Source organism: Pseudomonas sp. FG13, from assembly GCF_057809755.1.
The window spans coordinates 1-57,671 of record NZ_JBMDKO010000028.1; the positions used below are offsets into that span (position 1 = coordinate 1).

A 57,671-nucleotide genomic window follows, 5' to 3' on the forward strand; every position below is an offset into this window, starting at 1 on the left:
TGATCGCAGATTTGCCGTCCACCACAAAGCAATGTGGGAGCGAGCCTGCTCGCGATAGCGGTATGACAGCCAACGAAGAGGTCATGGCTGAAATCGCTATCGCGAGCAGGTTCGCTCCCACCGTTGTTCAGCTCATTCAGAGGCTGCCAAATACCTTCTTCGCCAGGCTGGTGGCCGCGGCCGCCGGGTTCTGGCGAATCGCGGCTTCCTGCTTGCCGATCATTTCGAACAAGCCGTCCAGTGCCTGCTCGGTCACGTAGTTTTCGACGTTGGCGCTTTTGGCATCCAATACACCGAACGTCGCGGCCTGGCCGGCAAAGGCGTTGTATTTCTGCGCCAGGCCGACCTTGTCGGTGGCTTGCTTGACGATGGGCAGGAACTTGGCGCGGATCTGCTCGCGGCTGCTCTTGTTCAGGTACTGCGTCGCCGAGTCGTTGCCACCGCTCAAGATGCCCTTGGCATCGTCCACGCTCATGTTCTTCACGGCATTGACCAGAATCGGCTGGGCCTGGACCACGGCCGTCTCGGCTGCCTGGTTCATGCTGGCTTCCAATTGATCGACCTGATCACCCATGCCGAAGGCTTTCATCTTGCTGGCGACTTTACCGAGTTTGCCCGGCAGTTCGATTTTCACTTCCGGGTTGTTGCTGAATCCCCCAGGCGTGCCCAGTTGCTTGACCGCCACTTGAGCGCCCTGGGTCAAAGCGTCCTTGAGGCCACCCGTGGCATCTTTCTGCGACAGGTCACCGAGGGACAGGGCCATGGCATTGGCACAGGCCAGAAGGCCGGCGAACAGTAGAGTAGAGCGGAGCATGACAGCGTCCTTGAAATGAATTGAAAGGGATCAACGGGCAGGGTTGACGCGGATCTTCAACGGCTGCGGATCTTTGCCATCGAGTTGCACGGTGTGTTGTTCGGTGCTGATGAACATCAACTGGCCGTCTACTTCGATGCGGGCACTCACGGCGTAACGATGGCCGGGCTTGACCTGGGACGGATCATAACTGAGGTGGAATGGCAGGGGGACCTGTCCTTTGACCGGACCGCTCTGCTGATCGAGCGCCACCGCCGGAGCATCGGCCAGTGAAACATCTTGCAGGCTCACGCTCAGGGTCGCGGTGGGCGGCAGGGCGATACGTTGCAGGTAGAACACTTCGCCGTCGAGGTGGTTCTTGCTCGCCAGCGGCGCGCTGGAGCAGGCGCCGAGCAGTGCGGCAATGGTCAGCAGGGTCATTTTTTTCATGGCGCAATTCCTTGTTCGAGGGCGCCAGGAAACAGCCTGGCGCCGATGGGAATCAATCCTGGGTCACCGGAGCAACCTGATCCGCCGCATCTTCACTGCGATGCAACGCCACTTGGCGGATCGACAAACGAATCTCCGCCGGCAGCACCCGTTTGGCGGCGCCTTCGGCCAGTTCGCCCAGCAGTTCGTGATAGCTTAGCTTGCCAGCTTCATCCCTGCGCAGAACGTCAAGGTCCAGCATCGTCTGGATGAAATGGCGGAACAGGGTCTTGTCAAAAAACTCCGGCGCGTTCAGGCCGTGCAGAATCGACAGGCGCTGGGCCATGACCGTGCAGAGGTCTTCCAGCTCTTCGGCGCTGATGCTGTTCTGGCCACTGTTGAGCAGCAGCGAGACGGTCATGTAGAAGCGTTGCAGGGCCTGGGCGATGCTTTTGGACAACAGTGTCAGCAGCACGAAGTGCCGCGAACTTGGCGCCGGACGCAGGTACAGGTCATTTTCGAAACGCAGCAGACCCTGTTCGACGAACGCTTCGAGCCATTGGTCGATCACGTCGTCCAGTTGCTCCAGTGACCAGCGAATGAACAGTTCCGATTGCAGGTACGGGTACAGAGCACGGGTATAGCGCAGGATCTGCTCGCGGCTCATGCGCGAGGCACTCTGGAAAAAGCTCGCCAGCAACGCCGGTAGGGCGAATATGTGCAGCACGTTGTTGCGGTAGTAGGTCATCAGCACCGCATTCTGCTCATCCAGGTACAGGATCTTGCCCAGGGCATCGTTCTGTTCAGACAGCAGGTCCATGCCTTTCACATGTTCGATCAGCGCCCGGCCATCCCCCTCTGGCAGCGTGGTGTGGGGCGAATACGGTACTTTGCGCAGCAACGCCAGGTACAGGTCCAGCACCCGGGCCATGGCCTGATCGTCGAGCGCCAGGCGGCTGGTGGACAGCAGCGCCAGGGCCACGAGATTGACCGGATTGATGGCGGCGGCTTCGTTCAGGTGCCGGGCCACGCGCTCACCCAGGCGATGGGTGGTGGCGTTGAGCCAGGCCGGTTTGAATTGCGGTCCCAGTTCCTGCTCGCGCCAATCCGGCTGTTCGCCGTCGAGGAATTCGGTCAGTTTGATCGGCTCGCCGAAGTTCACCGCCACCTGGCCGAAGCGTTGCTTGAGGGCACCGATGACCTTGAAGATGTCGAAGATCGATTCCTTCTTCTTGCTGGCTCCGCGCAACTCGCCCAGGTAGGTGCGGCCCTCCAGCACTCGCTCATAACCGATGTAGACCGGGACGAACACGATGGGCGTGCGCGACGAGCGCAGAAAGCTGCGCAGGGTGATGGCGAGCATGCCGGTCTTGGGTTGCAGCATGCGCCCGGTGCGCGAACGACCTCCTTCGACGAAGTACTCCACCGGAAAGCCCTTGGTGAAAAGCGTGTGCAGGTACTCGTTGAATACAGCGGTGTAGAGCGGGTTGCCCTTGAAGGTACGGCGCATGAAGAACGCCCCGCCACGGCGCAGCAGGCTGCCGATCACTGGCATGTTGAGGTTGATGCCGGCGGCGATATGCGGTGGGGTCAGTCCATTGCGGAACAGCAGGTACGACAGCAGCAGGTAATCGATGTGGCTGCGGTGGCACGGCACATAAATGACCTCGTGACCTGGGGCGATGTCTTGCACGCCTTCGATATTGTTGACCTTGATGCCATCGTAGATCTTGTTCCAGAACCAGCTCAGCACCACTTCCAGGAAACGAATGGCGGTATAGGTGTAGTCCGAGGCGATTTCGTTGCCGTAGCGCAGGGCCTGGGCCTTGGCTTTTTCCGCCGAGATTTTTTCCCGCTCGGCCTCGTCGGCAATCGCCTGCTTGACTAATGGCTGGTTCACCAATCCCTTGACCAGGTTGCGTCGGTGGGAAATGTCGGGGCCGATAACCGCCGCCTTCAGGTTGCGGAAATGCACCCGCAGGATCCGCTGGGCCATGCGCACGGTGCGTTCGTGGCCTTTGTCGTGCTCGATCAATTCCTGCAGGTGGATGGGCGCGGAGAACTGCACGCGGGTCTTGCGTCCCAGGATCATGATGCTCAACAGGCGACGCAGGCGTCCGGTGACGGCCCAACTGTCGGCGAACAGCAGTTTCCATGGGCTGGACTCGCTGTCGGGCGACTGGCCCCAGAACACGCTGACCGGGATGATCTGCGCGTCTTCGGCAGCATTGTGGGTCAGCACATTGACCAAGCGCGTCAGGGTCGGTGGCGCACCGCGTTTGTCCTGACGCCCGAGCCAATCCGGCGCAGGCGTCAGGTAGAAGAACGCCGCCGGCTCCAGCAGATTGCCCACCGACACCGGCAACACCGGGCGGGGCAGGCCCGCTTTAGTGCACTCGGTGTCGAGTACCGCCAGGTCGGTCAGCGACGGATCTTGCAGAACGTAGAACACCGGACGGCTGCGGTCGAGGTTGAGGGTGAAGGACGACTGGTTGATCGTCTCTGAGCGAACCCAGAGGTACAACAGCCGGCGCAGGGTGCCAAACACAAGACGGCGGAACGGGGAGCGGGTCATACGGCTTCTGCATGAGTGGATGAGATCGAGCGGCAGGTAGTGTGCCGGATTCGCCGAAAATCGGCAAAAAAGCGCCGAAGTAAAGTCAGTTGAGAGTTTTCTCGAGTGTCATATACTCGGCCGGTGTCTGCCACGGCTTCCCTTATGGAAGGCTGCACGGCGGCTAAAGTTCGTACGGCTTTCTTTCGAAAAGCCGACTCAAAAAATAAAAATGGGAGTGAACATCATGGCAGCACGGGAAACCGGCAGCGTTAAGTGGTTCAACGACGCCAAGGGATACGGCTTCATCCAGCGCGAAGGCGGGGCGGATGTATTCGTGCATTACCGCGCGATCCGCGGCGAAGGCCACCGTTCACTGACCGAAGGCCAGCAGGTCGAATATGCGGTGGTGGAAGGACAGAAAGGCTTGCAGGCCGAGGATGTGGTGGGGCTGTAACCCACTCTTCCAAAAAACACTGTAAACCCCTTGTGGGAGCGAGCCTGCTCGCGATAGCGGTATATCAGGCAATACATAATCGACTGACATACCGCTATCGCGAGCAGGCTCGCTCCCACATTTGGATCCGTCGAGGATCTGAGCCGGGTCAGGCCGTCTTCCAGGTAATCTCTTCTTCCCCATCAGCACTGATGCGAATCCAGCGATCGGCCGATTCCTCACCTTCCTCTTCCACCCACGAGCCGGGCGCGCAGCGTACTTCTACATTCAGTGCGGCGAATGCGGCACGGGCGCAGGCGATGTCGTCATCCCAGGGGGTCCGATCGCTTTCCAGGTACAGGCTGTTCCATTTCCCAACGGCCTTGGGCAGCCAGGTCACCGGGATGTCGCCGGCCTTGCATTTGTAGGTCTGGCCTTTCTGGGTCCATTCGCTGCAAGGGCCGAGTGCCTGGGTCAGCCAGGCGGCGACGGCCTTGTGGTCGACGTCGGCGTCTTTGAGGTAAATCTCGATATCGGGTTGGCGCATGGATGTCCTCATTGCGGTCTCGAAAAATCCATTCGCGGATTTAACTGGTCCCGAGCGACGGCTCGGGACCCGGAATCAAAAGGTTATTGAAGAACGAAATAATCGTAGCGCATCGACACCGTGACTTCGAACGGCTCGGTCTGTTCGATCACGCTGGCGCGGCGCTCGGCACTGGCGCGCCAGCCGTGGGGCGTCATCGCCAGCAGGTTGGCGCGGTCCTGGCCGTTCTCGAGTATCAGCTTGAATTCCAGGGTTTCACTGTGCTCCAGCGCCATGCCCGAAGGGACCAGGGCCAGGTGCTTGTCATCGGTGTACTCGCGCACTTCGTCGTACAAGCGTTCGCGCAGTTCCATCAGGTGGCCGCTGGTAGGGCCGACTTTCATCAGGCCGCCACCGGGGCTGAGCAGGCGCTTGGCCTCTTGCCAGTCCAGCGGGCTGAACACGCTTGCCAGGAATTGGCAGCAGCCGTCGGCCAGCGGCACCCGCGCCATGCTGGCGATCAACCAGGTCAGCTGTGGATTGCGTTTGCAAGCGCGCTTGACCGCCTCGCGGGAAATGTCCAGGGCATAGCCATCGGCATCGGGCAGTGCGTCGGCGATTTGTGCGGTGTAGTAACCCTCGCCACAACCGATGTCCAGCCAGCGGCCGGGGCTGCGTTCAGCCGCCAACTCGGCCAGGCGTCGGGCGACAGGGGCGTAGTGCCCGGCGTTGAGGAAGTCGCGGCGGGCTTCGACCATGGCCTGGTTGTCGCCGGGGTCGCGGCTGTTCTTGTGCTGCACCGGCAACAGGTTCAGGTAGCCCTGGCGGGCGCGGTCGAACCGATGCCCGGCCGGGCAGGCCACTCCGTTGTCCACCGCGTTCAGCGGCTCACTGCAGATCGGGCAGGCGAGCATCAGGCGAGCAACTTGATCAGTGTCTTGTAGTAGATCTCGGTGAGTACATCGAGATCGGCCGCCAGCACGCGTTCGTTGACCTGGTGGATGGTTGCGTTGACCGGGCCCAGTTCCACCACTTGGGTGCCCATGGTGGCGATGAAACGACCGTCGGACGTGCCGCCGCTGGTGGAGGCCTGGGTTTCGCGACCGGTCACGTCCTTGATGCTCGACGACACGGCGTCCAGCAGCGCGCCCGGCTCGGTGAGGAACGGCAGGCCGGACAGGGCCCAGTCGATGTGCCAGTCCAGTTGATGTTTGTCGAGAATGTCAGCGACGCGCTGCTGCAGGCCTTCGACGGTGGATTCGGTGGAGAAGCGGAAGTTGAACACTGCCACCAGCTCACCCGGGATCACGTTGGTCGCACCGGTGCCAGAGTTGAGGTTGGAGATCTGGAAACTGGTGGGCGGGAAGAAATCGTTGCCATGGTCCCAATGCTCCGCGGCCAGTTCCGCCAGCGCCGGAGCCGCCAGGTGGATCGGGTTCTTCGCCAGATGCGGGTAGGCCACGTGGCCTTGCTTGCCGCGCACGGTCAGCTTCGCACCGAGGGAGCCGCGACGGCCGTTCTTGACCACGTCACCCACCAGGGCGGTGCTCGACGGCTCGCCGACGATGCACCAGTCCAGGCGCTCCTGACGGGCCTTGAGGCGCTCGACCACAGCCTTGGTACCGTGGTGGGCCGGGCCTTCTTCATCACTGGTGATCAGGAAGGTGATCGAGCCCTTGTGGTCCGGGTAGTCGGCGACGAACCGCTCGGCCGCCACCACCATCGCCGCGAGGCTGCCTTTCATGTCGGCCGCGCCACGGCCACAGAGCATGCCCTCATCGTCGATGACTGCATCGAACGGATCGAGCTGCCAGGCCTGCACCGGACCGGTCGGCACCACATCGGTGTGCCCGGCGAAGCACAGCACCGGACCGTCATGCTTGCCGTGACTGGCCCAGAAGTTATCCACATCCTCGATGCGCATCGGTTCGAGCTTGAAACCTGCATCGCCCAGGCGCTGCATCATCAGTTTCTGGCAATCGGCATCCACCGGCGTCACGGACGGACGGCGGATCAGGTCGCAGGCGAGTTGCAGGGTCGGCGAGAGGTCGGCGTGGGCCGTCATGAAAACTCCGGGAATATTGTGTGAACGCAAGGCGAGTGCTGAAGCGGGCAGGCTCCCGCAAAATGGCGGTTATCTTATAGCAAAACAGCAATCGTTGGCCGCAGTGTCTATCGGCTGGAGCACAAAACCTTGTGGGAGCGAGCCTGCTCGCGATGGCGGAGGATCTGTGGCGGTGATATTGACTGAAGCACCGCCATCGCGAGCAGGCTCGCTCCCACAATGGTTTTCCGGTGCCCTATAATGCGCGCCGGTTTTTGGGGTAATGGTCATGAGTACAGAAGATCCACGGTTTGCCGGCATCGGCCGTTTGTATGGCCTCGAAGGCCTGGAGCGCCTGCGGGCGGCCCATGTGGCGATTGTCGGGGTGGGCGGGGTCGGTTCCTGGGCGGCGGAAGCCATTGCCCGGTGTGGCGTGGGCGAGATTTCGCTGTTCGACCTGGACGACGTCTGCGTCAGCAACGCCAACCGTCAGTTGCACGCCCTGGACAGCACCGTCGGCAAACCCAAGGTCGAGGTGATGGCCGAACGCCTGCGCGGGATCAACCCCGATTGCACGGTGCACGCCGTGGCGGATTTCGTCACCCGCGACACCATGGCCGAATACATCACGCCGAACATCGACTGCGTGATCGACTGCATTGACAGTGTCAACGCCAAGGCTGCGCTGATCGCCTGGTGCAAGCGTCGCAAGATCCAGATCATCACCACCGGCGGCGCGGGCGGGCAGATCGACCCGACGCTGATCCAGGTCTGCGACCTGAACCGTACCTTCAACGATCCGTTGGCTTCGAAAGTACGGTCCACCCTGCGCCGCGACTACGGTTTTTCCCGCACTGTGACCCGTCACTACAGCGTGCCCTGCGTGTTTTCCACCGAGCAACTGCGCTACCCCAAACCCGACGGCAGCATCTGCTTGCAGAAGAGTTTTGTCGGCGACGGTGTGAAGCTCGACTGCGCCGGCGGGTTTGGCGCGGTGATGATGGTGACGGCGACGTTCGGCATGGTCGCGGCGACCAAGGCTGTGGATAAGATTGTCGCGGGTGTGCGGCGGCCGGCGGATAGGACGTGAGATCGTTCCCACGCTCTGCGTGGGGATGCCTCTACGGACGCTCCGCGTTCGGCTGCTGAGTCAGTTCACGCATCCGCTGCAACACCGCATTCAAGCCATTGCTGCGCGACGGCGACAGCTGTCGCGACAGTCCCAACTGATTGAACCAGTCCGGCAAATCCACCTGCTGCAACGCTTCGGCCGACAAGCCGTTGACCCGTGCCAGCAACAGCGCCACCAACCCGCGAATCAACCGCGCATCACTGCTGGCAGCAAACTGCCAGTGCCCGTCCTGCAACCGCCCCACCAGCCATACCTGGCTTTCGCAGCCATTGACGAGGTTGGTGTCGCACTTGTCCGCCTCGTTCAGCGGCGGCAGGCGGTCGCCCCACTGCATCAGCAGCCGGGCCCGTTGTTCCCAGCCCGAGGCGTCCTGGAAGATTTGCAGCGCTGTGGCGGCATCGACAGGCAGGTTCATCGCAGCATCTCCAGGGCCTGATCGAGGGCTTCGAAGAAACGCTCGATATCGGCGGAGTCGTTGTACAGCGCCAGCGATACCCGGATCGCTCCCGACAGCTGCAGATGCTTGAACAGCGGCATGGCGCAGTGATGCCCGGCGCGCACGGCAATGCCTTGCTCGGTCAGCAAATGAGCGAGGTCGGCGTTGTGCACGCCGTCCACCACGAAACTGACCAGCGCCAGCCGTGGATCGCCCACCAGGCGCACGCCGTTGCGCGCCAGCAGGCCGTGGAGCAGGTAGTCGTGCAACGCAGTCTCATGGTCAATGACATCTTGTGCGTCGAGGGTGGACAGGTAATCCAGGGTCGCCCCCAGGCCTATCACGCTGGCGATGGGCGGTGTGCCGGCTTCGAAACCCAGGGGCGCAGGGCGGAAAGAGGCGCGGTGGTAGTCGGCCTGCTGCACCATTTCGCCACCGAACTGCCAATGACGCAGCTCGCGAAGTGCTTCGTTGCGGCCAAACAGTACGCCCAGCCCTTCGGGCCCGTAGAGCTTGTGGCTGGAAAACACATAGAAATCGCATTCCAGGGCCTGCACATCGTGACGGCCGTGGACCACACCCTGGGCGCCATCGATGACCGTCAAGGCGCCCTGGGCCTTGGCCAGTGCCAAGAGCGGCGGCAAGGGTTGCCAGGTGCCAAGCACGTTGGACAATTGGCTCACCGCCAGCAAGCGCGTACGCGGGCCAATCAGATCGGCGGCGGCGTCGAGGTCGATCACCCCGTGGGTGTCGAGCGGCAACACCACCAGCGTCAACGAACGGCGCTCGGCCAGTTGCTGCCAGGGCAGCAGGTTGGCGTGGTGCTCCAGGGCGCTGATGACGATTTCATCGCCTGGATTGAATAGGTGTTCCAGGCCGTAGGCCAGGAGGTTCAGCGCCGAAGTGGCGCCGTGGGTAAACACGATCTGCCCGCATTTCCCCCCATTGAGCCATTGCGACACCTTGAGACGGCTGTCTTCGAACGCCTGGGTGGCATGGGCGCCTGGCAAGTGTTGCGCACGGTGCACGTTGGCCGCGCCGTTGGCGTAGTAATGCGCCAGGGCATCCAGCAGGGCTTGGGGTTTTTGCGTGGTGGCGGCGTTGTCCAGGTAGGTCTGGCCTTGCCGTTGCAGGGCGGCGATGGCCGGGAAATCGGCACGCCAGGGGGATGGAATCAACATGCTTTCGGGCCCTGCTGAAGTGAAGCTGGACCCTGTGGAAGCGGGCCCTGTGGGAGCCGAGCTTGCTCGCGATGGGAGCAACACGGTTTAACTGCAAGACCGTGTCATCGTTCATCGCAAGCAAGCTCGGCTCCCACAAAAGCTTGCACCCACAGGTGACGGTGAAGCGGCTTAGTTATGCGCGTGCAGTGCTTCGTTCAGCTCGATGGCCGACTTGTGGGTCTTGCATTCCACTGCGCCGGTTTCAGAGTTGCGACGGAACAGCAGGTCAGGCTGGCCGGCCAGGTCGCGGGCCTTGACCACTTTGACCAGTTGGTTGTTCTCGTCCAGCAGCGCCACCTTGGTGCCGGCGGTCACGTACAGGCCCGATTCCACGGTATTGCGGTCGCCCAATGGAATACCGATACCGGCGTTGGCACCGATCAGGCAGCCTTCGCCGACCTTGATCACGATGTTGCCGCCACCCGACAGGGTGCCCATGGTGGAGCAACCGCCGCCCAGGTCCGAGCCCTTGCCGACGAACACGCCAGCCGACACACGGCCTTCGATCATGCCCGGGCCTTCGGTGCCGGCGTTGAAGTTGACGAAACCTTCGTGCATCACGGTGGTGCCTTCGCCCACGTAGGCGCCCAGACGGATCCGTGCGGCATCGGCGATACGCACGCCGGCCGGAACCACGTAGTCAGTCATTTTCGGGAACTTGTCCACCGAGAACACTTCCAGCAGCTCGCCACGCAGGCGGGCTTCGAGTTGGTGTTCGGCCAGTTCGCTGAGGTCGATCGCACCCTGGCTGGTCCAGGCCACGTTCGGCAGCAGCGGGAAAATGCCAGCCAGGTTCAGGCCATGGGGCTTGACCAGGCGATGGGACAGCAGGTGCAGCTTGAGGTAGGCCTCGGGGGTGGAACTCAGTTGCGCATCTTCAGCCAGCAGGGTGGCGACCAGCGGCTTGTGGCTTTCGGCCAGGCGGGTCAGCAACGCGGCTTGCGCGGCATCGACACCCTTGAGGGCCTCGGCCAGTTGCGAGGCCTGGGCGGTGGTGAAGGTGATGGCCTGGTTGCCTTCGCTGTAGCCCAGGATCGGCGCGATGGCCTTGACGATGTCGGCCGACGGGTTGAGCAGTGGCTGTGCGTAGAACACTTCCAGCCAGGCGCCTTGACGGTTTTGGGTGCCGACGCCGAAGGCCAGGCTGAACAGGGTAGTGGACATGAACATTACCTCAACAAAATGGACTGGGCAGGCTTACTTGATTTCTGCCGCGTAGATATCTGGCTTGAAGCCAATCAGGGTTCGGTCACCGAGATCGAGCACCGGGCGCTTGATCATCGAGGGTTGGGCGAGCATCAGTTCGATGGCTTTCGACTGGTCGAGATCGGCTTTGCGTTCGTCGTCGAGCTTGCGAAAGGTCGTACCGGCACGGTTCAACACCACTTGCCAGCCATGCTCGTCGCACCATTGGGTCAGGTGCTCACGGTCGATGCCGGCGCTCTTGTAGTCGTGAAAGTCGTAGCGCACGGCATGCTCATCGAGCCAGGTGCGCGCCTTTTTCATGGTGTCACAGGCTTTGATGCCGAAAAGGTGCAACGTTTTGCTTGAATCGGTCAAGGAACTGCCCCCTTTGCAGGTGCCGGAAATAAAAGGTGAGGGATTATGCCATGACCGGACGGCTGTGGGAGCGAGGCTTGCCCGCGATGAACGATGACGCGGTCTTCTGGCAGACCGAGGTGGTTTCATCGCGAGCAAGCTTTGCTCCCACAGTATCCGGTATTGATCACAGGTTGCGTTAGCCCCACAAGTCCACTGTGGGAGCAAAGCTTGCGCGCGATAAATCGAAAGGCAAACACAAAAATACCTGTGAAGCGCTGGACCTGTGGCGAGGGGATTTATCCCCGTTGGGCTGCGCAGCAACCCTAAAGCAGTGAACTCAATCGTTCTGGCACACCGAGTTGTCTGTTTTGGGGGCCGCTGCGCAGCCCAGCGGGGATAAATCCCCTCGCCACAAAAGCGCTTATGCGTGAGCCCCTTCCTGCTCAGGCACCAACCGTACTTCCACCCTCTGACCTAGCGCACGGGCTGCGCTGGCAAGCGTTGCCAGCGTCATTCCTGCATCGTTCTGATCGAGCGCACGATCAACTGCGGTGCGACTGGTGTGCATCCGCTCGCCAAGGCTTTTTTTGGTGACTTTCTGTAGTTTCATTGCCTCGGCAATCTGTCAGGAAATAACACGTTTGAGCGCCGCAGCGGAAACCTCCTCGGCAATGCCTTGCTCGGCGAGGAAGTCATCAAAGTCAGATCCAATATGCTTGTTCATTTGCGGTACCTCAGTCTTCAGTGAAATGTACCGAAATAGGTGCGTTGCGTAACCGCCGCGTTGCTGAGATTTTGTTCAGTGAGTTCCCGAATACTGCGACCACTCGCTACCCAGTGTGGGAGCGAGCCTGCTCGCGAAAGCGGTGGATCAGCTTGCGATGTTATCGACTGTGCCGCCGTCATCGCGAGCAAGCTCGGCTCCCACAGGTTTCGGCGTCGCTACGGGGAGAGTGGGAATCCGTAATTCAGTGTGGGAGCGGGCTTGCTCGCGAAAGCGGCATATCAGTCTACGGATAGGCCACTGAACTGACGCCTTCGCGAGCAAGCTCGCTCCCACAACAGCCCTCAACCTCGACGCTGGATGAATGCGCGGATCCGCTCTGCGGCTTCGACGCATTCGGCCAGTGGTGCAACCAGGGCCATGCGCACGCGGCCGGCGCCCGGGTTGACGCCATCGACTTCGCGGGACAGGTAGGAGCCCGGCACCACGGTCACGTGTTCCTGTTCGAACAGATCCCGGCAGAAGGCTGCGTCGTCGCCTGCCACGTTTGGCCACAGGTAGAAGCTGCCATCGGGGCGTTGCACATCCAGCACCGGGCTGAGGATGTCCAGCACGGCGTCGAACTTCTCCCGGTACAGCGTCCGGTTGGCCCGTACGTGTTCTTCGTCGTTCCACGCGGCGATGCTCGCCAATTGGGTCTGCACTGGCATCGCGCAGCCGTGATAGGTCCGATACAGCAGGAAACCCTTGAGGATGTCCGCGTCGCCCGCCACGAAACCGGAGCGCAGGCCAGGCAGGTTGGAGCGCTTGGACAGGCTGTGGAACACCACGCAGCGCTTGAAGTCCTGGCGGCCAAGTTCGACGCAGGCACTGAGCAGGCCCGGTGGCGGGGTCTGTTCGTCGAAGTACAGTTCGCTGTAGCACTCGTCGGCGGCGATCACGAAGTCGTGCTCGTCGGCCAGGGCAATGAGTTTCTTCAGCACGTCCACCGGAATCAGGGCGCCGGTCGGGTTGCCAGGGGAGCACAGGAACAGGATCTGGCAGCGTTTCCAGATGTCCGCCGAAACGGCGTCGAAATCCGGGTTGAAGCCGTTCTCGTCCAGGCACGGCAGGTAGTGCGGCTTGGCCCCGGCCAGGAACGCGGCGCCTTCATAGATCTGATAGAAAGGGTTCGGGCTGACCACCAGCGCATCGTCGCCACGGTTGACCACGGTCTGGGTGAAGGCGAACAGCGCCTCCCGGGTACCATTGACCGGCAGCACATGACGCGCCGGGTCAAGCCAGCCGTTGGGCACGCTGAAGCGTCGTTCGCACCAGCCGGCGATGGCTTCCCGCAGGGCGGGGATACCCAACGTGGTCGGATAGACGGCCATCTGGTCCAGATTGCTGGCCAGGGCTTCGGCGACAAAACTGGGTGAACGGTGCTTGGGTTCGCCGATGGACAACGCAATCGGCCGCTTGTCCGGGTTGGGCGTGACGCTGCCCAGCAGGGCGCGAAGCTTTTCGAACGGGTAGGGCTGCAACTGGTTCAGGGCGTTGTTCATGGGGGCCTCGTTCAATGTGGGGCTGTGGGAGCGAGCCTGCTCGCGATAGCGGTGGGGCAGGCGATCTCAATGCTGAATGTCGCGCCGCCATCGCGAGCAGGCTCGCTCCCACAGGGAAATTCATGGGTTCAGATGTTGATGCGTGTCAGGTTGGTATCCGGTTCCTGGTTGACGCTCAAATGCTGGACGATCGCGTCCTGCAGGCGGCTGCACAGCAGGGGATCGGACAACGGCTGGTTATGGGCGTCGGTGATGAAGAAGACGTCTTCCACCCGCTCGCCAAGGGTGGCGATCTTGGCGTTCTGCAGCGACAGGTCGAACTCCAGGAAAATATGACCGATCCGCGCCAGCAGGCCGGGGCGGTCCGGGGCGCTGAGTTCCAGTACCGTGATCTGGCGCTGGGCATCGTTGTGGATCGTCACCTGCGGGGCGAACGCGAAGTGTTTGAGTTGGCGTGGCACCCGCCGCTGGATGATGGTCGGGTAGTCTGCCGGGTTGCGCAGGGCGCTGGTGAGACCGTCGCGAATCTGTTTGACCCGTTTCGGATTGTCACCAATCGAATCGCCTTCGGTGTCGAGCACGATATAGGTGTCGAGGGTGAACTGGCTGCTGGAGGTGATGATCCGGGCATCGTGGATGTTGAGGTTGAGCTGGTCCATCGCGGCCACGGTCACGGCGAAGAAGTCGTGTTGGTCCGGTGCGTAGATGAAGATCTGCGTGCCGCCTTCGAACTCGCGTTGCGTGGTTTCCTTGATCAACACCAACGGTCCGCCGTCGGCTGGTTGCTGCAGGATCGCGTCGCTGTGCCAGGCCACGTCGCCGGCGGTGTGGCGCAGGAAATAATCATCGCCCAGTTGCGACCAGAGCTGTTCGACGTCGTCCGGGTCGGTGCCACCGCGCACCAGGATATCCAGGGCAGCGCTTTGGGTGCGACGGATCTGCTCTTCGCGGTCCACCGGGTTTTCCAGGCCACGGCGCAAGGCCCGCTTGGTCTCGGTGTACAGCTGGCGCAACAGGCTGGCCCGCCAGGAGTTCCACAGGGTCGGGTTGGTGGCGTTGATATCGGCCACCGTCAGCACGTAGAGGTAATCCAGACGGGTTTCATCACCGACGATCTGGGCGAAGTCGTGGATCACCTGCGGATCGGACAGATCCTTGCGTTGGGCGGTGGTCGACATCACCAGGTGATTCTGCACCAGCCAGACGATCAACCGGCTGTCCCAGATAGGCAGTTGGTGCCGCTGGCAAAACGCCTCGGCATCCATCGCGCCGACTTCCGAGTGATCGCCCTGACGACCTTTGCCAATGTCGTGGTACAGCCCAGCCATATAGATCAGTTCAGGCTTGGGCAGTTTGCCCATGAGCTTGCTGGCCAACGGAAATTTTTCCGACACCTGGGTGTACTGAAGCTTACGCAGGTGCTTGATCAGGTTCAGGGTGTGGGCATCGACGGTATAGATATGGAACAGGTCATGCTGCATCTGCCCGACGATGAAGCCGAACTCCGGCAGGTAACGCCCCAGGATCCCGTAGCGGTTCATGCGGCGCAGGTTGCGGTGTACGCCGATCTTGCACTTGAACAGCTCGATGAACAGGCTGGTGTTGCGGATGTCGTGGCGGAAGTCGTCATCGATCAGGTGACGGTTTTCCCGCAGCAGGCGAATGGTGTCGGCGCGTACACCCTTGATTTCCGGCTGCTGGGCCATCAGCACGAAGATTTCGAGCATGGCGAACGGGGTGCGCCGGAACACATTGGCATTGCGTGCTTCGATGTACCCGTCGTGCAACTGGAACCGGGAGTTGATCGGCTGCGGCGGCGTCGTATCTTCCGGTGCGAGGATGACTTCCTCGAAGTGCTGGATGATCAGTTCGCTGAGCTGGGCGATGCTCATCACCACCCGGTAGTACTGCTGCATGAAGTTTTCGATGGACTGCTTGGCGTCCTGGCCTTCGAAACCCAGCAGGCCCGCGATGGAGCGCTGGTGATCGAACAGCAAGCGGTCTTCGGAGCGCCCGGCGAGCATGTGCAGTGCGTAGCGGACCTTCCACAAAAATTCCTGGGACGAAGCCAGCAAGGCGTTTTCGCTCTCCACCAGGAAACCCTCGCCGGCCAGGTTCCGAAGGTTCAGCGTGCCGTACTGGCGGCGGGCGACCCACAGGATCGTCTGGATGTCCCGCAGCCCGCCGGGTGAGCCTTTGACGTTGGGCTCCAGGTTGTATTCGGTGTCGTTGTATTTGTGGTGGCGGGCCTTCTGCTCGGCGCGTTTGGCCAGGAAGAAGTCCTTGCTCGGCCACATGTGCGCCGTGCTGGTCACCTCGAGCATGCGCTGGCGCAGCCGTTCGGGGCCGGCAATGGTGCGGCTTTCCATCAGGTTGGTCACCACCGTCAGGTCGGCGCGGGCTTCATCGGCGCACTCCTGTACCGAGCGCACGCTCTGGCCGACTTCCAGGCCGATGTCCCACAGCAGCGTCAGGAAACGCTCGATGGAGTCGCGAAAGATCTCGTGATCGGCACTGTCCAGCAGGATCAGCAGGTCGATGTCAGAGTAGGGGTGCAGCTCGCCACGCCCGTAGCCACCCACCGCTACCAGGGCGATGTCGGCATCCAGGCTCCAGTTGAACTGCTCCCAGGCCTTCTGCAGGATGTTGTCGACGAACCAGGCGCGGTCCTCGATCAGCCGACGGATATCCCGCCCATCGCGAAAGCGCTGGTCGAGTACTTCGTGGGCCTGGCGGATCGCCTTCTTGAAGGCCGAGATGGGGCTTGCCTTCAGGGCCAGTTCAGCCTGGAACTGGCCACGGTCGAAGAGTTCGGGATCCACCTGCGGCATTGAATGGCTTTCCTTTCTATCTATCTATAGCTGTGCGCTGTATTGGACTCAGGCGGAAACGCGAGGGATGGTGTCGTCGCTGCGCAGAGTGAAGATTTCGTACCCGGTCTCGGTCACCAGCAGGGTGTGCTCCCATTGGGCCGACAGCTTGCGGTCCTTGGTGATGGCGGTCCAGCCGTCGCCCAGGACCTTGGTGTCGGCGCGCCCCTGGTTGATCATCGGTTCGATGGTGAAGGTCATGCCCGCCTGAAGCTCCATGCCAGTGCCGGCACGGCCGTAGTGCAGGATCTGCGGTTCCTCGTGGAAGACCTTGCCAATGCCGTGGCCGCAGAATTCACGGACCACCGAAAAGCCGTTCTTCTGCGCATGTTTCTGGATCACTTCGCCGATGTCTCCCAGGCGGCAGCCCGGTTTCACCAGTTCGATGGCCATGTACATGCATTCCTGGGTGACCTTCGACAGGCGCTGGGCCCACTCTGGCACGTTGCCGACATGGAACATGCGGCTGGTGTCGCCGTGATAGCCGTCCTTGATCACGGTGACATCGATGTTCAGCGTGTCGCCGTCCTTCAGCGGTTTCTCGTTGGGAATGCCGTGGCAGACCACGTGGTTGATCGAGGTGCAGATCGACTTCGGGAAGCCTTTATAGTTGAGCGGCGCCGGGATGGCCTTCTGCTCGTTGACGATGAAGTCGTGGCAGATGCGGTCCAGCTCTTCGGTGGTCACGCCTGGCTTGACGTAGTCGGCGATCATTTCCAGCACGTCGGCGGCGAGTTTGCCGGCAACACGCATTTTTGCGATGTCCTCGGCAGTCTTGAGGGTAACGGTCATACAGGCTCTCTTTGCGCCCGACGGCGCTGTCCAAAACGAAATGGGCGGCGGATGATGACCAGCACGGCCCTGAAAACGCGATTCTAACAGACGAACAGTACAAAGAGCTCCCCAGGCCGAACTCAGTGGCGAGGGGAGGGGGAGAGCAAAGCTTGCTCGCGACCCAGGTGATTCGACTTCTGAAGGACCGCACAGGCTTCATCGCGGGCAAGCCTTGCTCCCACAATCTCCTCGCCACAGAGGATTTCAGAATCAATGTTCCGTTTTCGCCCTTGCTGTGGTATAAAATGCGCCGCTTTCCGGGGATGACCCCGTGAGCTTAAATCCACACACGTGTCGACACGATGACCTGGGTGCCTTTGGCTTATACAAGCCGCTGGTTGGTCATTGGGATACGTGGAGGCCAAACCCGACTTATCAAGGAACTATCATGTCCCAAGTCAACATGCGCGATATGCTGAAGGCCGGTGTGCACTTCGGTCACCAGACCCGTTACTGGAACCCGAAAATGGGCAAGTACATTTTCGGCGCGCGTAACAAGATCCACATTATCAACCTTGAAAAAACCCTGCCGATGTTCAACGAAGCACTGACCTTCGTAGAGCGCCTGGCCCAGGGCAAAAACAAGATTCTGTTCGTCGGCACCAAGCGTTCCGCTGGCAAGATCGTTGCTGAAGAAGCAGCACGTTGCGGTTCGCCGTACGTCGATCACCGCTGGTTGGGCGGCATGCTGACCAACTTCAAGACCATCCGCGCTTCCATCAAGCGTCTGCGTGATCTTGAAGTCCAGTCCGAAGACGGCACTTTCGCCAAGCTGACCAAGAAAGAAGCGCTGATGCGCACTCGCGATCTTGAGAAGCTGGACCGCTCCCTGGGCGGTATCAAGGACATGGGCGGTCTGCCTGACGCGCTGTTCGTTATCGACGTTGACCACGAGCGCATCGCGATCACCGAAGCCAACAAGCTGGGTATCCCGGTCATCGGCGTTGTCGATACCAACAGCAGCCCGGAAGGCGTTGACTACATCATCCCAGGCAACGATGACGCCATCCGCGCCATCCAGCTGTACATGGGTTCGATGGCTGACGCTGTTATCCGTGGTCGCAACAACGTTCAAGGCGGCACCGAAGTCTTCGCTGAAGAAGCTCCGGCGGCAGCCGCTGAGTAATTGACGCCCTGGCGTTGACTCAGTAAGCAAAAAGGGGGCTTGGCCCCCTTTTTGCCACCTCGAAAACCATTTGTCGCCAGCGCAGCTACCTGTTTGTAATCTGCCGCGGTCTATAAGCAATGGTTTTCCAGGAAGAATTGATCGCCCGTTCGATCGGGTGGAATGGTTGAAAACCTATCCAAGAGGATTTTGAAATGGCAGAGATTACTGCAGCGTTGGTCAAAGAACTGCGCGAGCGTACCGGCGAAGGCATGATGGACTGCAAGAAAGCCTTGACCAAGGCTGGCGGCGACATCGAGAAAGCCATTGATGACATGCGTGCTTCGGGCGCCATCAAGGCTGCCAAGAAGGCTGGCAACGTTGCCGCTGAAGGCGCAATCGCCATCAAGGACGACGGCAAGGCCGCCGTTCTGCTGGAAGTGAACTCCCAGACCGACTTCCTGGCTCTGCAGGACGACTTCAAGGCATTCGTCGCTGCCAGCGTCGACAAGGCCTTCGCTGACAAACTGACCGACGCAGCTCCGCTGATCGAAGCTCAGGAACAAGCGCGTCTGGTACTGGTTGGCAAGACCGGCGAGAACGTCAACATCCGTCGTCTGGTTCGCGTTGAAGGTGACGTGGTGGGTACCTACCTGCACGGCAACAAGATCGGCGTGGCTGTTGTCCTCAAGGGCGGCGACACCGAGCTGGCGAAAGACATCGCCATGCACGTAGCAGCGACCAACCCTGAGTTCCTGCTGCCTTCGGACGTTTCGGCTGAAGCGATCGAGCGCGAAAAAGGCGTTTTCCTGCAGTTGAACGAAGAGAAGCTCAAGGGCAAGCCTGCCGACATCGCCGAGAAGATGGTGGCTGGTCGTATCTCCAAGTTCCTGGCCGAAGCCAGCCTGGTTGAGCAGGCGTTCGTCAAGAACCCTGAAGTCAAGGTCGGTGACCTGGCGAAGAAAGCCGGTGCTGAAATCGTCTCCTTCACCTACTTCAAAGTAGGCGATGGCATCGAGAAGCCGGTCGACAACTTCGCTGAAGAAGTTGCCGCCCAGGTAGCAGCTGCCAGCAAGCAATAAGACAGGTTTTTACAACTGTCGCCCAGAAGAGGCTGCCCGCTCACGCGCGCAGCCTCTTTTCGGATAAGGATGCCGATTTTTATTGGTTTCCTGTCGGAACTGGCTTACAAAGCCGTGTTCCGATGGCGCTGTGTCAGCGTCACGCTAGAGTGAGAGCAGGCTGCAAACAGTCTGCCAAGAATTTTCAAATACGCCGCAGGAGAGATTCGCAATGGCTCAGCAGGGCAGTGGTTATCAGGCTCGCTATAAACGCATTCTACTCAAGCTTAGCGGCGAGGCCCTGATGGGCTCGGAAGAGTTCGGGATCGATCCGAAGGTGCTGGACCGCATGGCCCTCGAAGTTGGGCAGTTGGTCGGTATCGGCGTTCAGGTCGGCCTGGTCATCGGCGGCGGCAACCTGTTCCGTGGTGCAGCGCTGAGCGCGGCCGGCATGGATCGGGTTACGGGCGACCACATGGGCATGCTGGCCACTGTGATGAACGCCCTGGCTATGCGCGACGCCTTGGAGCGTGCCAATATCTCGGCCATCGTGATGTCGGCTATTTCCATGGTTGGCGTGACCGATCACTACGATCGCCGCAAAGCCATGCGCCACCTCAACTCCAAGGAAGTGGTGATTTTTGCCGCTGGTACCGGTAATCCGTTCTTCACCACGGATTCGGCGGCCTGCCTGCGAGCGATCGAAATCGATGCCGATGTCGTGCTCAAGGCAACCAAGGTCGATGGTGTCTACACTGCTGACCCGTTCAAGGACCCGCATGCCGAGAAGTTCGATCATCTGACCTACGATGAAGTGCTGGATCGCAAGCTCGGTGTCATGGATCTGACGGCTATCTGCCTGTGCCGCGACCATAAGATGCCGCTGCGCGTCTTCAACATGAACAAGCCCGGCGCCCTGTTGAACATCGTGCATGGCGGCGCCGAAGGAACCCTGATCGAGGAAGTTCAACAATGATCAACGAAATCAAGAAAGACGCCCAAGCGCGTATGCAGAAATCCCTGGAGTCCCTGAGTCACGCGTTTGGCCAGATTCGTACCGGCAAGGCGCACCCGAGCATCCTGGGCAGCGTGATGGTTCCTTACTATGGCACCGACACCCCTATCAGTGGCGTCGCCAACATCACCGTGAAGGATTCGCGCACCCTGCAAGTGGTGGCCTTTGAGCGCAACATGCTCGCGGCGGTCGACAAGGCGATCCAGAGCGCCGGCCTGAACCTCAACCCGACCAACCTGGGCGAGTTGTTGCTGATCTCCATGCCTGCCCTGACCGAAGAAACCCGCAAGGGCTTTACCAAGCAGGCGCGCAGCGCGGCCGAGGATGCTCGGGTTGCCGTGCGCAATATCCGACGCGATGCCCTGGGCGAGCTGAAGAAGCTGGTCAAGGACAAGGAAATCAGCGAAGACGAAGAGCGTCGCGCAGCGGCCGATATCCAGAAACTGACCGACAAGGCAGAGGCTGATATTGATGCGGCCACCAAGCAAAAAGAAGCGGACCTGATGGCCGTATAAGGGTCTCGTTTCATGGATAAGACCAAGCAGGCCGCGTCGTTCGCGGTGCCACGCCACGTAGCGATCATCATGGACGGCAATAACCGCTGGGCCAAGAAGCGCTTCATGCCCGGTGTCGCCGGGCACAAGGCGGGGGTCGATGCGGTTCGCGCGGTCATCGAAGTGTGCGCCGAGGCTGGCGTAGAGGTGCTGACCTTGTTCGCTTTCTCCAGCGAAAACTGGCAGCGCCCGGCCGACGAGGTCAGCGCCTTGATGGAGTTGTTCCTCAAGGCTCTGCGTCGTGAGGCCAAGCGTCTCAACGAGAACAGCATCAGCCTGCGTATCATTGGTGATCGCTCACGCTTTCATCCGGAGTTGCAGGCCGCGATGCGCGAGGCCGAGGCCGCGACGGCCGGTGCTGATCGGTTTGTCCTGCAGATCGCCGCCAACTACGGCGGTCAGTGGGACATTGCCCAGGCAGCCCAGCGGCTGGCGCGGGAAGTCCAGGCCGGGCACCTGCGGCCGGAGGACATCACGCCTGAACTGCTGCAGACCTGTCTGGCTACGGGTGACCTGCCGCTGCCGGATCTGTGTATCCGCACCGGTGGCGAGCATCGCATCAGCAATTTTCTCCTTTGGCAGCTGGCTTACGCCGAGCTGTACTTCTCCGACCTGTTCTGGCCGGACTTCAAACACGAAGCCATGCGCGTTGCGCTGGCCGATTTCGCTTCCCGTCAGCGTCGTTTCGGTAAAACGAGCGAGCAGATCGAAGCTGGAGCCCGGGTTTAATGCTCAAACAACGAATCATCACTGCACTGATCCTGTTGCCCATCGCCCTGTGCGGTTTCTTCCTGCTTGACGGTGCGGGCTTTGCCCTGTTCATCGGGCTGGTCGTAACGTTGGGGGCATGGGAGTGGGCGCGGCTGGCCGGTTTTGCCGCGCAGTCGGCCCGTGTGACCTACGCCGCAGTCGTGGCGGCCATGCTGTTCATCATGTATGTGGTACCCGGTCTTGCACCCTGGGTGCTGGGCGCTTCGGTGCTGTGGTGGGCGACGGCGACCTTCCTGGTGTTGACCTACCCCCGCACGACCCATCATTGGGCCAATGCCGCGACCAAGCTGATGATCGGTCTCTTGATCCTGTTGCCGGCCTGGCAGGGTCTTATCTGGATCAAGCAAGGCGCGCTGGGCAACTGGCAGATCATGGCCGTGATGGTGCTGGTCTGGGGCGCCGATGTCGGGGCCTACTTCTCCGGCAAGGCGTTCGGCAAGCGCAAGCTCGCACCTCAGGTCAGTCCTGGCAAGAGCTGGGAAGGGGTCTACGGTGGCCTCGCCCTGAGCCTGGTGATTACGACCGTCGTCGGCGTTGCGCGGGAATGGACCGCCGGCCAATTGCTGATCGGCCTGTTTGGCGCCGCCCTGATTGTCTTCGTCTCGGTGGTCGGGGACCTGACCGAAAGCATGTTCAAGCGCCAGTCCGGGATCAAGGACAGTAGCAATCTGCTGCCTGGCCATGGCGGCGTGCTGGATCGTATCGACAGCCTTACCGCTGCGGTCCCGATCTTCGCTGTGCTGCTGTGGATGGCGGCATCGTGAGTCGTCCTCAGCAGATCACGGTGCTGGGCGCTACCGGTTCGATTGGCCTGAGTACGCTGGACGTCATCGGCCGGCACCCGGAGCGCTACCAGGTCTTCGCTCTCAGCGGCTTTACGCGCCTGAGCGAGCTGTTGGCGTTGTGCGTTCGTCACACCCCGCGGTTTGCCGTGGTGCCCGAAGCCGGTGTGGCGCGAGCACTGCAGGATGACCTGCGTGCCGCTGGCCTGCAAACCCGCGTGCTGGTGGGCGAGGAGGGTCTGTGCGAAGTGGCCTCCGATCCTGAAGTCGATGCGGTGATGGCGGCGATTGTCGGCGCTGCGGGTCTGCGCCCGACGCTGGCTGCGGTGGAGGCCGGCAAGAAGATCCTGTTGGCTAACAAGGAAGCGCTGGTCATGTCCGGCGCGTTGTTCATGCAGGCTGTAGGCAAAAGTGGTTCGGTACTGCTGCCGATCGACAGCGAACACAATGCGATCTTTCAATGCATGCCGCGGGATTTTTCCCGTGGCCTGGGTGCCGTGGGGGTCCGGCGGATCTTGCTGACGGCTTCCGGTGGCCCGTTCCGGCAGACACCGCTGTCAGAATTGGAGCATGTTTCACCCGAACAGGCCTGTGCACATCCGAATTGGTCCATGGGGCGCAAGATTTCCGTGGATTCGGCCAGCATGATGAACAAGGGGCTTGAGCTGATCGAGGCCTGCTGGCTTTTCGATGCCAGGCCGTCCCAGGTCGAGGTGGTGATTCATCCGCAGAGTGTGATTCACTCGCTGGTGGACTATGTAGACGGTTCGGTGCTGGCCCAATTGGGTAACCCGGACATGCGCACGCCCATCGCCAATGCGCTGGCCTGGCCGGATCGAATCGATTCGGGTGTGGCACCGCTGGACCTGTTCGCTATCGCCCGCCTGGATTTCCAGGCGCCCGATGAGCAACGCTTCCCTTGCCTGCGCCTGGCCCGGCAGGCGGCCGAGGCGGGCGACAGTGCCCCGGCCATGCTGAACGCCGCCAATGAGGTGGCGGTGGCCGCGTTTCTTGATGGACGTGTCCGTTACCTCGAGATCGCGAGTATCATCGAGGAAGTCTTGAATCTCGAGGCCGTGGTTGCCCTCGATGATCTCGACGCAGTATTCACCGTGGATGCCCGGGCCCGCGAGCTGGCGGGTCAATGGTTGAAGCGCCACGGACGCTGAGGCTGCGGTACGTTAGCCGGGGCTGCCCTGGACAGGATTGCGGAGAAAACAGATGAGCGCGCTCTATATGATTGTCGGCACCCTGGTTGCGTTGGGTGTGCTGGTCACTTTTCACGAATTCGGTCATTTCTGGGTCGCCCGTCGCTGTGGCGTGAAGGTCCTGCGTTTTTCCGTCGGCTTTGGCATGCCCTTGCTGCGCTGGCATGACAAGAAGGGCACCGAATTCGTTGTGGCCGCCATCCCGCTGGGCGGTTACGTGAAAATGCTCGATGAGCGTGAAGGCGAAGTGCCCGCCGATCAGCTCGATCAATCCTTCAATCGCAAGACTGTCCGGCAGCGCATCGCCATCGTAGCGGCGGGGCCGATCGCCAACTTCCTGCTGGCCATGGTGTTCTTCTGGGCGCTGGCCATGTTGGGTAGCGAGCAGGTACGTCCTGTCATCGGCGCGGTCGAGGCCGGCAGCGTTGCGGCCCGGGCGGGATTGAGCGCGGGTGAGGAAATTGTTGCCATCGACGGCGAGCCGACTTCCGGTTGGGCTGCCGTCAACCTGCAACTCGTGCGTCGCCTGGGCGAGAGCGGTTCGTTGCAGTTGATGGTGCGCGAGCAAGGCTCGACAACGGATTCTCCTCGGGAACTGGCATTGGATAACTGGCTCAAGGGGGCCGATGAGCCGGATCCGATCCGCTCCCTGGGTATCCGACCCTGGCGTCCGGCATTGCCTCCGGTGTTGGCCGAGCTCGATCCGAAGGGGCCGGCGCAGGCGGCTGGGCTGAAGACCGGTGATCGCCTGTTGGCCCTCGATGGTCAGTCGGTCAATGACTGGCAGCAGGTGGTCGACGCGGTTCGTGTACGTCCTGATACCAAAATTGTGCTGCACGTCGAGCGCGACGGTGCTCCAATCGACGTCCCGGTGACCCTGGCCGCTCGCGGCGAGAGCAAGACGCCAGCGGGTTACCTGGGGGCGGGCGTCAAGGCTGTCGATTGGCCACCGGAGATGATCCGCGAGGTCAGTTTTGGTCCGGTCGCAGCGATTGGCGAGGGTGCGCGTCGTACCTGGACCATGAGTGTCCTGACCCTCGACTCACTGAAGAAAATGTTGTTCGGCGAGCTCTCGGTAAAAAACTTGAGTGGACCGATAACCATTGCTAAAGTGGCGGGCGCTTCTGCCCAGTCGGGCGTTGCTGATTTCCTGAATTTCCTTGCTTATCTGAGCATTAGCCTGGGGGTTCTGAATTTGCTGCCCATCCCGGTACTGGATGGGGGGCATCTGCTGTTTTATCTGATCGAGTGGGCGCGTGGTCGTCCCTTGTCGGATCGGGTTCAAGGTTGGGGGATACAGATTGGTATCAGCTTGGTGGTCGGGGTGATGTTGCTTGCCTTGGTCAACGATCTGGGTCGTCTGTAACGCTTCGCTGAATTGCGAATCTGCCGCATTTTGCGGCAGTTTGTTTATTGCCAGTTGGAATAAGAAAGGACTTCATGAAACGTCTGCTGCTAACCGCGGTGTTTACCGTGTTGATGATCGCCGAAGTTCACGCCGAGTCCTTCACTATCTCTGATATTCGTGTCAACGGCCTCCAGCGGGTTTCCGCGGGTAGCGTCTTTGGTGCCTTGCCGTTGAACGTCGGCGAGCAGGCGGATGATCGGCGCCTGGTGGAGTCCACTCGTGCGCTGTTCAAGACCGGTTTCTTTCAGGATATCCAGCTGGGCCGTGACGGTAACGTCCTGGTCATTACGGTCGTCGAGCGGCCGTCAGTCGCCAGCATCGAGATCGAAGGCAACAAGGCGATCTCCACCGAAGACCTGATGAAAGGCCTCAAGCAGTCCGGCCTGGCCGAAGGCGAGATCTTCCAGCGCGCGACCCTCGAAGGTGTGCGTAACGAGCTGCAGCGCCAGTACGTCGCCCAGGGTCGCTATTCGGCCACCGTCGACACCGAAGTGGTGCCGCAGCCACGTAACCGTGTGGGCCTGAAAGTCAACATCAACGAAGGCACCGTGGCAGCCATCCAGCACATCAACGTGGTGGGCAACACGGTTTTCCCCGACGAAGACCTGATCGACCTGTTCGAACTCAAGACCACCAACTGGCTGTCGTTCTTCAAGAACGATGACAAGTACGCCCGTGAAAAACTCTCCGGTGACCTGGAGCGCCTGCGTTCCTACTACCTGGACCGTGGCTACATCAACATGGACATCGCTTCGACCCAGGTGTCCATTACCCCGGACAAGAAGCACGTCTACATCACCGTCAACGTCAACGAAGGCGAGAAGTACACGGTTCGCGACGTCAAGCTCAGCGGTGACCTGAAGGTGCCTGAAGACCAGGTCAAGTCGCTGCTGCTGGTACAGAAAGGCCAGGTGTTCTCGCGCAAGCTGATGACCACCACGTCCGAACTGATCACCCGCCGCCTGGGTAACGAAGGCTATACCTTTGCCAACGTCAACGGCGTGCCGCAACCACATGATGAAGACCACACCGTCGACATCACCTTCGCCGTGGACCCGGGCAAGCGTGCCTACGTCAATCGCATCAACTTCCGTGGCAACACCAAGTCCGAGGACGAGGTGCTGCGTCGTGAAATGCGCCAGATGGAAGGTGGCTGGGCTTCGACCTACCTGATCGACCAGTCCAAGACCCGTCTGGAGCGCCTGGGCTTCTTCAAGGAGGTCAACGTTGAGACTCCCGCGGTGCCGGGCGTCGACGACCAGGTCGATGTGAACTACAGCGTCGAAGAGCAGGCTTCCGGCTCGATCACCGCCAGTGTCGGTTTTGCCCAGAGCGCCGGCCTGATCCTCGGTGGCTCGATTACCCAGAACAACTTCCTGGGTACCGGTAACAAGGTCAGCATCGGCCTGACCCGCAGTGAATACCAGACCCGTTACAATTTCGGTTTCGTGGACCCCTACTGGACTGCCGACGGTGTGAGCCTGGGCTACAACGCCTTCTATCGCACCACCGACTATGACCAGCTCGACTCCGATATCTCCAGCTATGCGGTGGACAGCTATGGTGTCGGCGCCAACATCGGTTATCCGATCAGCGAGACCTCGCGCCTGACGTTCGGCCTGACTGCCCAGCAGGACAAGATCAACACCGGTAAATACACCGTCGACGAGATCTTCGATTTCGTTAACAAGGAAGGCGACAGCTACCTGAACTTCAAAGCGTCTGCCGGCTGGTCCGAATCGACGCTGAACAAGGGCGTGCTGGCGACACGTGGTCATTCCCAGAGCCTGGTTCTGGAAACCACCACGCCTGGCAGTGACCTGTCGTTCTTCAAGCTCGACTATCGCGGCCAGCTGTTCCAGCCGTTGACCGACACCTACACCATGCGCCTGCATACCGAACTGGGCTATGGTGATGGCTACGGGTCGACCGATGGCTTGCCGTTCTACGAGAACTATTACGCAGGTGGTTTCAACTCGGTACGTGGTTTCAAGGACAGTACCCTGGGCCCACGCAGCACCCCGAGCAAGGGCACCAACCCGGGTACCGTAGCCGACCCGGATCAGGACCCACTGCCGTTTGGTGGCAACGTACTCATCCAGGGTGGTCTTGAAGTTCTGTTCCCGATGCCGTTCGTCAAGGATCAGCGCTCGCTGCGGACCTCGGTATTCTGGGATGTGGGTAACGTCTTCGACTCCAAGTGCAGCGACACCACCAACACTAACGGCACCAAGTCCAACACTCAGTGCAACGACATCAGCCTCAGCAACATGGCCAGTTCCGTTGGTGTAGGCGTGACCTGGGTTACCGCGCTCGGTCCTTTGAGCTTCGCGCTGGCGATGCCGATCAAGAAACCGGATGACGCTGAAACCCAAGTGTTCCAATTCTCCCTCGGCCAGACGTTCTAAGCGTCTGACCCAAGATAACGACAATGGATTTTGTAGGAGTACATCGTGCGTAAGTTGACTCAATTGGTTCTCCTGGCGACCGTGCTGGTCGCTGGTCCGGCTTTTGCCGACATGAAGATCGCCGTTCTGAACTATCAGATGGCCTTGCTGGAATCCGACGCGGCGAAGAAATACGCCGTGGATGCGGAGAAAAAATTCGGCCCGCAACTGACCAAGCTCAAGAGCCTGGAAAGCAGTGCCAAAGGGATCCAGGATCGCCTGGTCGCCGGTGGCGACAAGATGGCCCAGGGCGAGCGTGAGCGTCTGGAGCTTGAATTCAAGCAAAAGGCTCGTGACTTCCAGTTCCAGTCCAAGGAACTGAACGAAGCGAAAGCCGTTGCCGACCGTGAAATGCTCAAGCAGCTCAAGCCGAAACTCGACAGCGCTGTGGAAGAAGTCATCAAGAAAGGTGGTTTTGACCTGGTGTTCGAGCGTGGCGCAGTGATCGATGTCAAACCTCAGTACGACATCACGCGCCAGGTCATCGAGCGCATGAATCAGCTGAAGTAATCCATGACAGCGACTATCAAACTCGGCCAGTTGGCCGAGTTCCTCGGAGCCACCCTGCGTGGCGACCCGGAGAAGGCAATTACTGGGCTAGCCACTTTGCAAGAGGCTGGCCCAGCTCAGTTGAGCTTCCTGGCAAATCCTCAATATCGCAAATACCTGGCCGATAGCCGGGCCGCGGCGCTGTTGCTCAAGGCTGCCGATGCCGAAGGTTTTGCCGGTGACGCGCTGATCGTACCCGATCCGTACCTGGCGTACGCGCGGATTTCCCATCTGTTCGATCCCAAGCCCAAATCGGCTGCCGGCATTCATCCCAGTGCGGTGATTGCGGCGGATGCGGTGGTCGACCCGACGGCCAGCATCGGTCCTTTCGTGGTCGTCGAGAGTGCGGCGCGGATCGGTGCCGGTGTCACGCTGGGTGCCCATTGTTTCGTCGGTGCCCGTAGCGAGATCGGCGAAGGTGGCTGGCTGGCTCCCCGGGTTACCCTGTATCACGATGTGCGCATCGGCAAGCGGGTGGTGATCCAGTCCGGTGCGGTGCTGGGCGGTGAAGGATTCGGTTTCGCCAACGAGAAGGGCATCTGGCAGAAGATTGCCCAGATCGGTGGCGTCACTGTCGGCGATGACGTGGAGATCGGCGTCAATACCGCCATCGACCGCGGCGCGCTGGCTGACACCGTCATCGGCAATGGTGTGAAGCTGGACAACCAGATCCAGATCGCTCACAACGTCCAGGTCGGTGACCACACCGCCATGGCGGCCTGCGTGGGTATCTCCGGCAGCACCAAGATCGGCAAGCACTGCATGCTCGCCGGTGGCGTGGGGCTGGTGGGGCATATCGATATCTGCGACAACGTTTTCCTGACCGGGATGACCATGGTGACCCACTCGATTACCGAGCCCGGTGCCTATTCCTCCGGTACGGCGATGCAGCCGGCGGCCGAATGGCGCAAGAGCGCGGCCCGTATCCGTCAGCTCGATGACATCGCGCGCCGCCTGAAACAGGTGGAAAAGCGTGTAGGGGACGTGACCCCTGGCGGTAATGCTTCATCAGATGGCTGATACCATTTCCATATCAAGTGTGCACGGCCGCCAGGCTTCCTTGATTTGCTAGCGGAGCGCGCGTCTACCGCGCACCTCCCAATCTTTACATAGGCTTCCCCCCGAAATGATGGACATCAACGAGATTCGCGAATACCTGCCTCACCGTTACCCGTTCCTGCTCGTGGATCGGGTAGTGGAGCTGGATGTTGAGGGCAAGCGCATTCGCGCCTACAAGAATGTCAGCATCAATGAGCCGTTCTTCAATGGTCACTTCCCTGCGCATCCCATCATGCCGGGCGTGCTGATCATCGAGGCCATGGCTCAGGCTGCCGGAATCCTTGGTTTCAAGATCATGGACGTGAAGCCCGCGGACGGCACGCTCTACTACTTCGTCGGGTCCGACAAGTTGCGTTTCCGCCAGCCGGTGACCCCGGGCGATCAGCTGATCCTCGAAGCCACGTTCATCAGTTGCAAGCGCCAGATCTGGAAGTTCGAATGCCAGGCTTCGGTCGACGGCAAGCCTGTCTGCTCCGCTGAAATCATTTGCGCGGAACGCAAACTATGAGTTTGATTGACCCTCGCGCAATCATCGATCCGACGGCCGTCCTGGCCGCCGATGTCGAGGTCGGCCCTTGGTCGATTATCGGCGCAGGTGTGGAAATCGGCGAGGGTACGGTGATCGGCCCGCACGTAGTGCTCAAGGGACCGACCCGGATCGGCCGGCACAATCGCATCTACCAGTTTTCTACGGTAGGCGAGGACACGCCCGATCTCAAATACAAAGGTGAAGAAACCCGCCTGGTCATCGGCGATCACAACGTGATCCGCGAGGGCGTGACGATTCACCGTGGCACCGTTCAGGATCGTTCCGAAACGACCCTGGGCGACCACAACCTGATCATGGCCTACGCCCACATTGGCCACGACAGCGTCATCGGCAACCATTGCATCCTGGTGAACAATACCGCGCTGGCCGGCCATGTCCACGTGGACGATTGGGCGATCCTGTCCGGCTTCACCCTGGTTCACCAGTACTGCCATATCGGCGCCCATAGCTTTTCCGGCATGGGCACCGCCATCGGCAAGGACGTCCCGGCTTATGTCACGGTGTTCGGCAATCCGGCCGAAGCCCGCAGCATGAACTTCGAAGGCATGCGTCGTCGTGGCTTCAGCGAAGATGCGATCAGTGCATTACGTCGCGCCTATAAGGTCGTGTATCGCCAGGGGTTGACCATCGAGCAGGCGCTCGTCGAGTTGACAGAGGCATCGACCCAGTTCCCGGAAGTCGCGGTGTTCCGCGATTCCATCCAGTCTTCGACCCGCGGCATCACTCGCTGACCATGGGTAATTTGCGTGTTGCGCTGGTGGCTGGCGAGGCTTCCGGCGATATCCTGGGTGCGGGCCTGATGCGAGCGCTCAAGGCTCAGCACCCGGCGGTCGAGTTCATCGGTGTCGGCGGACCATTGATGCAGGCCGAAGGGTTGACGTCCTATTTCCCGATGGAGCGCCTGTCGGTGATGGGGCTGGTGGAAGTGCTCGGTCGGCTGCGAGAGCTGCTGGCTCGGCGCAAGAAATTGATTGCGACCCTGATTGACGAAAAACCGGATGTGTTCATCGGCATCGATGCGCCGGATTTCACCCTCAACATCGAACTCAAGTTGCGTCAGGCCGGGATCAAGACCGTGCACTACGTCAGTCCCTCGGTCTGGGCCTGGCGGCAGAAGCGTGTGCTGAAGATTCGCGAAGGTTGCGACCTGATGCTGACGCTGCTGCCGTTCGAAGCGAGGTTCTATGAGGAGAAGGGTGTGCCGGTGCGGTTTGTCGGACATACCCTGGCCGATACCATTCCCCTGGAAGCCGACCGCAAGGATGCCCGCCAGGCGTTGGGCTTGTCCGACGGGCCGCTGGTGGCGTTGATGCCTGGCAGCCGGGGCGGCGAGGTAAGTCGCCTGGGTGGTTTGTTTTTCGACGCCGCCGAGCGCCTTCGGGCGATGCGTCCCGACGTGCGTTTTGTCTTGCCGTGTGCCAGTGCGCAGCGGCGTGAGCAGCTCGAAGCGCTGCTGGCCGGCCGCGATTTGCCGGTCACGCTGCTCGACGGCCGCTCCCACCAGGCGTTGGCTGCTTGCGACGCGGTGTTGATTGCATCCGGCACTGCTACTCTTGAGGCGTTGCTGTACAAGCGCCCGATGGTGGTTGCCTATCGTCTGGCACCGCTGACGTTCTGGATCCTCAAGCGCATGGTCAAGAGTCCTTACATCTCCCTGCCGAACCTGCTGGCCCAGCGTTTGCTGGTGCCCGAGTTGCTGCAGGACGATGCAACGGCCGATGCATTGGCCAATACGCTGGCGCCGTTGATCGACGGCGGCCAGGAACAGACCCGCGGCTTTGACGAGATCCACCGCACGTTGCGTCGCGACGCCTCCAACCAGGCCGCAGACGCGGTACTGACCTTGATCGGTGCCAAACCATGAAGCATTCGAAGCAACAGATGGGCCTGGACTTCAACCTGGTCGCCGAAGTCGAAGAGCTGGTGGCGGGCGTCGATGAAGTAGGGCGTGGCCCATTGTGCGGCGCGGTGGTGACGGCGGCGGTGATTCTCGACCCGAACCGGCCGATCCTGGGTCTCAACGATTCCAAGAAGCTCACCGAGGCCCGTCGCGAGAAGCTCTACGACGAAATCTGCGAGAAAGCCCTGAGCTGGTGCATCGCCCGGGCCGAGGTCGAAGAAATCGATGAGCTGAATATCCTGCACGCCACCATGCTCGCCATGCAGCGAGCGGTGCAAGGCCTGCACATCACGCCGAAACTGGCGATGATTGATGGCAATCGTTGCCCGAAACTGTCGATGCGCGCCGAGGCGGTGATCCAGGGGGACGCGAAGGTGCCAGCTATTGCGGCGGCATCGATCCTGGCCAAGGTCAGCCGTGACCGGGAAATGAGCGCCTTTGAACTGATTTACCCAGGCTATGGCATCGGTGGCCACAAGGGTTACCCGACGCCTGTGCATCTGGAAGCCTTGACGCGCCTGGGGCCAACGCCGATCCACCGGCGCTCGTTCGCGCCGGTGCGGTTGGCTTATGAGGCGCGTGAAGGTTTGGTAACAGCGGGTCCCCTTCAGCCAAGTGCAATCCCCTGCGCAAGCGAGCTCGCTCGCGAAGAGGGCGGCGCGGCTAACATTGATGTGGCCTGATACACAGCCTTCGCGAGCAGGCTCGCTCCCACAAGGTCGGTATTTCGACTGACGGGCATTCGCCACTCATACCCAAGGCCCGGTACAATCCGGGCCTTGTTGTTTTCATGACTTAACGCAGGATCACTATGCCGGCTTCATTCGTTCATCTACGCCTGCACACTGAGTACTCCCTGGTCGACGGTCTGGTGCGGATCAAACCACTGGTCAAGACCCTGGTGGGCATGAATATGCCTGCCGTGGCGGTCACCGACCAGAACAACATGTGTTCGCTGGTCAAGTTCTACAAGACCGCCATGGGCGGCGGGATCAAGCCGATCTGCGGTGCCGACCTGTGGCTGTCCAGCAAGGATCCGGACGCACCGTTGAGCCGTATCAGCCTGCTGGTCATGAACGCCGTGGGTTACCGCAACCTGACCGAGTTGATCTCCCGTGGCTTCATCGATGGCCAGCGCAACGGCTCGATCATCATCGAGCGCGAGTGGGTGGCCGAGGCCAGCGAAGGCCTGATCATGCTGTCGGCGGCCAAGGAAGGTGAAATCGGCCTGGCCCTGCTCAGCGGCAATGCCGAGGAAGCCGAGACGCTGGCTCGGGAGTGGATGGCGGTGTTCCCGGATCGCTTCTACATCGAAGTGCAGCGCACCAACCGTCCCAACGACGAGGAACACTTGCACGCTGCTGTGGCGCTGGCCGACAAGATCGGGGCGCCGCTGGTGGCGACCAACGACGTGCGCTTCATCAAGCAGGAAGACTTCGAAGCCCACGAGACCCGCGTCTGCATCGGTGAGGGCCGAGCCCTCGATGATCCGCGCCGGCCCAAGAACTACAGCGACCAGCAATACCTCAAAAGCGCCGAGGAAATGGCCGAGTTGTTCAGCGATCTGCCCGAGGCGCTGGAAAACACCGTCGAGATCGCCAAGCGCTGCAACATCGAAGTGAAGCTGGGCAAGCACTTCCTGCCCAACTTCCCGATTCCCGATGGCATGACCATCGACGAGTATTTCCGCAAGGTGTCGTTCGACGGTCTCGAAGAGCGCCTGAGCGTCCTGCTGCCCAAGGACACCACCGAGGATTACGAAGCCAAGCGCCAGGTCTATGTCGACCGGTTGAATTTCGAACTGGATATCATCATCCAGATGGGCTTCCCCGGTTACTTCCTGATCGTGATGGACTTTATCCAGTGGGCCAAGAGCAACGGCGTGCCGGTAGGGCCGGGGCGTGGATCGGGTGCCGGGTCGCTGGTGGCCTACGTGCAGAAGATCACCGACCTCGACCCGCTGGAATATGACCTGCTGTTCGAACGTTTCCTCAACCCGGAACGGGTTTCCATGCCCGACTTCGACGTCGACTTCTGCATGGACGGTCGTGACCGGGTGATCGATTACGTGGCCGAGAAATACGGCCGCAACGCGGTGAGCCAGATCATCACCTTCGGTTCCATGGCCGCGAAGGCGGTGGTGCGTGACGTGGCCCGGGTGCAGGGCAAGTCCTATGGCCTGGCGGATCGTCTGTCGAAGATGATTCCGTTCGAAGTCGGCATGACCCTGGAAAAAGCCTACGAGCAGGAAGAAATCCTGCGGGATTTCATCAAGGTCGATGAAGAGGCGGCGGAAATCTGGGAGATGGCCCGCAAACTCGAAGGCGTGGTGCGTAACGTCGGCAAGCACGCCGGTGGCGTGGTAATCGCGCCGACCAAGCTGACCGACTTCTCGCCGATCTATTGCGACGAGGAAGGCGACGGCCTGGTGACCCAGTTCGACAAGGATGACGTCGAGGCGGCGGGCCTGGTGAAGTTCGACTTCCTCGGCCTGCGTACCCTGACCATCATCGACTGGGCGCTGAAAACCATCAACCGCGACCGGGCCAAGGTCGGTGAAGAGCCACTGGACATCGCGTTCATTCCATTGGACGACAAACCGACCTACAGCCTGCTGCAAAAAGCCGAAACCACGGCGGTGTTCCAGCTTGAATCCCGCGGCATGAAGGAGCTGATCAAGAAGCTCAAGCCCGACTGCCTGGAAGACTTGATCGCACTGGTGGCCCTGTTCCGTCCGGGCCCGCTGCAATCGGGCATGGTGGACGACTTCATCAACCGTAAGCACGGTCGCGCCGAGCTGGCGTACCCGCACCCGGATTACCAGTACGACGGCCTCAAGCCGGTACTGGCGCCGACCTACGGCATCATCCTGTATCAGGAACAGGTGATGCAGATTGCCCAGGTCATGGCCGGCTACACCCTTGGCGGCGCGGACATGTTGCGTCGGGCGATGGGTAAGAAGAAACCCGAGGAGATGGCCAAGCAGCGCGGCGGCTTCATCGAGGGCTGTGCGAACAACGGCATCGATGCGGACCTGGCCGGTAACATTTTCGACCTGGTGGAAAAATTCGCCGGCTACGGCTTCAACAAATCCCACTCTGCCGCCTATGGCCTGGTGTCGTACCAGACCGCGTGGCTGAAGGCGCATTATCCGGCGCCGTTCATGGCCGCCGTACTGTCGGCGGATATGCACAACACCGACAAGGTCGTGACCCTGATCGAAGAAGTGCGGACCATGAAGCTGCGCCTCGACGCGCCGGACGTGAACGCTTCGGAGTTCAAGTTCACGGTGAACGACGAGGGCCGCATCATCTATGGCCTGGGCGCGATCAAGGGCGTGGGCGAGGGCCCCGTGGAGGCCATCACCGAGGCACGCCAGGATGGGCCGTTCAAGGACCTGTTCGATTTCTGTGCCCGGGTCGACCTCAAGCGTATCAACAAGCGCACCCTCGACGGCTTGATCCGCAGCGGCGCGCTGGACCGGCTAGGTCCCTACTTCCATGACGAGCCCAAGGCCTATCAGGCCAACATCGACCGCAACCGCGCGGTGTTGCTGGCAGCCATGGAAGAAGCGATCAAGGCCGCCGAACAGACCGCTCGCACCCATGACAGCGGCCACGCCGATCTGTTTGGTGGCCTGTTCGTCGAGGAAGATGCCGACGTCTACGGCAACCATCGCAAGGCCAAGGAGCTGACCCTCAAGGAGCGCCTCAAAGGCGAGAAGGACACCCTGGGGCTGTACCTCACCGGCCACCCGATCGATGAGTACGAAGGCGAAATCCGCCGCTTCGCCCGTCAGCGCATCATCGACCTGAAGCCGGCTCGCGATACGCAAACGGTCGCGGGGATGATCATCGCCCTGCGGGTGATGAAGAACAAAAAAGGCGACAAGATGGGGTTCATCACCCTCGACGACCGTTCCGGGCGTATCGAGGCATCGTTGTTTGCCGATGCGTTCCACTCGGCGCAGTCGCTGTTGCAGACCGACGCGATGGTGGTGGTGGAAGGCGAGGTCAGCAACGATGATTTCTCCGGTGGTCTGCGGCTGCGGGTCAAGCGGGTGATGAGCATGGAGGATGCCCGGACCAACCTGGCCGAGAGCCTGCGTCTGAAATTGCAGACCCAGGATCTCAAGGGCGACCAGCTACGCTGGCTGGGCGAGTTGTTCAAGCGCCATCGCGGTGCCTGCCCGATCACCATGGAGTACGTGCGCCCCGATGCCAAGGCCGTGCTGCAGTTCGGCGAGGGCTGGCGGATCGATCCGGCGGATGCGTTGATTCAAGCCTTGCGTGACCAGTTCGGCAAAGACAACGTCTTCCTCCAATACCGTTGACGGCCGGGGGCCACTCCTGGACTTGGAGTGTCCCTGACCGCGACCCGAATTTTTAATCTCGACCTGAACGCGCCTCTCCCTTAAGGTAGGGCGCGAATAGACAACCGGCCGGCCCAAGCTCTCTTGGACGTCGACCCAAGACGGACGCCTATGAACCCGAATTTTCTAGATTTCGAACAGCCGATCGCCGACCTGCAAGCCAAGATCGAAGAGTTGCGCTTGGTCGGTAATGACAATTCGCTGAATATCGGCGATGAGATCTCTCGTCTGCAGGACAAGAGCCGCACGCTGACCGAAGACATCTTCGGCAAGCTGACCAGCTGGCAGATCGCGCGCCTGGCGCGTCATCCGCGTCGTCCTTACACCCTGGACTACATCGATCACATCTTCACCGAGTTCGACGAGTTGCACGGTGACCGTCACTTCTCCGACGACGCCGCGATCGTCGGCGGTGTCGCCCGCCTGGACGACCAGCCGGTGATGGTCATCGGTCACCAGAAGGGCCGCGAAGTACGCGAGAAAGTCCGTCGCAACTTCGGCATGCCGCGTCCGGAAGGCTATCGCAAGGCCTGCCGCCTGATGGAGATGGCCGAGCGCTTCAAGATGCCGATCCTGACCTTCATCGACACCCCGGGCGCCTACCCGGGCATCGACGCCGAAGAGCGCAACCAGAGTGAAGCGATTGCCTGGAACCTGCGGGTCATGGCCCGGTTGAAAACCCCGATCATCGCCACTGTGATCGGTGAAGGTGGTTCCGGCGGTGCTTTGGCCATCGGCGTCTGCGACCAGTTGAACATGCTGCAATACTCCACTTACGCAGTAATCTCGCCGGAAGGCTGCGCCTCGATCCTGTGGAAGACCGCCGAGAAGGCGCCGGACGCCGCGGAAGCCATGGGCATCACCGCCGAGCGTCTCAAAGGCCTGGGCATCGTGGATAAAGTGATCAACGAGCCAGTGGGCGGCGCTCACCGTGACCCGGCGGCGGCTGCCGCGCTGATTCGCGCAGAGCTGAGTTCGCAATTGTCGATGCTGAAGAAGTTCGACAACGACGCGCTGCTGGCCCGTCGCTACGAGCGGTTGATGAGCTACGGTCTCTGATTCGAACGCTATACCCCTGTGGGAGCGAGCCTGCTCGCGAAAGCGGTTTAACATTCAACAAATGAGTTGATTGATACACCGTTATCGCGAGCAGGCTCGCTCCCACAGTTGTTTGTGCCAAGGCTGATTCCTATGAACACCCGCGCGGATCTCCCCACCCGGCTCCTCACCCAACTGTCCCCCTGGCGCAACGCTAACGCCTGGCGCATCGCCTTCTCCGGTGGTCTCGACTCCAGCGTCCTGCTGCACCTGCTCGCATCGCTCTCGAGCACACATACACTGCCACCCCTCAGCGCTATCCACGTCCACCACGGCCTCCAGGTTGCGGCCGATGCCTGGCCGGAGCATTGTCGCCGGGTGTGTGAGGCGCTGGGGGTGCCGTTGCAGGTGGTTGAGGTCCAGGTCCGCCCCGGCGCCAGTCTTGAGCGGGCTGCCCGGGAGGCGCGCTACGCTGCCTTCGCCGCGGCGTTCCAGGGCAACGACGTACTACTCACCGCCCAGCACCGCGACGACCAGGCTGAAACCCTGCTGTTTCGCTTGCTGCGGGGGGCGGGCGTGCGGGGCCTGTCAGGGATGCCGAGGCAGCGTCCACTCGGACAGGGATGTTTGCTGCGCCCGTTGCTCGATGTGTCCCGCGGGGAGCTGGAAGCCTATGGGAAACAGCAGGGCTTGAGCTGGATCGAAGACCCGTCCAACAACGATCATCGGTACTCGCGCAACTACCTGCGCCAGCGGGTGTTTCCGCTGCTGACCGAACAGTGGCCCCAGGCTGCGTCGACCCTGGCCCGTGGCGCTGCGCACATGACAGAAGCCCAGGGTTTGCTGGATGACCTGGCGCGGATCGATCTGGCCGATGCAAGGTTCCCAGGCGTGTTTGACTGGCTCGGACTGCCATCCCTGGCGCTGGCACCTTTGCAGGCCTTGTCAGCCGCTCGCCAGCGCAATGCAATCAGCCACTGGCTGGCGGCCCTGACGACGCTGCCCGACAGCGACCACTGGGCCGGTTGGGATTCATTGCGTGACGCCGGGGACGATGCCCGGCCGATCTGGCGTCTGGCCGGCGGTGAGCTGCACCGGGCCGGCAGGCGGGTCTGGTGGTTATCCGACCATTGGCTGCAACCGGTCTCGGGCCGTGTCGAATGGCCCCGGGCCACTGATCCCCTGAGACTGCCGGGCAATGGCCGGGTGACCCTCAGTGGCAAAATCCCCGACGGTCGGCTTTGCGTGCGCTATCGTCAGGGCGGCGAGGTGATGGCGTTGCCCGGTCGTGGTCATCGGGATCTCAAGCGTTTGCTCAATGAAAGTGGCTTGCCGGCGTTCGTTCGCGGCCGATTGCCACTGTTGTATCGGGACGGGCAATTACTGGCGGTGGCCAACCTGCCGGGGCTCGACGGGGACGCTGATGGCACCTGGCAATTGCGTTGGCAGCCATTGGAGCAAGATCTGGGTTTGAGCTGAAAGGGGCTTTCCGGTAGACTACGCTCCCTTCTTGATACAACTTCTGTGGATTCGCCTGAATTGCAGGAGTTGCCGATTACCAAGCAGTCTTTGCTGGGCGATTCCAAAAAATGTGTAGCGAGCAACGTACCGGTGATTTTTCTTCCGGTCTGTCCCAACGCGGCGGTTTTTTTGAAAGGTGCACTGTGATTAATGCAGGTGATCGGGGGCTTCGGCCTTCCTTCGCTTTCCCCGGCGGCTCGGACCGCTTTAACGCAGACTTCTAGGGTTTTTCATGACGCGCTACATATTCGTCACGGGCGGTGTTGTTTCTTCATTGGGGAAAGGCATTGCCTCGGCTTCATTGGCGGCCATCCTGGAGGCGCGGGGACTTAAGGTCACCATGCTCAAGCTGGACCCGTACATCAACGTCGACCCGGGCACCATGAGCCCGTTCCAGCACGGCGAAGTGTTCGTCACCCACGACGGCGCCGAGACCGACCTGGACCTGGGCCACTACGAGCGGTTCATCCGCACGACCATGACCCAGAACAACAACTTCACCACCGGCCGCGTCTACGAGCACGTGCTGCGCAAGGAGCGTCGTGGTGATTACCTGGGCGCGACCATCCAGGTCATCCCCCACATCACCGACGAGATCAAGCGCCGCATCATCAAGGGTGCCGGCGACGCCGATGTGGCGATGGTCGAAATCGGCGGTACCGTGGGCGACATCGAGTCCCAGCCGTTCCTCGAAGCCATCCGCCAGTTGCGTTTCGAAATCGGCGCCAAGCGCGCGATGCTGATGCACCTGACGCTGGTGCCGTACATCGCCACTGCCGGCGAAACCAAGACCAAGCCAACCCAGCACTCGGTCAAGGAGCTGCGCTCTATCGGCCTGCAGCCGGACGTGCTGATCTGCCGCTCCGATCACCCGATCGATATTTCCTCGCGTCGCAAGATCGCCCAGTTCACCAACGTTGAAGAGCGCGCGGTCATCGGCCTCGAAGACGCCGACACCATCTACAAGATCCCGGGCATCCTGCACTCCCAGGGCCTGGACGATTTCGTCGTCGAGCGTTTCGGCCTGCAATGCGCCGGCGCCGACCTGTCCGAATGGGACGCTGTGGTCGATGCCAAGCTCAACCCTGAGCACGAAGTCACCATCGCCATGGTCGGCAAGTACATGGAACTGCTGGACGCCTACAAGTCGCTGATCGAAGCGATGAGTCATGCCGGTATCAGCAACCGCACCAAGGTCAACCTGCGCTACATCGACTCCGAAGACATCGAGAACCAGGGCACCGGACTGCTCGAAGGCGCCGATGCGATCCTCGTCCCGGGCGGCTTCGGCCTGCGGGGCGTGGAAGGCAAGATCACTGCTGTCCAGTACGCTCGCGAAAACAAGGTGCCGTACCTGGGTATCTGCCTGGGCATGCAAGTGGCGGTCATCGAGTTCGCCCGTAACGTGATGGGCTGGAAGGACGCCAACTCCACCGAGTTCGATCGCGCCAGCGGTCACCCGGTCGTGGGCCTGATCACCGAGTGGGAAGACGCCACCGGTGCCGTGGAAGTGCGGACCGAAACCTCCGACCTGGGCGGCACCATGCGCCTCGGCGCCCAGGAATGCCTGCTCGAAGCCGGCTCCCTGGTGCACGATTGCTACGCCAAGGATGTGATCGTCGAGCGTCACCGCCATCGTTATGAAGTGAACAACAAGCTGCTGCCGCAACTGATCGAAGCCGGCCTGAAAATCTCCGGTCGCTCCGGCGATGGCGCGCTGGTCGAAGTGGTCGAGTCCCCGGATCATCCATGGTTCGTGGCTTGCCAGTTCCACCCCGAGTTCACCTCGACGCCACGGGACGGTCATCCGCTGTTCAGCGGTTTCGTGAAGGCCGCTTTGGCTCAACACCAGAAAAAGGCATAAGACGATGGCCCAGAAGATCATTCGCGTTGGCGACATCGAAATTGCCAACGACAAGCCCATGGTGCTGTTCGGCGGCATGAACGTGCTGGAAAGCCGCGACATGGCGATGCAGGTCTGCGAGGAGTACGTCAAGGTTACCCAGAAACTGGGTATCCCTTACGTCTTCAAGGCCAGCTTCGACAAGGCCAACCGGTCGTCCGTGACCTCTTACCGGGGCCCGGGCCTGGAAGAAGGCATGCGGATCTTCCAGGACATCAAGCAAGCCTTCGGCGTGCCGATCATCACCGACGTCCATGAGCCTGACCAGGCCGCGGTCGTCGCCGAGGTCTGCGACATCATCCAGTTGCCGGCCTTCCTGTCGCGCCAGACCGACCTCGTGGTCGCGATGGCCAAGACCGGTGCGGTGATCAACATCAAGAAAGCCCAGTTCCTCGCGCCCCAGGAAATGAAACACATCCTGAGCAAGTGCGAAGAGGCCGGGAACGATCAGTTGATCCTCTGCGAGCGCGGTTCGAGCTTCGGCTACAACAACCTGGTAGTGGACATGCTCGGCTTCGGCATCATGAAGCAGTTCGAATACCCGGTGTTCTTCGACGTGACCCACGCGCTGCAGATGCCTGGCGGCCGTTCCGACTCCGCCGGTGGCCGTCGCGCCCAGGTGACCGACCTGGCCAAGGCCGGCATGAGCCAGTCCCTGGCGGGCCTGTTCCTCGAGGCCCACCCTGACCCGGATAACGCCAAGTGCGACGGCCCCTGCGCCTTGCGCCTGAACAAGCTGGAGCCGTTCCTGTCTCAGCTCAAGGCGTTGGACGAGCTGGTCAAGAGTTTTCCGACGGTAGAAACCGCGTAACGCGGTTTTCTCCGGTAAAGTACCGCTCGATTATCGCTCTGGCCCGCTGGCCGCACTGCTCTTGTGGGAGCATGGCTTGCCAGCGATGGCGCCCTTGAGGCCCCCATCGCCGGCAAGTCGTGCTCCCACAGCGTTTCGTCAACTTTGGAGTGTTTACAACAATGGCAAAAATCGTCGACATCAAAGGTCGTGAAGTTCTCGACTCCCGTGGCAACCCCACTGTTGAAGCGGACGTGCTTCTCGACAACGGCATCATCGGCAGCGCCTGCGCGCCGTCCGGTGCTTCCACTGGCTCGCGCGAAGCGCTGGAGCTGCGTGATGGCGACAAGAGCCGTTACCTGGGCAAGGGCGTACTGAAGGCCGTTGCCAACATCAACGGTCCGATCCGTGACCTGTTGCTGGGCAAAGATCCTGCCGACCAGAAAGCCCTCGACCTGGCCATGATCAAGCTCGACGGCACCGAGAACAAAGCCACTCTGGGCGCCAACGCGATCCTCGCCGTCTCCCTGGCCGCCGCCAAGGCTGCCGCCCAGGACCAGGACCTGCCGCTGTACGCCCATATCGCTAACCTCAACGGTACGCCGGGCATTTACTCGATGCCGGTTCCGATGATGAACATCATCAACGGCGGCGAGCATGCCGACAACAACGTCGACATCCAGGAATTCATGGTCCAGCCGGTTGGCGCCAAGTCCTTCTCCGAAGGCCTGCGCATGGGCACCGAGATTTTCCATCACCTCAAGGCCGTGCTGAAGGCTCGTGGCCTGAGCACCGCCGTTGGCGACGAAGGCGGTTTCGCACCGAACCTGGCGTCCAACGAAGACGCGCTGAAAGTCATCTCCGAAGCTGTGGCCAACGCCGGCTACAAGCTGGGCACCGACGTGACCCTGGCCCTGGACTGCGCCGCCAGTGAGTTCTTCGAAGACGGCAAGTACAACCTGTCCGGCGAAGGCCAGGTGTTCACTGCCGAAGGTTTTGCCGACTATCTCAAGGGCTTGACCGAGCGCTACCCGATCATCTCCATCGAAGACGGCCTGGACGAGTCCGACTGGGCCGGCTGGAAAATCCTCACCGACAAGATCGGCGAGAAAACCCAGCTGGTGGGCGACGATCTGTTCGTGACCAACACCAAGATCCTGAAAGAAGGCATCGACAAGAAGATCGCCAACTCGATCCTGATCAAGTTCAACCAGATCGGCACCCTGACCGAAACCCTGGAAGCCATCCAGATGGCCAAGGCCGCCGGCTACACCGCGGTGATCTCCCACCGTTCCGGTGAAACCGAGGATTCGACCATCGCCGACCTGGCCGTGGGCACCGCGGCAGGGCAGATCAAGACCGGTTCGCTGTGCCGTTCGGACCGCGTTTCCAAGTACAACCAACTGCTGCGTATCGAAGAGCAGTTGAACGGCAAGGCCAAGTACAACGGTCGTGCCGAGTTTCGCGGTTAAGCGGTAAATGGTAAAAAGACAGCGGGTTAGGTCGCAAAAGTCGCTATAGCGGCGGTTTTGCTTCTAATCTGATGCCTTATGAAGCACAAGCCTGGTTCTTCCAGGCTTCGTGCTATCAGACGTTTCAAAGTTTGGCATGGCGGTCTTTTTTCACTGGATACCTGATATTCGATGCGCAGTCCCAATTGGTTGTTTCTTGTCTTGCTCCTGTTGCTGGCCGGCCTGCAGTACCGCCTGTGGGTGGGTAATGGCAGCCTGGCGCAAGTGGCCGACCTGACTCAGCAGATTGCCGACCAGCATGCCGAGAACGAGGCATTGCTGGAGCGTAATCGGGTGATGGACGCCGAAGTGATGGAGCTGAAAAAAGGCATGGAGACCGTTGAAGAGCGGGCTCGTCATGAGTTGGGCATGGTCAAGGAGGGCGAAACCCTCTACCAGTTGGCCCAATGAGTATCCGATTGCCGGCCTTCTGGGCCGTGATTCCTGCCGCGGGCGTCGGAGCCCGTATGGCCGCGGACCGTCCCAAGCAATACCTGCAACTGGGCGGGCGCACAATTCTCGAACACAGCCTCGGCTGTTTCCTCGATCATCCGACCGTCAAGGGCGTGGTGGTCTGCGTTGCACACGATGATCCTTACTGGCCGACCCTGGCTTGTGCCGACGACGCTCGCATCCAGCGGGTGGACGGTGGCGCGCAGCGTTCGGATTCGGTGCTCAATGCCTTGCTGCACCTGCATGCCCAGGGCGCCGACGATCACGATTGGGTGCTGGTACATGATGCTGCCCGGCCCAACCTGTCCCGGGACGATCTGGACACCCTGCTCGGCGAGCTGGCGAACGACCCGGTCGGTGGCCTGTTGGCCGTCCCGGCGCGCGATACCCTCAAACGCGTCGACAAGCATGGCCGTGTAGTGGAAACCGTTGATCGCAGCGTAATTTGGCAAGCCTATACACCGCAGATGTTTCGCCTTGGTGCCTTGCATCGGGCGTTGGCCGACAGTTTGGTGGCGGATGCCGTGATTACCGATGAAGCTTCGGCCATGGAGTGGGCGGGGCAGGCACCTCGGTTGATCGAGGGGCGCTCGGACAACATCAAGGTCACCCGTCCCGAAGACCTGGAGTGGTTGCGCCAGCGTTGGGCTTATCGCCACTGAGTGAAATCGCCATCGCGAGCAGGCTCGCTCCCACAAGGGTTTCTGTCGTACACAGAATATGTGTCGATTTAAGATCCACTGTGGGAGCGAGCCTGCTCGCGATAGCTATTGCCCAGGCCCTGAAACACTGGCTTCATCCCCGGTACTCCGGTCGCTCAGCCAGCCCTTCCTTCAAGTAATCCACCAGCTTGCGCACCTTCGGCGACAGATGCCGTTGCTGTGGATACAACGCCCACACCGCCGTGTTCGGTGGCTGATGCGCCTCCAGCAGCGAGATCAACGCGCCGCTGTGCAGATGCTCCAGCACGTAGTAATCCGGCAACTGGCACAACCCGACCCCTTGCAAGGCCGCCTCCAGCACCGCTTGGCCGCTGTTGCAGCGCCAGTTTCCCTGTACGCGCTGGGAAAATTCCCGCCCGTTCTGTTCCAGTTGCCAGAGGTCGGAACTGCCGATCAGGCAGTTATGGCGGCTCAATTCCGACAAGCTATGGGGCCGGCCATACCGTTCCAGGTAAGACGGCGAGGCGCACAGGTACATGCGACGTGGTGCGAGGCGCGTGGCAATCAGACGAGAGTCCTGCAGGCGACCGAGGCGAATCGCCAGGTCCAGCCCTTCGTGGACCAGGTCAAGGGGCCGGTTGCTCAGTTCGATGTCTACCCGCAATTGCGGGTAAAGCCCCATGAACCGTGTCACCAGCGGCACGATGAACCGCTCGCCATAGGCCACCGCACAGGTCATTCGCAACATGCCCTTGGGTTCGCTGGTGAGGTCGCCCACTGCCCGGAGTGCTTCCTCGCGACCATCCTGCAACCGTTGGCAATGCTGCAGAAAGGTTTGCCCGGCCTCGGTCAGGGTCACCCGACGGGTGCTGCGATAGAGCAATCGGGTCTGTAGCCGTTCTTCAAGCCGTACGATCTGTCGACTGATATGCGAGGACGAAACCCCGAGGCGTTCGGCAGCGGCGGTGAATTGGCTGCACTCGGCCACGGCGACGAATTCGTCGATTCCTTCCCAGCGGTTATCGGACATGGATTATCCCTGTATGGCAATAATGTTTTGCTTTTGATTGGATTATTCATCGTCCTGAGGCGGATTACACTCCCGGTCTTGTTTTTATTTGATGGAGAGACCGGATGATCAAGTCGCGCGCTGCCGTTGCCTTCGAGGCCAAGAAACCCCTGGAAATCGTTGAAGTCGACGTCGCCATGCCCAAGGCGGGTGAAGTGCTGTTGCGTGTGGTGGCTTCCGGTGTTTGCCATACCGACGCATACACCCTGTCGGGCGCCGACCCGGAAGGCATTTTCCCGTCGATCCTCGGCCACGAAGGCGGTGCGATCGTCGAAGCCATCGGCGAGGGCGTGACGTCGGTCGCGGTCGGCGACCACGTGATCCCGCTGTACACGCCGGAATGCGGCCAGTGCAAATTCTGCAAGTCGGGCAAGACCAACCTCTGCCAGGCCATTCGCGCCACGCAGGGCAAAGGCCTGATGCCAGATGGCACTTCGCGCTTTTCCTACAAGGGCGAAACCATTTTCCACTACATGGGGACCTCGACGTTCTCCGAGTACACCGTGTTGCCGGAAATCTCCGTTGCGAAAATCCCGAAAGAAGCACCCTTGGAAAAGGTCTGCCTGCTGGGTTGCGGCGTCACCACCGGTATCGGCGCGGTGATCAACACCGCCAAGGTCAAACCGGGTGACACCGTGGCCATCTTCGGCCTGGGCGGTATCGGCCTGTCGGCAGTGATCGGCGCCGTGAAAGCCAAGGCCGCGCGCATCATCGCCATCGACATCAATCCGGCCAAGTTCGAGATTGCCAAGCAGTTGGGCGCCACCGATTGCGTCAACCCGAAGGACTTCGACCGTCCGATCCAGGAAGTCATTGTCGACATGACCGACGGCGGCGTGGACTTTTCCTTCGAGTGCATCGGCAACGTCCAGTTGATGCGTGCGGCACTGGAGTGCTGCCACAAGGGCTGGGGCGAGTCGGTGATCATCGGCGTGGCCGGTGCCGGCCAGGAAATCGCTACCCGTCCGTTCCAACTGGTGACGGGCCGCGTCTGGCGCGGTTCGGCGTTTGGCGGCGTACGCGGTCGCAGCGAGTTGCCCAGCTACGTGGAAATGGCCGAGAAGGGCGAGATCCCGCTGGATACCTTCATCACCCACACCATGGGTCTTGAAGATATCAACAAGGCATTCGACCTGATGCATGAAGGCAAGAGCATCCGTACCGTCATTCATTTTTAAGAGCAGCTGCAAGCTAAAGGCTACAAGCTGCAAGTGAAGCGCGGTGCTTTTTCTTGCGGCTTGCAGCTTGGAGCTTGGAGCTGAGGTGAAGTTATGAACCTCGAAAATATCTCCTGCCAGAAAAGCTTCGGCGGCTGGCACAAGCGTTACCGGCACCGCTCCGAAGTGCTTGGCTGTGACATGGTGTTTGCCGTGTACCTGCCACCGCAAGCCGAGCAGGGCGGCAAGTTGCCGGTGCTGTATTGGTTGTCCGGGCTGACCTGCACCGACGAGAACTTCATGCAGAAGGCCGGTGCCCAGCGCATGGCCGCCGAGTTGGGGCTGATCATCGTCGCGCCGGACACCAGCCCACGGGGCGCCGACGTGCCGGGTGATCCGGACGGCGCCTGGGACTTCGGCCTGGGCGCTGGATTCTACCTGAACGCCACCCAGGAACCCTGGGCGCGGCACTATCGGATGTATGACTACGTGGTGCAGGAAATGCCGGCGTTGGTCGAAGCGCATTTTCCGGCATCGGACAAGCGCAGCATCAGTGGTCACTCCATGGGCGGCCATGGCGCGCTGGTCTGCGCCTTGCGCAACCCGGGACGTTACCGTTCGGTTTCGGCCTTTTCGCCGATCAACAATCCGATGGATTGCCCATGGGGTCAGAAAGCCTTCTCCCGTTACCTGGGGGAAGACCGCTCGAAATGGCGTGAATGGGATGCCTGTGCGCTGATTGCCGAGGCTGACGAGAAGCTACCGTTGCTGGTGGACCAGGGCGATCGTGATGATTTCCTGGCCAACCAGCTCAAGCCTGAAGCCTTGCAACAGGCGGCGAAGGCTGCGGGTCATCCCCTGGAGTTGCGCCTGCAACCGGGTTACGACCACAGCTACTTCTTCATCGCCAGTTTCATTGATGACCATCTGCAACATCATGCACGCGCTCTAAACGTCTAATGCAGGTAGAATCACGCCCTGACAGAAATCAGGGCGTTTTTTTATGCGTATTGGCCACGGCTACGATGTTCACCGTTTCACTGAAGGCGATTTCATTACACTGGGCGGCGTGCGTATCGCACACGGCTTCGGGTTGCTCGCGCATTCTGACGGTGATGTCCTGCTGCACGCCCTGAGCGATGCACTGCTCGGTGCGGCGGCCCTGGGCGATATCGGCAAGCATTTCCCCGACACCGATCCTCGATTCAAGGGCGTCGACAGCCGCGTGCTGCTGCGCCATGTGGTCTCGCTGATCCACGCCAAGGGCTGGAAGGTCGGCAATGTCGATAACACCATTGTTGCCCAGGCGCCGAAAATGGCACCGCACATCGAGGCCATGCGCCAGTTGATTGCCGAGGATCTTCAAGTTGAGCTGGACCAGGTGAACGTGAAAGCCACCACCACCGAGAAGCTGGGTTTCGTCGGTCGCGAAGAAGGCATTGCCGTCCATTCCGTTGCCTTGTTGCTGCGCCCATGACCGAACTGGAATTGTTGGGGCCGCGTGCCTATGGCGAGTCGCTGGGCAGCGCGGTGCTCAAGGCTACCGCTGAAGATTTTCAGGTCGATGAAGTGCTCGACATCCCGTTGACCGGCGATGGCGAGCATTTGTGGATCTGGGTCGAAAAGCGCGGTTTGAACACCGAGGAAGCGGCCCGGCGAATTGCCAAGGCGGCCGGTGTGCCGCTGCGTACCGTCAGCTACGCCGGGCTCAAGGACCGTCAGGCCCTGACCCGGCAATGGTTCAGTGTCCAATTGCCGGGCAAGGCGGATCCGGACCTGTCGGCGGCAGAGAACGACACGTTGAAAATCCTCAAGACCGGGCGCCATAGGCGCAAGCTGCAGCGCGGTGCGCACTCGGCCAATGGTTTCACCTTGCGCCTGACCCAATTCAAGGGCGATCCGGCGGCCATCGACGCGCGCCTGCAACAGATTGTCCGCCACGGCATCCCCAACTATTACGGCGCCCAGCGCTTTGGCCATGATGGCGGCAACGTCGTCGATGCCCGCGCGTGGGCGGCACGCAAGGCCCTGCCGGAGCAACGCAATGTGCGTTCGCGGCTGTTGTCGACAGCCCGTAGTTTCCTGTTCAACCGGGTATTGGCGGCCCGGGTGGCCGACGGTACCTGGCAACAAGCCCAAGTGGGCGACTTGCTGGCCTTCACCGACAGCCGCAGTTTTTTCCCGGCTGGTGAAGCCGAATGCAACGATCCGCGCCTGGCGATCCTCGATCTGCACCCCACCGGGCCACAGTGGGGCGAAGGCCCTTCGCCGGCCTCGGGTGTGATCCACGATCTGGAACAGGCCGTCGCCGAGCGCGAAGCGGATTTGCGCGATTGGTTAGTAAACGCAGGAATGAGTCACGAACGTCGCATCCTGCGACTGCCCATTGGCGGGCTGTCGTGGCATTATCCCTCGCTAGACATTCTGCAACTGGAATTCGTCCTGCCGGCCGGATGTTTCGCCACTGTCTTGGTGCGCGAACTCGTCGATCTGGTGCCGGTGGGGCAGACGGACAGCCCATGCGTATTCTGATTTCTAACGATGACGGGGTGACAGCACCCGGTCTTGCCGCGCTCTATGCTGCGCTGGCGGATTTTGCCGAGTGCGTGGTGATCGCCCCGGACCAGGACAAAAGCGGCGCCAGCAGCTCGCTGACGCTCGACCGTCCGTTGCACCCCTGTTATCTGGATAACGGTTTCATCAGCCTCAATGGTACCCCCACCGATTGCGTGCACCTGGGCCTCAATGGCCTGCTGGAGCGCGAGCCGGACATGGTGGTCTCGGGCATCAACCTGGGCGCGAACCTGGGAGATGACGTGCTCTATTCCGGTACGGTCGCCGCCGCCCTGGAAGGTCGCTTCCTGGAGCTGCCGTCGTTTGCCTTTTCGTTTGTTTCCCGGCAGGTCGATAACTTGCCTACCGCCGCCTACTTTGCCCGCAAGCTGGTAGAAGCCCATGGTGACCTGGACCTGCCGCCGCGCACGGTGCTGAACGTGAATATCCCGAACCTGCCCCTCGATCACATCCGTGGCATCCAGCTCACGCGCCTGGGCCATCGTGCCCGCGCCGCTAAACCCATGCATGTGGTCGACCCGCGAGGCAAGGCCGGTTACTGGATCGCCGCCGCCGGCGATGCGGAGGATGGTGGGCCGGGCACCGATTTCCATGCAGTGATGCAGGGGTATGTCTCGATTACCCCGTTGCAGCTCGACCGGACCTTCAACGATGCCTTTCGAAGCCTCGATGGCTGGCTGGAGGGGCTGCGTTGATGCGTGAGCAAGACGATATGCTGCGCCGGGGGATCGGCATGACCTCCCAGCGCACCCGGGAGCGACTGATTCAGCGGCTCTACGAAGAAGGCCTGTCCAACGCACAGGTACTGGAAGTGATTCGCCGCACGCCTCGGCATTTGTTCGTCGATGAAGCCCTGGCCCATCGCGCCTACGAAGACACGGCGTTGCCGATCGGCCACAACCAGACCATTTCCCAGCCTTATATGGTGGCCCGCATGAGCGAGTTGCTGCTGGAGGCGGGGCCGTTGGACAAGGTGCTGGAAATCGGTACCGGTTCGGGCTACCAGACGGCGGTGTTGTCGCAACTGGTGGAGCGGGTGTTTTCCGTGGAACGGATCAAGGTGCTGCAGGATCGCGCCAAGGAGCGCCTGGTTGAGCTGAACCTGCGCAACGTGGTGTTTCGCTGGGGCGATGGCTGGGAAGGCTGGCCAGCGCTGGCGCCTTATAACGGCATCATCGTCACCGCGGTTGCCACCGATGTACCCCAGGCCCTGCTGGATCAACTTGCCCCCGGTGGCCGGTTGGTCATTCCAGTGGGGTCCGGTGAGGTTCAGCAATTGATGTTGATCGTGCGTGAAGAACACGGTTTTTCACGACATGTCCTGGGGGCTGTACGGTTCGTGCCGCTGCTCAACGGGCCATTGGCCTGAGCATTTATAAACGGACGCTGAATTCCGAGGCGCGGGTTGTGTCTTACAGCGGCACCCCAGTGTCGAACCGGACTCAATGGCGTCGAGCAAACGTGTGCGACAGCGCTTGGCGCTTCATTAATAGAAGCGCGGTCGCGCCCCGTTATACTTGCATCGTGTCTGCCTGGGCAGGCAATTTCCAATTTTTCAGCCACCACAAAGGGAGCGGCGGGTGAGTCTCACAGTCATTGCGCAGCGTATGGGTATCACGAGCTTTCAGCGCCTGGTGACTGGCCTTGTCTTGAGTACCTTGCTGGTCGGTTGTTCCAGTACACCGTCGGGTAATGTCCGGGTTGTCGATCGCAACAACAATGCTGCACCGCAGCGTCCTACAGTAACGACCGGTCAGTATGTAGTCCGTCGTGGCGATACTCTGTTTTCCATCGCTTTTCGCTACGGCTGGGACTACAAGTCCCTCGCAGAGCGGAACAACATTCCTGCGCCTTATACGATTCATCCAGGTCAGACGATTCGCTTCGATGGTCGCAGCGGTTCAACGCCCACGGCGGTCGTCACGCAGTCGGATTCGACGCCTTCGTCGTCGAGCAAAACCACCGTCATTCGCCGGCCGGTCGGGGCTGCAACGACGACAGTACCGTCCGTCGCGAGCAAACCGGCACCTGCTCCCCTGCCTCCGGCAGGCCCCGCCCCGACGGGCTGGGGATGGCCTTCTAATGGCGTTCTCATTGGAAAATTCTCTTCAAACGGTAGTTTGAATAAAGGAATTGATATCGCCGGGGATTTGGGACAGCCTGTTTTAGCCGCGTCTGATGGCACGGTTGTGTACGCCGGGAGTGGTTTGAGGGGCTACGGCGAACTCGTGATCATCAAACACAGCGATACCTACGTCAGTGCCTACGGTCACAACCGCAGGCTGTTGGTTCGGGAGGGGCAGCAGGTCAAGGTCGGACAGACAATTGCCGAAATGGGGTCAACAGGTACAGACCGGGTGAAGCTGCACTTTGAGATTCGCCGACAAGGTAAACCGGTAGATCCACTGCAATTCCTGCCACGTCGTTGATTTGCTTGTCAGCCTGTTCCGTCACGTAGAGGGAACAGGCTCCAGCGTTGCCAAGGATAAAGGCGTCGCTTGAGCTTGAGGTCGAACTCACCAAAGGACTATAACAATGGCTCTCAGTAAAGAAGTGCCGGAGTTTGACATCGACGATGAGGTTCTCCTGATGGAGACCGGCATCGCTATGGATTCGATGTCGAATGATGAGGGAGCGTCTCCTCCTTCCGTTCGTGCCAAATCCAGACACTCCGCTTCACTTAAACAACATAAGTACATCGATTACACCCGGGCGCTGGACGCCACTCAGCTGTACCTCAATGAAATCGGTTTCTCGCCGCTGCTCTCCCCTGAGGAAGAAGTTCATTTTGCGCGCCTGTCGCAAAGCGGTGACCCGGCCGGTCGAAAACGCATGATTGAAAGCAACCTGCGCCTGGTGGTGAAAATCGCCCGACGCTACGTCAATCGTGGGCTTTCGCTGCTGGACCTGATCGAAGAGGGCAACCTGGGGCTGATTCGCGCCGTCGAGAAATTCGACCCCGAGCGAGGCTTTCGCTTCTCGACCTATGCCACCTGGTGGATCCGCCAGACCATCGAACGGGCGATCATGAATCAGACGCGCACCATCCGGTTGCCGATTCATGTGGTCAAGGAGCTTAACGTCTACCTGCGGGCCGCCCGTGAGCTGACCCAGAAGCTCGATCATGAGCCTTCACCTGAAGAGATCGCCAACCTGCTGGAGAAACCGGTAGGCGAGGTCAAGCGCATGCTTGGGCTCAACGAGCGGGTTTCCTCGGTGGACGTCTCACTTGGGCCGGACTCGGACAAGACCCTGCTGGACACCCTGACTGACGAGCGCCCTACGGACCCTTGTGAACTGCTTCAGGATGACGACTTGTCCCAGAGCATCGACCAATGGCTTTCGGAGCTGACGGACAAGCAGCGGGAAGTGGTGATCCGCCGCTTTGGCCTGCGTGGCCATGAAAGCAGCACCCTGGAAGATGTAGGCCTGGAAATCGGCTTGACCCGCGAGCGGGTGAGACAGATTCAGGTGGAGGGCCTCAAGCGTCTGCGCGAGATCCTGGAGAAGAACGGCCTCTCGAGCGAGTCGCTGTTCCAATAGCAACCCGGCAAGTGCAGCAGGAAAAGCCCCGACTGGTTCGGGGCTTTGCCGTTTCTGGGAGGGCTGTTTCCGTTCCTGCCGTGTTTCCGGCTCAGCTTGTAAGCTTTTGCCTAGTGTTGTGTAAGCGTTCGGTTTCTCGTGGCCGGGGACAGACGACAATCAAGGCTGTTCATTTTTAGTATCTTGTTGATTTAAATGGGAATTTAAATAGATGAACGAAGCATGACAGGTGCTGTCGGCCGCTTCGGATGAATTGCGCTCGCTGGGGAAAACACTAATATCAGTCCTGTGTCGACGGACAGACACACCCGTCACGGACGATGGGGAAGGAAGGACATCGCAGGATGCGATTCATCAGGATGATGAAAAGGATCAAAGGGATTAGGGAAAAAATGTGGGCGGGTCAAACCGCCCCTTTTTTTTGCCTGCGAATTGTCCGCACGCTGCGTGGGAGCGCTTCTACGGACGCATTGCGTTCGACCTCTCTGGATCGTTTCCAGCCACCGGAAAGCAAAAAGGCCCGCAAGGGGCCTTTTCGGAGAAGGCGGATGATCAGCGTTCGAGGTCTGCTATCTTGCCTGGCTTGCCATCCCACTCTTCGGCGTCCGGCAACGCATCTTTCTTCTCGGTGATGTTCGGCCAGATATCCGCCAGCTCGGCGTTCAGCTCGATGAAGTTCTCCATGCCGGACGGCACTTCGTCTTCCGAGAAAATGGCGTTCGCCGGGCATTCCGGTTCACACAGGGCGCAGTCGATGCACTCGTCAGGGTGAATGACCAGGAAATTCGGCCCTTCGTAGAAGCAGTCCACCGGACAGACTTCTACGCAGTCGGTGTACTTGCACTTGATGCAGTTGTCGGTGACGACGAAGGTCATTTCTAATTCTCTCCTCAGGCGGCGGCAGCGGATCCCTCTTCACGGTGGGGTCGCCAGGCTTGGGAGCGGACCAGGCTAATAGTCCGCAGCATCCCAAACCGCGCGCGATTCTAACAGCTTGAACGCCCTTGCGTTAGATCCGTGTCTTCAATGCATAGAGTAAATCCAATGCCCGGCGTGGTGTCAGGTCGTCCAGGTCGAGCTTGGCCAGTTCATCGAGTACGGGATGGGGCAGGCTGGCGAACAGGTCGCTTTGCTGCGGTACGGCCGGTTTGCCTTTGCTCGGGCGCGGTGTTTCATGGGGCAGGCTGGAGGTTTCCAGGCGGCTCAGGTGCTCGCGGGCGCGGCTGATCACCTCGGCTGGCACGCCCGCCAGTTGTGCCACTGCCAGGCCGTAGCTCTGGCTGGCCGGGCCGGGCAGCACATGGTGCAGGAACACGATACGTTCGTTGTGCTCGGTGGCGTTGAGGTGGACGTTGGCCACCAGCGGCTGGCTTTCCGGCAGCACCGTCAGCTCGAAATAATGGGTGGCGAACAGCGTGTAGGCCCGCAGGTGTGCCAGGCGTTCGGCCGCAGCCCAGGCCAGCGACAGGCCGTCGAAGGTACTGGTGCCACGCCCGACTTCGTCCATCAGCACCAGGCTGCGTTCGGTGGCGTTGTGCAGGATGTTGGCGGTTTCGCTCATTTCCACCATGAAGGTGGAGCGCCCGCCAGCCAGGTCGTCGCTGGAGCCGATCCGGGTGAATATCCGGTCGACCAGGGACAATTCGCAGCTGGCCGCTGGCACGAAGCTGCCAATGTGGGCCAGCAGCACGATCAGTGCGGTCTGGCGCATGTAGGTGGATTTACCGCCCATGTTCGGACCGGTGATCACCAGCATGCGGGTGTTGTCGTCCAGGCTCAGGTCGTTGGCCACGAACGGGGTGGTCAGTACCTGCTCGACCACCGGGTGACGACCCTGGCTGATGCGCATACACGGTTCGCTGACGAAGCGCGGGCAGTTGAGGTCCAGGTTCAGCGCGCGCTCGGCCAGGTTGCTCAGCACGTCCAGCTCCGCCAGGGCGGCAGCGGTGTCCTGCAGGGGCGGCAGTTGGCTGATCAGGTCTTCGAGCAGCGCCTCGTAGAGCATCTTCTCCCGGGCCAGGGCGCGGCTCTTGGCCGACAGCGCCTTGTCTTCGAAGGCCTTGAGTTCCGGGGTGATGAAGCGTTCGGCACCCTTGAGCGTCTGGCGACGAACGTAGTCGGCCGGTGCTTGTTCGGCTTGTTTGCTCGGCAACTCGATGAAGTAGCCGTGGATGCGGTTGTAGCCGACCTTGAGGTTGCTCAGGCCAGTACGGGCTTTTTCCCGGGCTTCGAGATCGATCAGGAACTGGCCGGCGTTTTCGCTCAGGGCTTGCAGCTCGTCGAGCTCGGCGTCATAGCCGGTTTTCAACACGCCACCGTCACGGATAACGGCGGGCGGGTTATCGATGATGGCTTTTTCCAGCAACGCGGCCAGGTCCGGGTAGGTGCTGGTGATGCGTGCCAGTTGTTGCAGGTGCGGAGCTTCGAGGTCGGTCATCGCCATCTGGAGTTCCGGCAGCGCACCGAGGGCGTCGCGTAGGCGCGCCAGATCCCGTGGGCGAGCGTTGCGCAAGCCGATGCGCGCGAGGATCCGCTCGATGTCACCGATTTCCTTGAGCTGCGGTTGCAACTGCTCGAAGCGATAGCGATCCAGCAGGCAGGTAATGGAGGTCTGTCGCGCCAGCAACACTGTCAGATCCCGCAGGGGACGGTTCAGCCAACGTGTCAGCAGCCGGCTGCCCATGGCGGTCTGGCAACGATCGACCACCGACTGCAAGGTGTTGTCCCGTCCACCGGCCAGGTTGGTGTCCAACTCCAGATTGCGCCGGCTCGCCCCGTCCAGCACCACCGTGTCGTCCAGGCGCTCGTGGCGCAAGCTGCGCAAATGGGGCAGGGCGGTGCGTTGGGTTTCCTTGGCGTAGGCCAACAAGCAACCGGCGGCACCGATGGCCAGGGTCAGGTTTTCGCAACCGAAGCCCTTGAGGTCTTGGGTGGAAAATTGCTGGCAGAGACTTTTCAGCGCCGAGTCGCGCTCGAAATCCCACGGCGCCCGACGTCGAACGCCACGGCGTTTTTCTGCCGGCAGGTCCTTGGGCCAGTCGTCGGGAATCAACAGCTCCACTGGGTTGACCCGCTCCAGTTCCGCCAATAGGTTTTCCCAGCCCTTGATCTCCAGCACCGAGAAATTGCCACTGGTGATGTCCAGCACCGCCAGGCCGAACAGGCGCTCGTCCCCCAGCACGGCGGCAATCAGATTGTCCCGGCGCTCATCCAGCAACGCCTCATCACTGACCGTGCCCGGCGTAATGATGCGCACCACTTGCCTTTCTACCGGCCCCTTGCTGGTGGCCGGGTCACCGACCTGCTCGCAAATCACCACCGACTCACCGAGCTTGACCAGTTTCGCCAAGTAACCTTCCGCCGCGTGGTAAGGAATCCCACACATCGGAATCGCCATGCCCGCCGATTGCCCACGCGCCGTCAGGGTGATGTCCAACAGCTTGGCGGCCTTCTTCGCGTCCTCGTAGAAGATCTCGTAGAAGTCGCCCATGCGATAGAACATCAACTGATCGGGGTGCTGATTCTTCAGGCGCCAGTACTGTTGCATCATGGGCGTGTGGGAGGACAGATCGTTCACGGCTGTATTCATCGGTGTCAGGCAAACTCGTTGAAAGGTGTGGGGCAAAAGGAGGGGCATCGGCCCGGCTTTTCCGCGATGGGCGCAAGGTTAACATGGGGGGGCTGGTGCGACCCAGATGGAGTGGCTCCAATGGGCTTTGAATGGTAGCCCTTGATTGCCGGCAAAAAAAACCGACATATGGCTGATGTCGGTCGGATAAGCCGCGGGGTAACCCTGTGGGAGCGAGCAGGCTCGCTCCCACATGGGGTCATGTGTCGATGAATGCCTTACCTCGGTTCAACCACATCTAACGCCCGGTTCGCCAGCAACTGGCCCAGCTCGATCATCTGTTGGACCCCTAGCGCGATATGCCGCCGCGAGCCCTCCAGGTCGAACGCCAGGTCACTGACTATGGCATTGGCCGAGGCCAGGGTTTCGCTGAGTGGCGAGCAGGCATTCGGCGTCGACGTCAGGGGCGATGATGAAAAGGGTGTCGAGCGTGTTGGTTATGTCTTTGTCGGTTTTCGGCTTGAGGTAATAGTCCAAGGCTCGAGTGGCGGCTTCGTCGAGCTCCCTGACCTTGGGAGCGGGATGCAGCTTCCTAAGAATGTGTAGGAAGCGTTTCTTCGTGGCCCGCAAGCTCTTGTGGCGAGGGGATTTATCCCCGTTTGCGCAGCAGCCCCTAGAGTCTATTCAATGGCTGCGGCATTTGGGGCCGCTTCGCGCCCCAGCGGGGATAAATCCCTTCGCCACACTGGCCTGAATAGGCTTCAAGTGTGCTGCATCCCATGTTTATGCAAATCAGCATTTGTGTTCAGCAAAAAGAACAAGCATCATGCGCATTATGCAAAAACGCAACGTTTCTACCGTATTAAGAGCATTGCTCGATCAGCACGGGATCTCCCCCACGGAGCTTCACCGGCGTACCGGCGTGCCTCAATCCACCCTCTCGCGGATCCTCAGCGGCAAGATCGTCGATCCTTCGGATAAACACATCTCGAAGATCGCCGAATACTTCGCCGTGAGCACCGACCAGTTGCGTGGGCGCGCCGAGGTTGCGTCTGCCGGCAACAGCCGCCGCGACGAGCCGCATTCCGAACTCAAGGACATAAGCCTGTGGGACGACGATACCCCTGTCGAAGAAGACGAGGTGTCGGTTCCTTTTCTGCGTGAGGTTGAATTGGCCGCTGGATCAGGAAGATTCGTCATCGAGGAAAGCGAGCGCTCCAGCCTGCGCTTTGGCAAGCGCAGCCTGCGTCATAACGGCGTGCAGTTCGACCAGGCCAAATGCGTGACGGTGCGTGGCAACAGCATGTTGCCGGTGCTGCGCGACGGGGCCACGGTTGGGGTGAACGCGGGCAAATGCGGGATCGGCGACATCGTCGACGGTGACCTCTACGCCATCAATCACAACGGCCAGTTGCGGGTGAAGCAGCTTTACCGCTTGCCCACCGGCATCCGCCTGCGCAGCTTCAACCGCGATGAGCATCCGGACGAAGACTACAGCTTCCAGGAAATGCAGGATGAGCAGATCGTCATCCTCGGCCATGTCTTCTGGTGGGGCATGTACGCCCGCTAACCCTTCCGCTGTCAGATAAAACCCGCCGATGTGCGGGTTTTTTTTCGCCCTCGAAAAGGGCGCCAACCCTCGTCCCTGCTGGGCGCGAATGCGTTGATGCATTTCTTGTGCATAAATAAATGCATTTACGCATTGACTGTATATGCATGCATGCATATTCTGTGTCCAAGCCGCTCGACAAAGTCGGCTGGCAACACAGCTCTTTAGTTCCATCAACAGGCAGCGATGAACCGGCCTTAACGGTTCAGAGGGTTGGCAACTGGCCCAGGTGTGCAGCGTAAAGCACCAGAAGCAGTTATCCGGCGGGCAGGGACCGCGGCCGGAGGAACAATTTGAATGGATCCGTACCGCGCCAGTCGCGCCGAAAGATCAAGCGCATTACTGAAAAGCCTGGGCGACCGGGCTTTTTGGAATGCCTGCGCCGTGAGGTGCTTCAAAAAGTAC

General features: G+C 60.8%; 49 protein-coding genes and 3 pseudogenes. 34 read left to right on the forward strand and 18 right to left on the reverse strand.

Annotated elements, in window-relative coordinates:
• Positions 1-136 precede the first annotated feature (136 nt).
• The 3 genes from ACODTO_RS20085 to plsB are packed head-to-tail and all read right to left on the reverse strand — an operon-like array spanning position 137 to position 3,797.
• Positions 137-814, reverse strand: a complete 678-nt coding sequence (locus tag ACODTO_RS20085) for a DUF4197 domain-containing protein (protein WP_041020847.1) — start codon at positions 812-814, stop codon at positions 137-139.
• Between the two features lie 30 nt (positions 815-844).
• The gene (locus ACODTO_RS20090) at positions 845-1,243 is read right to left on the reverse strand and encodes a YbaY family lipoprotein (protein ID WP_489106961.1); all 399 of its coding nucleotides are present in this window, start codon (positions 1,241-1,243) and stop codon (positions 845-847) included.
• A 52-nt stretch (positions 1,244-1,295) separates the two neighbouring features.
• Positions 1,296-3,797: a glycerol-3-phosphate 1-O-acyltransferase PlsB gene (gene plsB / locus ACODTO_RS20095; protein WP_139647330.1), complete on the reverse strand. Its 2,502-nt coding sequence runs from the start codon at positions 3,795-3,797 to the stop codon at positions 1,296-1,298.
• Between the two features lie 226 nt (positions 3,798-4,023).
• Between plsB and ACODTO_RS20100 the strand changes: the two genes are divergently transcribed.
• On the forward strand, positions 4,024-4,233 hold the full coding sequence (locus ACODTO_RS20100) for a cold shock domain-containing protein (protein ID WP_003198198.1): 210 nt from the start codon (positions 4,024-4,026) through the stop codon (positions 4,231-4,233).
• A 148-nt stretch (positions 4,234-4,381) separates the two neighbouring features.
• Here ACODTO_RS20100 and ACODTO_RS20105 read toward each other — a convergent pair whose 3' ends face one another.
• From ACODTO_RS20105 to dapE, 3 genes are all read right to left on the reverse strand, one after another.
• Positions 4,382-4,759: a hypothetical protein gene (locus ACODTO_RS20105; protein WP_024778998.1), complete on the reverse strand. Its 378-nt coding sequence runs from the start codon at positions 4,757-4,759 to the stop codon at positions 4,382-4,384.
• An 83-nt stretch (positions 4,760-4,842) separates the two neighbouring features.
• Positions 4,843-5,652: a putative RNA methyltransferase gene (locus ACODTO_RS20110; protein ID WP_489106962.1), complete on the reverse strand. Its 810-nt coding sequence runs from the start codon at positions 5,650-5,652 to the stop codon at positions 4,843-4,845.
• Complete coding sequence (gene dapE, locus ACODTO_RS20115; RefSeq protein ID WP_139647334.1) at positions 5,652-6,803, reverse strand: succinyl-diaminopimelate desuccinylase; 1,152 nt, start codon at positions 6,801-6,803, stop codon at positions 5,652-5,654. Before dapE ends, ACODTO_RS20110 begins: the two co-directional genes overlap by 1 nt.
• Before the next feature lie 268 nt (positions 6,804-7,071).
• Between dapE and tcdA the strand changes: the two genes are divergently transcribed.
• Complete coding sequence (gene tcdA / locus ACODTO_RS20120) at positions 7,072-7,872, forward strand: tRNA cyclic N6-threonylcarbamoyladenosine(37) synthase TcdA (RefSeq protein WP_175385107.1); 801 nt, start codon at positions 7,072-7,074, stop codon at positions 7,870-7,872.
• Between the two features lie 31 nt (positions 7,873-7,903).
• On the opposite strand, the gene ACODTO_RS20125 is transcribed toward tcdA, so the two are convergent.
• From ACODTO_RS20125 to map, 8 genes and pseudogenes are all read right to left on the reverse strand, one after another.
• A complete protein-coding gene (locus ACODTO_RS20125; RefSeq protein ID WP_139647339.1) occupies positions 7,904-8,329 on the reverse strand; it encodes a SufE family protein in 426 nt (141 codons plus the stop codon).
• A complete protein-coding gene (locus ACODTO_RS20130; protein ID WP_489106963.1) occupies positions 8,326-9,531 on the reverse strand; it encodes an aminotransferase class V-fold PLP-dependent enzyme in 1,206 nt (401 codons plus the stop codon). The genes ACODTO_RS20125 and ACODTO_RS20130 overlap by 4 nt, the downstream gene beginning before the upstream one ends.
• Before the next feature lie 171 nt (positions 9,532-9,702).
• Entirely contained in the window at positions 9,703-10,737 is a 1,035-nt protein-coding gene (gene dapD, locus ACODTO_RS20135) for a 2,3,4,5-tetrahydropyridine-2,6-dicarboxylate N-succinyltransferase (protein WP_047702245.1), read from the reverse strand.
• Positions 10,738-10,770: 33 nt separating this feature from the next.
• The gene (locus ACODTO_RS20140) at positions 10,771-11,133 is read right to left on the reverse strand and encodes an ArsC family reductase (protein ID WP_024779005.1); all 363 of its coding nucleotides are present in this window, start codon (positions 11,131-11,133) and stop codon (positions 10,771-10,773) included.
• 403 nt (positions 11,134-11,536) lie between these two features.
• Positions 11,537-11,839, reverse strand: a pseudogene (locus ACODTO_RS20145) (Fis family transcriptional regulator).
• A gap of 344 nt (positions 11,840-12,183) precedes the next feature.
• Positions 12,184-13,383: a succinyldiaminopimelate transaminase gene (dapC, locus tag ACODTO_RS20150; protein ID WP_175385104.1), complete on the reverse strand. Its 1,200-nt coding sequence runs from the start codon at positions 13,381-13,383 to the stop codon at positions 12,184-12,186.
• A 128-nt stretch (positions 13,384-13,511) separates the two neighbouring features.
• The gene (locus ACODTO_RS20155) at positions 13,512-16,214 is read right to left on the reverse strand and encodes a [protein-PII] uridylyltransferase (RefSeq protein WP_139647346.1); all 2,703 of its coding nucleotides are present in this window, start codon (positions 16,212-16,214) and stop codon (positions 13,512-13,514) included.
• A gap of 48 nt (positions 16,215-16,262) precedes the next feature.
• Complete coding sequence (map, locus tag ACODTO_RS20160; protein WP_139647348.1) at positions 16,263-17,045, reverse strand: type I methionyl aminopeptidase; 783 nt, start codon at positions 17,043-17,045, stop codon at positions 16,263-16,265.
• A gap of 430 nt (positions 17,046-17,475) precedes the next feature.
• Here map and rpsB point away from each other — a divergent pair, with 430 nt between their 5' ends.
• From rpsB to ispD, 23 genes and pseudogenes are all read left to right on the forward strand, one after another.
• Entirely contained in the window at positions 17,476-18,213 is a 738-nt protein-coding gene (rpsB, locus tag ACODTO_RS20165; RefSeq protein ID WP_033034560.1) for a 30S ribosomal protein S2, read from the forward strand.
• Between the two features lie 194 nt (positions 18,214-18,407).
• A complete protein-coding gene (gene tsf / locus ACODTO_RS20170; protein WP_139647350.1) occupies positions 18,408-19,274 on the forward strand; it encodes a translation elongation factor Ts in 867 nt (288 codons plus the stop codon).
• A gap of 211 nt (positions 19,275-19,485) precedes the next feature.
• Entirely contained in the window at positions 19,486-20,229 is a 744-nt protein-coding gene (gene pyrH, locus ACODTO_RS20175) for a UMP kinase (RefSeq protein ID WP_003198235.1), read from the forward strand.
• Positions 20,226-20,783: a ribosome recycling factor gene (gene frr / locus ACODTO_RS20180; RefSeq protein WP_139647352.1), complete on the forward strand. Its 558-nt coding sequence runs from the start codon at positions 20,226-20,228 to the stop codon at positions 20,781-20,783. The genes pyrH and frr overlap by 4 nt, the downstream gene beginning before the upstream one ends.
• Positions 20,784-20,795: 12 nt before the next feature.
• Positions 20,796-21,551 carry a polyprenyl diphosphate synthase gene (gene uppS / locus ACODTO_RS20185; RefSeq protein ID WP_024779014.1) on the forward strand — a complete coding sequence of 252 codons (756 nt, stop codon included), beginning with the start codon at positions 20,796-20,798 and terminating at the stop codon, positions 21,549-21,551.
• Entirely contained in the window at positions 21,551-22,357 is an 807-nt protein-coding gene (locus ACODTO_RS20190; RefSeq protein ID WP_139647355.1) for a phosphatidate cytidylyltransferase, read from the forward strand. The genes uppS and ACODTO_RS20190 overlap by 1 nt, the downstream gene beginning before the upstream one ends.
• Positions 22,354-23,544: a 1-deoxy-D-xylulose-5-phosphate reductoisomerase gene (gene ispC, locus ACODTO_RS20195; RefSeq protein ID WP_489106964.1), complete on the forward strand. Its 1,191-nt coding sequence runs from the start codon at positions 22,354-22,356 to the stop codon at positions 23,542-23,544. Before ACODTO_RS20190 ends, ispC begins: the two co-directional genes overlap by 4 nt.
• A gap of 52 nt (positions 23,545-23,596) precedes the next feature.
• Complete coding sequence (rseP, locus tag ACODTO_RS20200) at positions 23,597-24,949, forward strand: sigma E protease regulator RseP (protein WP_175385102.1); 1,353 nt, start codon at positions 23,597-23,599, stop codon at positions 24,947-24,949.
• A gap of 74 nt (positions 24,950-25,023) precedes the next feature.
• Positions 25,024-27,399 (forward strand): outer membrane protein assembly factor BamA, encoded by a 2,376-nt coding sequence (gene bamA / locus ACODTO_RS20205; RefSeq protein ID WP_175385101.1) that lies wholly within the window; start codon positions 25,024-25,026, stop codon positions 27,397-27,399.
• 45 nt (positions 27,400-27,444) lie between these two features.
• Complete coding sequence (locus tag ACODTO_RS20210) at positions 27,445-27,948, forward strand: OmpH/Skp family outer membrane protein (RefSeq protein WP_024779019.1); 504 nt, start codon at positions 27,445-27,447, stop codon at positions 27,946-27,948.
• Positions 27,949-27,951: 3 nt separating this feature from the next.
• Positions 27,952-29,007 (forward strand): UDP-3-O-(3-hydroxymyristoyl)glucosamine N-acyltransferase, encoded by a 1,056-nt coding sequence (lpxD, locus tag ACODTO_RS20215; RefSeq protein WP_489106965.1) that lies wholly within the window; start codon positions 27,952-27,954, stop codon positions 29,005-29,007.
• A gap of 106 nt (positions 29,008-29,113) precedes the next feature.
• Positions 29,114-29,554 carry a 3-hydroxyacyl-ACP dehydratase FabZ gene (gene fabZ, locus ACODTO_RS20220; protein ID WP_139647365.1) on the forward strand — a complete coding sequence of 147 codons (441 nt, stop codon included), beginning with the start codon at positions 29,114-29,116 and terminating at the stop codon, positions 29,552-29,554.
• Positions 29,551-30,327 carry an acyl-ACP--UDP-N-acetylglucosamine O-acyltransferase gene (lpxA, locus tag ACODTO_RS20225; protein WP_139647367.1) on the forward strand — a complete coding sequence of 259 codons (777 nt, stop codon included), beginning with the start codon at positions 29,551-29,553 and terminating at the stop codon, positions 30,325-30,327. The genes fabZ and lpxA overlap by 4 nt, the downstream gene beginning before the upstream one ends.
• Positions 30,328-30,329: 2 nt before the next feature.
• Entirely contained in the window at positions 30,330-31,460 is a 1,131-nt protein-coding gene (gene lpxB / locus ACODTO_RS20230; RefSeq protein ID WP_175361616.1) for a lipid-A-disaccharide synthase, read from the forward strand.
• A pseudogene (gene rnhB, locus ACODTO_RS20235) lies at positions 31,457-32,059 on the forward strand (ribonuclease HII); the annotation flags it as partial. The gene lpxB and the pseudogene rnhB, both read left to right, overlap by 4 nt.
• Before the next feature lie 248 nt (positions 32,060-32,307).
• Positions 32,308-35,829 (forward strand): DNA polymerase III subunit alpha, encoded by a 3,522-nt coding sequence (gene dnaE / locus ACODTO_RS20240; RefSeq protein WP_175361615.1) that lies wholly within the window; start codon positions 32,308-32,310, stop codon positions 35,827-35,829.
• A 150-nt stretch (positions 35,830-35,979) separates the two neighbouring features.
• Positions 35,980-36,927, forward strand: coding sequence for an acetyl-CoA carboxylase carboxyltransferase subunit alpha (locus tag ACODTO_RS20245; RefSeq protein ID WP_024779026.1), 948 nt, complete (start codon positions 35,980-35,982; stop codon positions 36,925-36,927).
• 132 nt (positions 36,928-37,059) lie between these two features.
• Positions 37,060-38,385 carry a tRNA lysidine(34) synthetase TilS gene (gene tilS / locus ACODTO_RS20250; protein WP_139647374.1) on the forward strand — a complete coding sequence of 442 codons (1,326 nt, stop codon included), beginning with the start codon at positions 37,060-37,062 and terminating at the stop codon, positions 38,383-38,385.
• A gap of 274 nt (positions 38,386-38,659) precedes the next feature.
• Entirely contained in the window at positions 38,660-40,291 is a 1,632-nt protein-coding gene (gene pyrG, locus ACODTO_RS20255) for a CTP synthase (RefSeq protein WP_024779028.1), read from the forward strand.
• Positions 40,292-40,295: 4 nt separating this feature from the next.
• Positions 40,296-41,141, forward strand: a complete 846-nt coding sequence (gene kdsA, locus ACODTO_RS20260) for a 3-deoxy-8-phosphooctulonate synthase (protein ID WP_139647375.1) — start codon at positions 40,296-40,298, stop codon at positions 41,139-41,141.
• Between the two features lie 161 nt (positions 41,142-41,302).
• The gene (eno, locus tag ACODTO_RS20265) at positions 41,303-42,592 is read left to right on the forward strand and encodes a phosphopyruvate hydratase (RefSeq protein WP_139647377.1); all 1,290 of its coding nucleotides are present in this window, start codon (positions 41,303-41,305) and stop codon (positions 42,590-42,592) included.
• Between the two features lie 171 nt (positions 42,593-42,763).
• Positions 42,764-43,042 (forward strand): cell division protein FtsB, encoded by a 279-nt coding sequence (gene ftsB / locus ACODTO_RS20270; RefSeq protein ID WP_024779031.1) that lies wholly within the window; start codon positions 42,764-42,766, stop codon positions 43,040-43,042.
• On the forward strand, positions 43,039-43,746 hold the full coding sequence (gene ispD, locus ACODTO_RS20275; RefSeq protein ID WP_175385098.1) for a 2-C-methyl-D-erythritol 4-phosphate cytidylyltransferase: 708 nt from the start codon (positions 43,039-43,041) through the stop codon (positions 43,744-43,746). Before ftsB ends, ispD begins: the two co-directional genes overlap by 4 nt.
• Before the next feature lie 133 nt (positions 43,747-43,879).
• On the opposite strand, the gene ACODTO_RS20280 is transcribed toward ispD, so the two are convergent.
• Positions 43,880-44,776: a LysR substrate-binding domain-containing protein gene (locus ACODTO_RS20280; protein ID WP_047701994.1), complete on the reverse strand. Its 897-nt coding sequence runs from the start codon at positions 44,774-44,776 to the stop codon at positions 43,880-43,882.
• A gap of 104 nt (positions 44,777-44,880) precedes the next feature.
• On the opposite strand from ACODTO_RS20280, the gene ACODTO_RS20285 reads away from it, so the two are divergent.
• From ACODTO_RS20285 to rpoS, 8 genes are all read left to right on the forward strand, one after another.
• Positions 44,881-45,993, forward strand: a complete 1,113-nt coding sequence (locus tag ACODTO_RS20285) for an S-(hydroxymethyl)glutathione dehydrogenase/class III alcohol dehydrogenase (protein ID WP_053182417.1) — start codon at positions 44,881-44,883, stop codon at positions 45,991-45,993.
• 93 nt (positions 45,994-46,086) lie between these two features.
• Positions 46,087-46,932 carry an S-formylglutathione hydrolase gene (gene fghA, locus ACODTO_RS20290; protein WP_489106966.1) on the forward strand — a complete coding sequence of 282 codons (846 nt, stop codon included), beginning with the start codon at positions 46,087-46,089 and terminating at the stop codon, positions 46,930-46,932.
• A 43-nt stretch (positions 46,933-46,975) separates the two neighbouring features.
• On the forward strand, positions 46,976-47,449 hold the full coding sequence (ispF, locus tag ACODTO_RS20295) for a 2-C-methyl-D-erythritol 2,4-cyclodiphosphate synthase (protein WP_024779036.1): 474 nt from the start codon (positions 46,976-46,978) through the stop codon (positions 47,447-47,449).
• Positions 47,446-48,504, forward strand: a complete 1,059-nt coding sequence (gene truD, locus ACODTO_RS20300) for a tRNA pseudouridine(13) synthase TruD (RefSeq protein ID WP_175385097.1) — start codon at positions 47,446-47,448, stop codon at positions 48,502-48,504. Before ispF ends, truD begins: the two co-directional genes overlap by 4 nt.
• Positions 48,492-49,241: a 5'/3'-nucleotidase SurE gene (gene surE / locus ACODTO_RS20305; RefSeq protein ID WP_139647385.1), complete on the forward strand. Its 750-nt coding sequence runs from the start codon at positions 48,492-48,494 to the stop codon at positions 49,239-49,241. Before truD ends, surE begins: the two co-directional genes overlap by 13 nt.
• Before the next feature lie 38 nt (positions 49,242-49,279).
• A complete protein-coding gene (locus ACODTO_RS20310) occupies positions 49,280-49,915 on the forward strand; it encodes a protein-L-isoaspartate(D-aspartate) O-methyltransferase (protein ID WP_175361775.1) in 636 nt (211 codons plus the stop codon).
• A 211-nt stretch (positions 49,916-50,126) separates the two neighbouring features.
• Positions 50,127-50,975, forward strand: a complete 849-nt coding sequence (locus tag ACODTO_RS20315; protein WP_139647388.1) for a peptidoglycan DD-metalloendopeptidase family protein — start codon at positions 50,127-50,129, stop codon at positions 50,973-50,975.
• Positions 50,976-51,081: 106 nt separating this feature from the next.
• Positions 51,082-52,089, forward strand: coding sequence for an RNA polymerase sigma factor RpoS (rpoS, locus tag ACODTO_RS20320; protein WP_041022899.1), 1,008 nt, complete (start codon positions 51,082-51,084; stop codon positions 52,087-52,089).
• Positions 52,090-52,641: 552 nt separating this feature from the next.
• Here rpoS and fdxA read toward each other — a convergent pair.
• The 3 genes and pseudogenes from fdxA to ACODTO_RS20335 all read right to left on the reverse strand — a co-directional run bounded on the left by fdxA (position 52,642) and on the right by ACODTO_RS20335 (position 56,257).
• The gene (gene fdxA / locus ACODTO_RS20325; protein ID WP_024779043.1) at positions 52,642-52,965 is read right to left on the reverse strand and encodes a ferredoxin FdxA; all 324 of its coding nucleotides are present in this window, start codon (positions 52,963-52,965) and stop codon (positions 52,642-52,644) included.
• A gap of 133 nt (positions 52,966-53,098) precedes the next feature.
• Positions 53,099-55,666 carry a DNA mismatch repair protein MutS gene (gene mutS, locus ACODTO_RS20330; protein WP_489106967.1) on the reverse strand — a complete coding sequence of 856 codons (2,568 nt, stop codon included), beginning with the start codon at positions 55,664-55,666 and terminating at the stop codon, positions 53,099-53,101.
• 269 nt (positions 55,667-55,935) lie between these two features.
• Positions 55,936-56,257: pseudogene (locus ACODTO_RS20335) on the reverse strand (DUF6124 family protein).
• A gap of 235 nt (positions 56,258-56,492) precedes the next feature.
• On the opposite strand from ACODTO_RS20335, the gene ACODTO_RS20340 reads away from it, so the two are divergent.
• Positions 56,493-57,227 carry a LexA family transcriptional regulator gene (locus ACODTO_RS20340; RefSeq protein WP_489106973.1) on the forward strand — a complete coding sequence of 245 codons (735 nt, stop codon included), beginning with the start codon at positions 56,493-56,495 and terminating at the stop codon, positions 57,225-57,227.
• Positions 57,228-57,671 lie beyond the last annotated feature (444 nt).

Bases quoted from the DNA above. Each gene is read 5' to 3' on its own strand.
- ACODTO_RS20085 (WP_041020847.1), bottom strand. From the start codon at position 814: ATGCTCCGCTCTACTCTACTGTTCGCCGGCCTTCTGGCCTGTGCCAAT.
- ACODTO_RS20090 (WP_489106961.1), bottom strand. From the start codon at position 1,243: ATGAAAAAAATGACCCTGCTGACCATTGCCGCACTGCTCGGCGCCTGC.
- plsB (WP_139647330.1), bottom strand. From the start codon at position 3,797: ATGACCCGCTCCCCGTTCCGCCGTCTTGTGTTTGGCACCCTGCGCCGG.
- ACODTO_RS20100 (WP_003198198.1), top strand. From the start codon at position 4,024: ATGGCAGCACGGGAAACCGGCAGCGTTAAGTGGTTCAACGACGCCAAG.
- ACODTO_RS20105 (WP_024778998.1), bottom strand. From the start codon at position 4,759: ATGCGCCAACCCGATATCGAGATTTACCTCAAAGACGCCGACGTCGAC.
- ACODTO_RS20110 (WP_489106962.1), bottom strand. From the start codon at position 5,652: ATGCTCGCCTGCCCGATCTGCAGTGAGCCGCTGAACGCGGTGGACAAC.
- dapE (WP_139647334.1), bottom strand. From the start codon at position 6,803: ATGACGGCCCACGCCGACCTCTCGCCGACCCTGCAACTCGCCTGCGAC.
- tcdA (WP_175385107.1), top strand. From the start codon at position 7,072: ATGAGTACAGAAGATCCACGGTTTGCCGGCATCGGCCGTTTGTATGGC.
- ACODTO_RS20125 (WP_139647339.1), bottom strand. From the start codon at position 8,329: ATGAACCTGCCTGTCGATGCCGCCACAGCGCTGCAAATCTTCCAGGAC.
- ACODTO_RS20130 (WP_489106963.1), bottom strand. From the start codon at position 9,531: ATGTTGATTCCATCCCCCTGGCGTGCCGATTTCCCGGCCATCGCCGCC.
- dapD (WP_047702245.1), bottom strand. From the start codon at position 10,737: ATGTCCACTACCCTGTTCAGCCTGGCCTTCGGCGTCGGCACCCAAAAC.
- dapC (WP_175385104.1), bottom strand. From the start codon at position 13,383: ATGAACAACGCCCTGAACCAGTTGCAGCCCTACCCGTTCGAAAAGCTT.
- ACODTO_RS20155 (WP_139647346.1), bottom strand. From the start codon at position 16,214: ATGCCGCAGGTGGATCCCGAACTCTTCGACCGTGGCCAGTTCCAGGCT.
- map (WP_139647348.1), bottom strand. From the start codon at position 17,045: ATGACCGTTACCCTCAAGACTGCCGAGGACATCGCAAAAATGCGTGTT.
- rpsB (WP_033034560.1), top strand. From the start codon at position 17,476: ATGTCCCAAGTCAACATGCGCGATATGCTGAAGGCCGGTGTGCACTTC.
- tsf (WP_139647350.1), top strand. From the start codon at position 18,408: ATGGCAGAGATTACTGCAGCGTTGGTCAAAGAACTGCGCGAGCGTACC.
- pyrH (WP_003198235.1), top strand. From the start codon at position 19,486: ATGGCTCAGCAGGGCAGTGGTTATCAGGCTCGCTATAAACGCATTCTA.
- frr (WP_139647352.1), top strand. From the start codon at position 20,226: ATGATCAACGAAATCAAGAAAGACGCCCAAGCGCGTATGCAGAAATCC.
- uppS (WP_024779014.1), top strand. From the start codon at position 20,796: ATGGATAAGACCAAGCAGGCCGCGTCGTTCGCGGTGCCACGCCACGTA.
- ACODTO_RS20190 (WP_139647355.1), top strand. From the start codon at position 21,551: ATGCTCAAACAACGAATCATCACTGCACTGATCCTGTTGCCCATCGCC.
- rseP (WP_175385102.1), top strand. From the start codon at position 23,597: ATGAGCGCGCTCTATATGATTGTCGGCACCCTGGTTGCGTTGGGTGTG.
- bamA (WP_175385101.1), top strand. From the start codon at position 25,024: ATGAAACGTCTGCTGCTAACCGCGGTGTTTACCGTGTTGATGATCGCC.
- lpxD (WP_489106965.1), top strand. From the start codon at position 27,952: ATGACAGCGACTATCAAACTCGGCCAGTTGGCCGAGTTCCTCGGAGCC.
- fabZ (WP_139647365.1), top strand. From the start codon at position 29,114: ATGATGGACATCAACGAGATTCGCGAATACCTGCCTCACCGTTACCCG.
- lpxA (WP_139647367.1), top strand. From the start codon at position 29,551: ATGAGTTTGATTGACCCTCGCGCAATCATCGATCCGACGGCCGTCCTG.
- lpxB (WP_175361616.1), top strand. From the start codon at position 30,330: ATGGGTAATTTGCGTGTTGCGCTGGTGGCTGGCGAGGCTTCCGGCGAT.
- dnaE (WP_175361615.1), top strand. From the start codon at position 32,308: ATGCCGGCTTCATTCGTTCATCTACGCCTGCACACTGAGTACTCCCTG.
- ACODTO_RS20245 (WP_024779026.1), top strand. From the start codon at position 35,980: ATGAACCCGAATTTTCTAGATTTCGAACAGCCGATCGCCGACCTGCAA.
- tilS (WP_139647374.1), top strand. From the start codon at position 37,060: ATGAACACCCGCGCGGATCTCCCCACCCGGCTCCTCACCCAACTGTCC.
- pyrG (WP_024779028.1), top strand. From the start codon at position 38,660: ATGACGCGCTACATATTCGTCACGGGCGGTGTTGTTTCTTCATTGGGG.
- kdsA (WP_139647375.1), top strand. From the start codon at position 40,296: ATGGCCCAGAAGATCATTCGCGTTGGCGACATCGAAATTGCCAACGAC.
- eno (WP_139647377.1), top strand. From the start codon at position 41,303: ATGGCAAAAATCGTCGACATCAAAGGTCGTGAAGTTCTCGACTCCCGT.
- ftsB (WP_024779031.1), top strand. From the start codon at position 42,764: ATGCGCAGTCCCAATTGGTTGTTTCTTGTCTTGCTCCTGTTGCTGGCC.
- ispD (WP_175385098.1), top strand. From the start codon at position 43,039: ATGAGTATCCGATTGCCGGCCTTCTGGGCCGTGATTCCTGCCGCGGGC.
- ACODTO_RS20280 (WP_047701994.1), bottom strand. From the start codon at position 44,776: ATGTCCGATAACCGCTGGGAAGGAATCGACGAATTCGTCGCCGTGGCC.
- ACODTO_RS20285 (WP_053182417.1), top strand. From the start codon at position 44,881: ATGATCAAGTCGCGCGCTGCCGTTGCCTTCGAGGCCAAGAAACCCCTG.
- fghA (WP_489106966.1), top strand. From the start codon at position 46,087: ATGAACCTCGAAAATATCTCCTGCCAGAAAAGCTTCGGCGGCTGGCAC.
- ispF (WP_024779036.1), top strand. From the start codon at position 46,976: ATGCGTATTGGCCACGGCTACGATGTTCACCGTTTCACTGAAGGCGAT.
- truD (WP_175385097.1), top strand. From the start codon at position 47,446: ATGACCGAACTGGAATTGTTGGGGCCGCGTGCCTATGGCGAGTCGCTG.
- surE (WP_139647385.1), top strand. From the start codon at position 48,492: ATGCGTATTCTGATTTCTAACGATGACGGGGTGACAGCACCCGGTCTT.
- ACODTO_RS20310 (WP_175361775.1), top strand. From the start codon at position 49,280: ATGACCTCCCAGCGCACCCGGGAGCGACTGATTCAGCGGCTCTACGAA.
- rpoS (WP_041022899.1), top strand. From the start codon at position 51,082: ATGGCTCTCAGTAAAGAAGTGCCGGAGTTTGACATCGACGATGAGGTT.
- fdxA (WP_024779043.1), bottom strand. From the start codon at position 52,965: ATGACCTTCGTCGTCACCGACAACTGCATCAAGTGCAAGTACACCGAC.
- ACODTO_RS20340 (WP_489106973.1), top strand. From the start codon at position 56,493: ATGCAAAAACGCAACGTTTCTACCGTATTAAGAGCATTGCTCGATCAG.